Source organism: Arthrobacter sp. Y3222053 (assembly GCF_059092805.1).
This window is the reverse complement of record NZ_JBNHIA010000001.1, coordinates 836,105-879,645: the sequence shown is the minus strand read 5'-3', so window position 1 is coordinate 879,645 and position 43,541 is coordinate 836,105. Positions and strand designations below refer to the sequence as shown.

The following is a 43,541-nucleotide window of genomic DNA, read 5'->3' as shown; positions in this document are numbered from 1 at the left end:
GCACGGGGGTGCGGCAAACCGGCCAAATAACCAATCAAAATAATTGGTATCAATAAACTTGGCACACTATTGAGTTCTCAAACAACAGACACATCCGGCCTACTCAGGAAAACCGTTCCAAAACCGGAACTTTCTTTTCCCTTTCGCACCGCCGTGGTGTTTCTTCAGCTTATTTCATCCGGCCGGTTTTTGCAATTCGGCCGATTCCCTCAGGAACCTTGCGAATTACGGTCAAACCGCCCTTCCGAACCCAGCAAAATACCCGGCTCTTCCGGCCGGCGCCCTAAGCGCGCAGCGTTGAAACCGAGGAAATTTGTTGGGGTTGGCCGCCATGCTTCGGGCGCTTTTCCAGCGTCCCGGCCGCGGCGACTTCCAAAACATTACACGCCCTCCGGCACCCGCGCAAATCGTCCTGACGTGTCCTGCGACACGCTCTTTGACGGCCGTGTCAGGCGCTTCCTCGCAGGCGTCCGCCGCCCGGTTGAAGTCGGCGCAGGGGCCTGGGAACGGTGCCCCACATACCGATGCCGACACATGCATGGCTCTTACAGATCGCTCTTACAGCCCGATACATGCCCCACTCCTATCGGCCCCATCCGTTGCTCTTATATCTGAGATGCACTGCGGCCGTCCTGGAGGGGCCGGCGGTTTCCTTGCTCCGGGACCAGGCCGTCCTCGCGCGCGTGTGCGCGATAGACGGAGTGTTTCAGGGACGGGGTCTGCCCTATGCCCCGGGGGGCCCCGGGCCGCTGCGCTGCGGCCCGGCGAGGGGCAGCGCACAGCCCGCAGGGACCACCCGAAAGATCGGGTAGACTGGTTCACGGCCCCTCATGTGGTGTCATCCTGTGAACTCCCCCAGGACCGGAAGGTAGCAAGGGTAAGCGGGCTCTGGCAGGTGCATGAGGGGTCTTTTAATGTCGTGAGGTCTACCGGCCGACGGCGCCGCTGCCGCCGCCTGAAAAACCGTCAGTGCCAACCGATAGGGTCTAGGTGTGAGTACAGCCCTTTACCGCCGCTACCGTCCCGAAACCTTCGCGGACGTGATCGGTCAGGAGCATGTCACCGAGCCGCTGATGGCGGCCCTGCAGAAGAACCGCGTCAACCACGCCTATCTGTTCTCCGGACCGCGCGGCTGCGGCAAGACCACCTCTGCCCGCATCCTGGCCCGCTGCCTGAACTGTGCCGAGGGCCCCACCCCCACGCCGTGCGGCCGCTGCGAAAGCTGCGTCGAACTGGCCCGCAACGGCGCCGGCAGCCTCGACGTCATCGAGATCGACGCCGCCAGCCACGGCGGCGTCGACGACGCACGGGACCTGCGCGAACGTGCGACCTTCGCCCCCGTCCGGGACCGGTACAAGATCTTCATCATCGATGAGGCCCACATGGTGACCTCCGCGGGGTTCAACGCCCTGCTGAAGATCGTCGAAGAACCGCCGGAACACATCAAGTTCATCTTCGCCACCACCGAGCCGGACAAGGTGATCGGCACCATCCGCTCGCGCACCCACCACTACCCCTTCCGGCTGGTGCCCCCCGAGCCCCTGCTGGCCTATCTGGAGCGGCTCTGCCAGGAGGAGAACGTTCCCGTGGCCCCGGGCGTACTCTCGCTGGTGATCCGGGCCGGCGGCGGTTCCGTGCGCGACACCCTGTCCGTGCTGGATCAGCTGATGGCCGGCGCCGGGCCGGACGGCTTGGACTATGAGCTGGCCGTCTCGCTGCTCGGCTATACCCACGTCTCCCTGCTCGACGACGTCGTTGACGCCTTCGCGGCGGCCGACGCCGCCACGGTGTTCCGCGCCGTCGACCGCGTCATCCAGACCGGCCAGGACCCCCGGCGCTTCGTCGAAGACCTGCTGGAGCGCTTCCGTGACCTGATCATCGTCAACGCGATGCCGGACAGCGCCGCCGCGGTGCTCCGGGGCATGCCGACGGACCAGATCAACCGGATGCAGACCCAGGCCAGCCAGATGGGCTCCGCCGAACTCTCCCGGGCAGCGGACATCACCAATACGGCCCTGACCGAAATGACCGGTGCCACCTCGCCCAGGCTGCACCTGGAACTGCTCTGCGCACGCATCCTGCTGCCGGCTTCCGAGCACACCGAACGCGGCGTCGCCGCCCGGGTGGACCGGATCGAACGCCGCCTCAGCTACGCCGGTGATGGCTCCCTGGCCGCCGGGCGGGCGGCCGCCGCGGCCTCGCCGGTGCCGGACCAGCCGGCTGCGGCCGCCGCGGCTCCGCCCGCGGCGTCCGTCATCTCCTCCATGCCCGACGCCGCCCCCGAAGCGGCTGCCGCCGAGGACCAGCCCGGCGCCGGCGCCGACAATACGGCCGATTGGGGCGGCACCTGGGCCAGCCCGCCCGCAGCTGCGTCCACCTCGGACAGCGGCCGCGGTCCGAGGGCAAAGGCCCCCTCGCAGGCCGCCCCCGAGCCTTCCGCCGCCGACGCCGACGGCCGCCCCTCCTCGACCGCCACCGGACCGGGCGGGGACAGCTGGCCGCATGCCGGCGCTGCCGCTGCCGAACAGGCTTCTCCGCGCACCGCCGCGGCGGACGCCTGGCCCCACGCCGGCGGCCCTGCCGCTGAACCGGTGCGGCCGCAGGCGTCCGCGGGAGAAGCTGCAGGTGGACAGGCCGCACAGGCGCAGTCGGGCGCTTCGTCTTCCGCACGGCCCACCGCACAGCCGACAACGGCCGCGCAGGCACCGGCTCCCGAACATGCACCGGCGGCGGCGCCGGGCCCCGCGGGAGACGGCGGCCAGGTGGAAATGATCCGCAGGGCCTGGCCGGAGATCATGGAAGCGCTGAGCAGCATCCGCCGCGCTACCTGGCTCAACGTCAGCAAGAACGCCAGTCCACGCGCCTTCGACGGCAAGGTGCTGCACCTGGCCTTCGCCAACCCGGGCGCCGCCATGGGGTTCAACCGGCCGGACCATCTGGAAAACCTGCGCCAGGCCATCAACGAGGTGCTCGGCCTGGACTGCCAGATCAACCCGATGCACGACGGATCGGGTGAGTCCGGCCCAAAAGCCGGTAGCCGGCCCGCGCCGGCGCCAGCCCAGCGCACCACCCCCGCTTCAGGCATGGCTTCGGCTGCCCCCGCTGCTGCCGCTTCCGGCAGCGTTCCCGCCACGGACACCTCCGCCACGCCCGCTGCCCCGGCCCCGACGGCCGGCCCGGCTTCGGCCGCGCAGACCGGCAGGTCCGCCGCCCGCCGGGGCGCCGATGCCGCCGCCACAGCGGCCCCTCAGGGTACGCCCGGCCGTGACGGTGCCGCCCAGGGCACTCCCACCCACGGCGCTGCGCATTCGGCCCCGGGATCCCACGGGCCGGTAGCCGATGCCCCGGAGCGCCGCTCCCCCGAGCAGCGGGCCCCCGGGCGTTCCGCCACCGGTGCCGAGCCCGCTGCCCAGGCCGCCGTCGGCGCCCGACCGGAGCGGCCGGCCCCCACCGCGCAGGCTCCGTCCGTACAGGCCCCGTCCGCGCAGGCCCCGTCCGGCACGGGACCGGCATCCGGCCACACCTCCTCCGGGCGCGGCGCGGCGCGCCGCGGGGCTCCCCTGCCGGCCGACTGGCAGCCGGAGCCCTCGGATCCCTACGACGACATGCCCGAAAGCCAGGCCTGGGCCACGACCGAGGTGCCCGATCTGGAAAACCAGGGCCCGGACGACGCCTGGCACACCACCAACTGGGCAGGCGAACCGCTGAGCCGGACCCGCCCCGGCACCGCCGACGGCGGCAGCGCGCCCGCCGCCACCCGGCCGGACCCGACAGCCGCCGGACGCGGCACAGGCCCCGGCGCAGGCCCGGGCACGCCCGCAGCCCACGGGGCGCACCGTGCCGGGCCCGGATCCGCTCCGTCGTCCCCGGGCTCGGACACGGCAACGGGCGGGGCCTCCGGATCCGCTCCGGAACAGGCAACGGCCGGGTCCGGGCGGCCCGGCGCCGGCACGCCGTCGGCTGCCTCCACGCAGCCTGCCGTCAATTGGAGTGGTGCTCCGACGGCGCCGTCCGCCCCCGTGCCCCCGGCACCCGCCGCCCCGGCTGCCGGAAACGGTACGGCCGAAGGCAGCGGCAGGCCCAATGGCCGGCCGATGAGCCGTTACCAGCAGCTGTTATCCCAGGCGCGAACGAGCGCCCCGCAGCAGGCCCGCCCGATGGCCGGCAACGTAGACTTGAACTACCCGGAGGACATTCCCAGCGCCGATGATCTGGCGCTGGAGGACGCCGGCCTGGTCGGCCGGAAGGCCATCGAACGGATTCTGGGCGGCCGGCTGATCGAGGAACGCAGCATCGACGGAAGCTGACCATCCGCCGGCTGCCCCGGTGCAGCCGACCCCCACCCCAACGCAGAAGAGGTCACGTGTACGAAGGTGCCGTTCAGGAACTGATCGATGAGCTGGGACGCCTGCCCGGCGTCGGCCCCAAGTCGGCCCAGCGCATCGCGTTCCACATCCTGGAGGCTGACGCGGAGGATATGCGCCGGCTCTCCTCCGCCATCGCCTCGGTGAAGGACAAGGTCAAGTTCTGCTCCGTGTGCGGCAACGTGACCGAGCAGGAAACCTGCAGCATCTGCCGGGACGTCCGCCGCGATCCGACCGTCATCTGTGTGGTCGAAGAGTCCAAGGACGTCATGGCGGTGGAGCGCACCCGGTCCTTCCGCGGCCGGTACCACGTGCTCGGCGGCGCCATTAACCCGATCGCCGGGATCGGTCCCGAGCAGCTGCGCATCCGCGAACTGCTCAACCGGCTCTCCGACGAACAGATCAGCGAGATCATCATCGCCACCGACCCGAACCTGGAAGGCGAGGCCACCGCCACCTACCTGGTCCGCATGCTGAAGACCCTCGGCATCCGCGTCACCCGCCTCGCCTCCGGCCTGCCCGTCGGCGGCGACCTGGAATACGCCGACGAAATCACCCTGGGCCGCGCCTTCGAAGGACGCCGCAGCCTCACCTGATCGGCCCGGCGCCGTCCGCCGCGGCGGCACGTTAAGCCAGTGTTGCCCGGCGGTTAGGGGCGCACAGGCCGGGCCGATAGACTTTTGAGCGGTCCGGCGCCCGGTGCCGGCTCCCTTCCCCTCCGGCCCGGAGCCCGTACGGCCCGGGCAGGCACCCGCTTCCCGACCCCATCCAGAGAGCGTGCGCATGAGCCTGATAGTGCAGAAATTTGGCGGTTCCTCCGTTTCGGACGCCGAGGGCATCAAGCGCGTGGCCAAGCGGGTCGTGCAGACCCAGTCGGCCGGCAACCAGGTCGTCGTCGTGGTCTCCGCCATGGGCGACACCACCGACGAGCTGCTGGACCTGGCCGGGCAGCTCACCGCCGCCGCGCCGGCCCGCGAAATGGACATGCTGCTCAGCTCCGGCGAGCGTATCTCCATGGCCCTGCTGGCGATGGCCATCACCGAGCTCGGTGCCAGCGCGGAATCCTTCACCGGCTCCCAGGCCGGCATGATCACCGATGCCTTCCACGGCAAGGCCCGCATCATCGACGTCTCCCCGCACCGGATCCGCACCGCCATCGACAAGGGCGAGGTCGCGATCGTCGCCGGCTTCCAGGGCATGAGCCGGGAGAGCAACGACATCACCACCCTCGGCCGCGGCGGCTCCGACACCACCGCCGTCGCCCTCGCCGCCGCCCTCGGCGCCGACGTCTGCGAGATCTACACCGATGTCGACGGCGTCTACACCGCGGACCCGCGGGTGGCGTCGAACGCGCAGAAGATCGACCGGATCTCCAGCGCGGAAATGCTGGAAATGGCCGCCTCCGGCGCCAAGATCCTGCACCTGCGCTGCGTGGAGTACGCCCGCCGTTTCGGCGTGCCGCTGCACGTGCGCTCCTCCTTCAGCCAGCACGAAGGCACCTGGGTGCTGCCCGACCCCGACGACAAGATCACGATTCAAGAGGGAGAACCCTTGGAACAGCCCATCATCTCCGGTGTCGCCCACGACCGCTCCGAAGCGAAGGTGACCGTCGTCGGCGTTCCCGACATCCCCGGCAAGGCGGCCGAGATCTTCGGCATCGTGGCCGGTGCCAACTCCAACATCGACATGATCGTCCAGAACGTCTCCACCCAGGGTTCGGGCAAGACGGACATCTCCTTCACGCTGCCGATCATTGACGGCAAGGAGGCGATCGACGCGCTCAACGCGGCGAAGGCTCAGGTCGGCTTCGACGGCATTGACTACAACGAGCAGATCGGCAAGCTGTCGCTGATCGGTGCCGGCATGCGCTCCAACCCGGGTGTCTCCTACCGGTTCTTCCAGGCCCTGCATGAGGCCGGAGTCAACATCGACATGATTTCCACCTCGGAGATCCGCATCTCGGTGGTGACCGACGCCAAGCTGCTCGACACCGCGGTCCGCGCCGTCCACGCCGCATTCGGCCTGGACGGCGAGGCCGAGGCCACCGTCTACGGCGGCACCGGCCGCTAAGACCCGCACGCTAAGCAACAAGAAAGGGCCGCACCCGGCGTCGTAACGCCGGGTGCGGCCCGTTGCCCGGGCTGCGTTGCCCGGACTCTGCCTACTTCTTCCGGGGCAGGATGTAGCTGCTGCCGTCGGGGCGCTTGACCGTCTCCCACAGCTCGGCGTCCCGCGCCTGCGCTTCCTCGAGCTGGCGCCGGCGCTCATCGGTCATCGGAGTGTCCAGCGGGGTGGTGGCCGCCGGACCGAAGATCATCCGGGCCTTGCCGGTGGTCCGCATGAACCGGGATGTCAGGGACTCCTTGGGGGCCTTGTCTTTTTCCGCCACTGTCCTACCTCCCGTTGGGTTGCGCTGCAGCCGTCACAGCTGCCTTCCATAGTACGCTAACTGTTAGCCCACTAATGGTGTGTCGCCCACAGTGTCGACGGCCGCGGCCCCTCAGGCCGCCGGCAGCAACCGCCCAAGGAAAGGCACGCATGACAGAGCACGACGGCGCTGCGGCGCCCGCCTCCTCCGATGCCCGCGAGGAGGACCTGCTGCTGGAACGGCAGCTGTGCTTCGCGCTCTCCGTGGCATCGCGCACCATTGTGGGTGCCTACCGCCCGGTGCTGGAGGACCTCGGCGTGACCCACCCGCAGTACCTGGCGCTCCTTGCCCTCTGGGAGCAGAGCCCGCGTACGGTCCGTGACCTGAGCGACACACTGCTCATGGAGCCGGCCACGCTCTCCCCCATGCTGAAGCGGCTGGAAACCGCCGGGCTGCTCAGCCGCAACCGCGCCCCGGGCAACGACCGGGCCCTCGCCGTCGAGCTGACGCCTAAGGGCCGGGCCCTGCGCGCACGCGCCCTCGACGTTCCCGGCACCATGATGCAGCGGCTCGGCCTGGCGCGTGCGGAAGTGGAGGAGCTGAACCGGAGCATGCGGCGGCTGATCGACGCCGCTCAGCGCGGCGAGCAGGGCGCCGAGCAGGGCGCCGCGGCCGAGCCGGGAACCGCCCCAGGCTCCTGACCGGCGGGACCGCCGCCTCCGCTGCCCGGCGGCTGCCCGTCCGGGCTGTCCGCCTCCACGATTGGGCCTTCATTGGCTACGAGACGGTAACAATTGTCATGTGATATATGGAAGGCCGCTTTCTTTCAGAATCGGCGAAAAGTGTTCCGAAACCGCACTATTCTCCTACGGGTCCCGAGCAACGAACCCCAAGGGCGTCAGCACGCGCCCCCGAGGAGAAGAACAACGTGGCATCACGTCCAACACCCAAGCACCCCTCCGCACCCCGTTCGGCCGGCGCCGACGGGCCCGACGCCGGCCTGCCGCCGTCGGCTCCGGGGTCAGGGCCTCAGGCGAAACCGACCGTCGGCCAGCGCGCGAAACGTGTGCTGAAGCGGGAGCTGGACTACCCCCACAACATTCACCCCGGCCTGGTGCCCGGCATCGCCGTGGACGATCAGCGCGTCCGCTACGGCACCGACCGCCTCGTCTTCGGCGTCGCGGCCGCCCTCATCCTGGCCTTCGTGGCGTGGGGCGTGCTGTCCACCGAGTCCCTGAAATCCGTCTCCGATGTCGCCCTGGGCTGGGTGGTGGAGAACGCGGGCTGGCTGTTCAGCACCCTCGTGGCCGTGCTGGTGGTCTTCATGCTGTTCATCGGCTTCAGCCGGTACGGAAAAATCCCGCTGGGCGTGGACGGCGAAAAACCGGAGTATTCAAAGTTTTCCTGGATCGCCATGATGTTCTCCGCCGGAGTCGGCATCGGCCTGTTCTTCTTCGGGCCCTATGAGCCGCTGAGCTATTTCATGTCCCCGTCCCCCGGGGAGGCGGAACCGGAAACCACGGAGGCCCTCCACAAGGCAATGGCGCAGTCCTACTTCCACTGGGGCCTGAACGCCTGGGCCATCTACGCCCTGGTCGGCGCAGCAGTGGCGTACGGCTCCTACCGCCGGGGCCGGGTGCCGCTGATGAGCTCCATCTTCGCCCCGCTGCTCGGCAAAAACCGGAGCGAGGGCGTCGCCGGACGGATGATCGACATGTTCGCCATCGTCGCCACCCTGTTCGGCACGGCGGCGTCACTGGGCATCGGCGCCCTGCAGATCGGCCGCGGCGTGGAAATCGTCAGCGGCATCGGCCGGCTGCCCAACGCGGCCCTGATCGGCATCATCGCCATCCTGACTGCGGCGTTCATCGCCTCCGCCGTCTCCGGCATCGGCCGCGGCATCCGCTGGCTGTCCAACATCAACATGTCCATGGCGCTGGTGCTGGTGGCCTTCGTGTTCCTCACCGGCCCCACGCTGTTCCTGCTGAACCTCATTCCCGCCTCGGTCACCGAGTACCTCTCGGAGCTGCTGCACATGATGAGCAAGGGCCCCTCCTGGGGCCAGGACTCCGCCGACTTCTCCGAGGCCTGGACGGTCTTCTACTGGGCCTGGTGGATCTCCTGGTCCCCGTTCGTCGGCACCTTCCTGGCCCGCATCTCCCGCGGCCGCACGCTGCGCGAGTACGTGCAGTACGTCCTCGTGGTGCCTACCCTCGTCACCATCCTCGCCTTCGGCATCTTCGGCGGCACCGCCATCTGGATGCGCATGCAGGGCATGAATATCTCGGCCGAGGCGTCACCGCAGGACCTCTTCTTCCAGGTGCTGGACGGGCTGCCGCTGAGCACGATCACGCCTTTCCTGGGCATGTTCTGCATCGCCGTCTTCTTCATCACCTCCGCCGACTCGGCGTCGCTGGTGATGGGCAGCCTCTCCCAGCGCGGCAAGCCGGACCCGGACAAGTCGGTGACGGTCTTCTGGGGCCTGGCCATGATGGGCATCGCCGTGGTGATGCTGCTCATCGGCGGCAACGTCGCGCTGGAGGGGCTGCAGAACCTGATCATCGTGTCTGCACTGCCGTTCGCCGTGATCCTGCTGCTGATGATGGTCGCCCTCACCCGGGACCTGCACACGGACCCGCTGATCATCCGCCGCGAGTATGCGGTCACCGCACTGGAGAACGCCGTCCGCACCGGCATCGACGAGCACGGCGATAATTTCGCGCTCACCGTGGAAAAGGCACCCGACGGCCAGGGAGCGGGAGCCGAGTTCGATTCCCACGACGCCACGGTGACCGACTGGTACCAGCGCACCGATGAGGAGGGCAAGCCAGTGGACTACGACTACGGATCCGGCGAGTACGCCGACGGCTGGACCCCCGATACCGGCGAAGGCGCGGTTGTCCCGAAACCGGACGACGACGGCCGGGAAACCGACGGCGGCGGCGACCCGGACGACAGCACCGAGGAACGCCGGCCGGCACCAGTGCGCTAGGACCCGCCGCACGGCCCGCATCGGGCGCATCAACCAGGCAGGCCCGGCCCCGCACCGCGGAGGCCGGGCCTGCCTGCGTCGGACGCGACGAGGCCGCATGGGCGGGATAATGGATGCCGTGAACACCTCCGCACCTCCCGTCGTCCTCGCCGAGGAGCAGTGGCTGCCCCGGGCGCAGGCGCACGGCGAGCGCGTGCGACCCTACGTGGAGGGCTTCCTGGCCCGCCGGTCGGCGGGAAAGAAGCATCCGGTGGAGGACTTCCTCTTCACCTACTACAGCTTCAAGCCCGGCCAGCTGCAGCGCTGGCACCCGGGGGCCGGCGTCGTGCTGACCGGTGACGCCGCCCGGGAACGGGCGGACTGGAAGTTCCACCGCGCCCTGACTGCCGCGGAAAAGGACGACGCCGGGCTCGCGCCCGGCACCCCGGCGGTGACCGTGGACGTGCCGGCCTTCCGCGCAGCCCGCGGGGAGGCCATGGCCTTCACCGCCATGCTGCTCTCACGGACCGCCGCGCGCCGACCGACCCTGGGCTGCTTCGGCCTGCACGAGTGGGCGATGGCCTACAAATCGGGCCTCAACGGCGTCCGCCACGAATATCTGGGCCTGCGGCTGGGCGCCGACGGGACCGACCGCCTGGTGGAGGAAAGCCGGATCCGCTGCACCCATTTCGACGCCTTCCGGTTCTACGCCCCGCAGGCCGTTCCCCTGAACGAGCTGCAGCCTACCCGCGAAACGCAGCGCGACCTCGAACAGCCCGGCTGCCTGCACGCGAACATGGACCTCTACAAGTGGGCCTACAAGCTGGTGCCGCTGCTGCCGAGCGACCTGGTCATGGACTGCTTCGAACTGGCCTGGCGGATCCGCGAGATGGACATGCGCGCCTCACCCTACGACCTGCAGGAGTGGGGCTACGAACCCATCCCCGTGGAGACCCCGGCCGGGCGGGCGTCCTACGCCGCTGCCCAGAAGGCCTTCGCCGAGGAGTCCCAGCGGCTGCGTACCCGGATCCTGGCGCTGCTGGCCGACGTCGCGACGGACCCTCCGCAGGCTTAGTCTGCGGGAAGCTGACGGGCTGCCGGCCCCGCTCCGGCTGCGATTTCCGCCAGATCGGCGACGGCGGCCTCAAACAGGTCCAGCGGGTCCGCCGTGCGGCCGGCGGCCTCTTCCCGCGCGAAGCACTGCCACGCCACCCGCCAGGTGCAGGCGACCATCTCCGCGACCAGCAGGGCCCGCATCGGGGACAGCAGGCCGCGCTCCACCAGCGAGCCGCTGAGTGCCTCCACCAGGTCCAGCTCCTGCCGGGTCACCACCTGCAGCAGCTTCGGTTCCTGCAGCAGCACGCGGGAGATCCGGCGGAACTCGTAGTGCTCGACCTCAGCCGCGAACCGGGCCCGGCTGACGGAGGTAAGTGTCTGCAGGATGTGCCCCGGCGGGGCAGGTGAAAGCTCAGCGCCGACCAGCGCGGCGATCAGGTCCGCCTGGCCGGGCACGGCGGCCGATTCCTTGGACCCGAAATAGCGGAAGAAGGTCCGCTCGGAGATCCCCGCCCGCTCGGCGATCCGGCCAACCGTGGTGGCCTCCAAGCCTTGCGCCTCGATCAGGTCCAGGGTGGCCCGCTGGATCTGCTGCCGCGTCGCGGCCTTCCGGTCTTCCCGCACTCCCACGCCCGGCCCACTCCCTGCCCCTGCGGGCGGCCGCCATACCGACGACGGCGGCCATTGTTTTGTGTCACACCCTGCCACTTTGGCTTATGAAAAGTGTCAGAGTGTGTCAGAATCTTCCAGTTCCAGTCTAGCCAGGAAGAGGCAGTTTTTGAGTTCCCAGACCTCCGAGATCACATCGGACGCTCCGCGCACGGGGCAGGCGGCACCGGCCGTCACCAACAAGCAGCTCACCGGAATCATCGGAGCGCTGGCCCTGGCGGCCTTCCTCATGATCCTGAATGAGACGGTCCTGACCGTCGCGCTGCCCTCCATCATGGCCGACTTCGATGTCTCGGCGGCCGCCGGACAGTGGCTGACCACCGGCTTCCTGCTGACCATGTCCGTGGTGATTCCCACCACAGGTTTCCTGCTGCAGCGGTTCACCACGCGAAGCCTGTTCATCTTTGCGCTCTCGGCCTTCCTGGCCGGCACGCTGATCGCCGTCTTCGCCCCGGGCTTCGTCTTCCTGCTGATCGCCCGCATCATCCAGGCCGTGGGCACCGCCATCGTGCTGCCGCTGCTGATGACCACCACCCTGTCGCTGGTTCCCGTCCGCAAGCGCGGCGCCATCATGGGCCTGAACTCCATCGTCATCTCCGTCGGCCCGGCCATCGGCCCGACCGTGTCCGGGGCGGTCGTGAACTCGCTGAGCTGGCACTGGATCTTCGTGATGATGGCACCGCTGGCGTTGATCATCCTGGCGCTGGGACTGGTCTTCATCCGCATTCCCTCGGCCACCCGGAAGCTTCCGGTGGACGTGCTGTCCGTGCTTCTTTCGGCCGTCGCCTTCGGGTTCCTGGTCTACGCGATCTCCAGCCTCGAGCACGCGGCGGACAACGTGGCCCTGACCGTCGCCAGCGCCGTGATCGGCGTCGTCGGCCTGGTGCTGTTCGTCCTCCGGCAGGTCCGCCTGACCCGCACCGGCCGTGAGCTGCTGAACCTCACCCCGTTCACGAACCGGACCTTCACGTTCAGCGTCGTGATGATCATGATCGCGATGGGCACCCTGCTCGGCACCGTGATGATCGTTCCGATCATCCTGCAGAACGGCGGCGGGATCACCTCGCTCAGTATCGGGCTGATGCTGCTGCCGGGCGGGCTCTCGCAGGCGGTGGTCGCGCCGATCTTCGGCCGGATCTTCGACCGCTTCGGCCCGCGGCCCGTGCTGATCCCCGGCGCCGCGATGCTGGCGCTGGGCCAGTGGCTGTACGTCACCGTGACCCCCGAGACCGAGCTGTGGATGTTCATGGTCAACCACATCGTCTTCAGCATCGGCCTGGCCCTGCTGATGACCGGCCTGCTGTCCTCGGCCATGTCCTCCGTGGAGCCCCGCCTCTACGGCCACGGCTCGGCGATCTTCAACACCGGGCAGCAGCTGGGCGGCGCCATCGGCACCACCATCTTTGTCACCGTGCTGTCCCTGGTCGCCGATCACCGGATGGAGGCCGGCTCCGAACTGGCGGCATCGCTGTTCGACGGCGCGCACGTCGCGTTCCTTGTCGGCGCCGTACTGGCCACCGTCGGCCTGGTGCTCGCACCGTTCGTCAAGGTGCCCAAGCAGCACTGACACCGAACCGGGCAGCGGAGCCGGCGGAGGAACCTTTCCTCCGCCGGCTCCGCCGTTGGCAGCTCCGCACGCTGCGCTAGGCTGGCCGGACCGACAGATATCGGAGGTCTCAGCCATGAACAGCGCACGCACCCTGGCGGCAACCGCCCTGATCGCCCTGGTCCTGGCCGGCTGCGGAAGCGGCGGCGCCGACACCGGTGACGCCGACTCCGCCTCACCCGCCCCCACCGCATCCTCCGCCGGCACATCGCCCTCCACACCGTCCCCCTCCGCGACGGCCCCGGCGACGGCATCATCCGCACCCGCCGCCACCCTGCCCGCCCAGCAGCCCGGCCCGACGGCGACCGCGGACCTTACCGTCGAGTTCAGCGCCGACGGCGGAACCGTCACGGACACCTATCAGCTCATCTGCGCGGGGGCGGAGCCGCTGCAGGGCGAGGGGGTGCCGGATCCCGCCACGGCCTGCACGCAGCTGGCCGAGCAGGGGGCGGCGCCTTTCACGAACCAGGCCGCCGGGGGCGCGGTCTCCTGCACCCAGCAGATCGCCGGCATGCAGCGGGCCGTGGTCACCGGCAGCGTGGACGGCGAGCCGGTGGAGGCCTCCTTCTCCCTGACCGACGGCTGCCAGATTTCCCGCTGGGAGCAGCTGACCGGCCTGCTGGGCCCGGCCGAGGGAACGCTCTAGCCCGGCGACCTGCCCGCCCGAAGTCAGCCAAGTCACCGCCATGCATATCCTCCGGTCCGCGTTCCGAAGCTCAGGATTGCCAAAAATAGCTAGACAGCCGATATACTTAGCAAGCACCCTTAGCATGCGCTAGTATGAGTAAGGCTACTTACCACCTGTTCTGGACGCAGCGGTTTACCGTCCGGACCTGAACTGGAGGAACAAATGTCGATCGAGGCAACGCCCGAAGGCACGCCCGCCGGCGCCCCCGCGCCGGAGACCTACGTGCCTTGGTGCGACAACTGCGGGACCGACGAATACCTGATCATCGAATCCGTCGAGCCTGCGACCACCGAGGACTCCGCGGAGTTCCTCGAGATCAGCTACACCTGCTCGGAGTGTGACCGCTTCTACGGCCACCCCATCCGCCACTCCCCGCTCTGGGCCCGCCGCCTGGCCGAGGCCCCCGCCGCGGAGGAGATGGTCTACATGCACTGCGGTGAGCCGATGAAGCCGAAGGACGCCCGCACCCTGTCCATCTTTGCCCCGCTGAGCACCGAGGAGTTTGCGGCCGCGCCAGCGGCCGCCTCTCCATCGGACGCCGCCGCCCTGGACAACGTCCGCATGGAAGTCACCGTGCTGCGGTGCGGGTGCGGCTTCCAGATTGAACTGCCCGCCTGAGCCGCATCGGAGAAAGGCCGGACCGCGACGCCGCGGTCCGGCCTTTTGCGTCCGCGGCACCGTCTGCGGCGGGCCCGAAACGCAACCCCGCTCCGCCCCGCGCGAACCGCTCCGCAACACGGCGGGGCGCCGGAACAAAGCTGGCTAGAATGTAGGGGCAAGCTCGCGGAGCGCTGAATCAGCGTGAGACGGCACCATCCGCGGACACCCATACCTTCCTACAGGAGCTGCCCGGATGCCCCGGATCGTTGTCGACGTCATGCCCAAGCCCGAAATCCTCGACCCGCAGGGCAAAGCCATCGCCGGCGCGCTGCCCCGCCTCGGGCTGACCGGTTTCACCTCGGTCCGCCAGGGCAAGCGCTTCGAGCTCACGGTGGACGGCGACGTCACCCCCGAAATCCTTGACCAGGCCCGCACGGCGGCCGCGACCCTGCTCTCCAACCCTGTGATCGAAGACGTCACCCGCGTCGAAGTTCTCCCGGAGGCCTGAGTGAGCACCCCACTGATCGGCGACTTCTCCGTCGCCCCCGACGACGCCGCCCTGCGTTCGGTGCGCATCGGCGTCATCACCTTCCCCGGCACCCTCGATGACCGCGACGCCGCCCGCGCCGTCACCCTCGCCGGCGGCACCGCCGTCGGGCTGTGGCACGCCGAGGCCAACCTGCAGGACGTGGACGCCGTGATCGTGCCCGGCGGGTTCTCCTACGGCGACTACCTGCGGGCCGGGGCCATCTCCCGGTTCGCGCCGCTGATGGAAAAGGTGGTGGACGCCGCGGCCGGCGGCATGCCGGTGCTGGGCATCTGCAACGGCTTCCAGATCCTCACCGAGGCGCACCTGCTGCCCGGTTCCATGATCAAGAACGACCACCTGCGCTTCTCCTGCGCCGATCAGCTGCTGCGCGTGGAGAACAACACCACCGCGTGGACCACCGCCTATGAGCAGGGCGCCGGCATGGTCATCCCGCTGAAGAACCAGGACGGCCAGTACGTGGCCGACGAAAAGACGCTGGACGAGCTCGAAGGCGAAGGCCGGGTGGTGTTCCGCTACGACGGCGAGAACCCCAACGGCTCCCGCCGCGGGATCGCCGGCATCACCAACGCCGCCGGGAACGTCGTCGGCCTGATGCCGCACCCCGAGCACGCCGTCGAGCCCGGCTTCGGGCCCGACTCCTCCGCCTCCGGAACCGTGCCCCTGCGCGGCGGCACCGACGGGCTCGGCGTCTTCACCTCCGTCCTCTCCAAGCTCGTCGAAGGCAAGTAAATGACCGTTTCTGAAAACCTGAGCGTCGGGCAGAAGAAATTCCGCATCGACACCGTCGAGCACGCCGCCGAAACTCCGGACACCGAGCTGCCCTGGGCCGAGCTGGGCCTGAAGGAAGACGAGTTCAACCGCGTCGTCGAGATCCTCGGCCGCCGCCCCACCGCGGCCGAACTGGCGATGTACTCGGTGATGTGGTCCGAGCACTGCTCCTACAAGTCCTCCAAGGTGCACCTGAAGCAGTTCGGCGAGAAGGTCACCGACGAGATGAAGAAGCACCTGCTGGTGGGCATCGGCGAGAACGCCGGCGTCGTCGACATCGGCGACGGCTGGGCGGTGACCTTCAAGGTCGAATCCCACAACCACCCCTCCTTCGTGGAGCCCTACCAGGGCGCCGCGACCGGCGTGGGCGGCATCGTCCGCGACATCATCTCGATGGGCGCCCGCCCAGTCGCGGTGATGGATCCGCTGCGCTTCGGCGCGATCGACCACCCGGACACCGCCCGGCTGGTGCACGGCATCGTCTCCGGCATCGGCGGCTACGGCAACTCCCTGGGCCTGCCGAACATCGGCGGCGAGACCGTCTTCGACTCCGTCTACCAGGGCAACCCGCTGGTCAACGCCCTGGCCGTGGGCGTGATGCGGCACGAGGACATCCGCCTGGCCAACGCCTCCGGCGTCGGCAACAAGGTGGTCCTCTTCGGCGCCCGTACCGGCGGCGACGGCATCGGCGGCGCCTCGGTGCTGGCCTCCGAGTCCTTCGACGACGCGAAACCGTCCAAGCGCCCCGCCGTCCAGGTCGGCGACCCGTTCGCCGAGAAGGTACTCATCGAGTGCTGCCTGGAACTGTTCAAGGCCTCCGTGGTCGAGGGCATCCAGGACCTCGGTGCCGCCGGCATCTCCTGCGCCACCTCCGAGCTGGCCTCCAACGGCGACGGCGGCATGCACGTGGAGCTGACCAAGGTCCTGCTGCGCGATCCCTCCCTGACCCCGGGCGAAATCCTGATGTCCGAGTCGCAGGAACGCATGATGGCCGTGGTCACCCCGGAGAACGTCGAGGCGTTCGAAGCGATCATGGACAAATGGAACGTCGAGTACTCCTGGCTGGGTGAAGTCACCGACACCGGCCGGCTGATCATCGACTGGGACGGCGAGACCATCGTCGACGTCGACCCGCGCACCGTCGCCCACGAGGGCCCGGTCTACAACCGCCCATACACCCGCCCCGAGTGGCTGGACGCCGTGCAGGCGCAGTCCTTCGGCGAGGCGCCCACCGGCCATGACGCGCTGCGTGCCGGCGTGCTGGAGCTGATGGCCTCCCCGAACCTGTGCTCCAAGCGCTGGATCACCGACCAGTACGACCGCTACGTGCAGGGCAACACGGCCCTGGCCATGCCGGACGACGCCGGCGTGATCCGCGTGGACGAAACCACCGGCCTGGGCGTGGCGATCTCCACCGACGCCAACGGCCGCTACGCCTACCTGGACCCCTACGAGGGCGCCCGGCTGGCGCTGGCCGAGTCCTACCGCAACGTTGCCACCACCGGGGCCCGGCCGCTGGCGGTCACCGACTGCCTGAACTTCGGGTCCCCCGAGGACCCCGAGGTCATGTGGCAGTTCGCCGAGGCCGTCCGCGGCCTGGCCGACGGCTGCCGCGAACTGGGCATCCCGGTCACCGGCGGCAACGTCTCCCTGTACAACCAGACCGGCGGCGTGGCCATCCACCCCACCCCGGTGGTGGGCGTGCTGGGCGTGTTCGACGACGTCGCCCGCCGCACGCCGTCGGGCTGGCGTGAGGACGGGCAGGCGATCTACCTGCTCGGCACCACCGGCACCGACCTGGACGGCTCGGAGTGGGCCAACCTGCGCGGACACCTGGGCGGCCGCCCGCCGAAGCTGGACCTGGCGCAGGAGAAGCTGCTCGGCGAACTGCTGATCAACGCCTCCCGCGACGGCATGATCGACGCCGCCCACGACCTTTCCGAGGGCGGCCTCGCCGCCGCGCTGTCCGAGATGGCGCTGCGCTTCAACGTGGGCGCCCGGATCGGCCTGGACGAAATGTGCGAGCGGGACGGCATCGACCTCGGCACCGCCCTGTTCTCCGAGACCCAGGGCCGCGCCGTCGTCGCCGTGCCGCGCAGCGAGGAGGTGCGCTTCAAGGACATGTGCACCGCCCGCGGCTACGCGCACCTGCGCATCGGCGTGGTGGACACCGAAATCGGTGCCCTCGACGTGCAGGGACACTTCGCCCTGCCCCTGGACGAGCTGCGCGAGGCGCACGAGGCGACCCTGCCGAAGCACTTCGGCTGACCCTTCCGGTCCTGCCGAATGCGGCTCCTTTCCCGGCGTTTGTCGGGAAAGGAGCCGTTTTGTGTCTCCGCCGCCGGGCACATCGCCGGTGCACCCCGCACCGCCCGGGCCCGGGGCGGCGGCTTTACGCCGGACGTGAAAGCGCGCGTCCCCGCCCCGCCCGGCCCGGACCGGGAGCCAGAATAGGCGGGTGACCAGCCTGACTTCCGACGCCGCCGGTGCGGGGATCCTCTCCACCGCCCGCCTGGACCTCGCCGCCTTGTCCGAGGCCGACGTCGCCGCCCTGATCGACGGGGTCCGCCGGCCGGACTGGGCCCCCGATTTTCCGCAGCCGATGGACCTCGACGCGGCGCTGACCGTGTTCCGGGAAGGGCTCGCGGCGGCCGGGCCGGGCCCGGGCTACCGGCTGCTGCGCGAGCGGTGCAGCGGGCAGATCATCGGCTCCGCGGGGTTCGCCGGGCTTCCCGCAGCCGGGGCGGTGGAACTGCGGTTCTGCGTGGCCCCCTCACGCCGCGGCCGCGGCTTCGCCGGCGAAGCCGTGGCGGCCCTGGTCCGGGAGGCGCTGGCAGCGCCGGGCATCGACATCATCAGCGCGTACGCGGACACCGCCAACAGCGCCTCCCGGGCGCTGCTGCGGTACGCGGGTTTCCACCCGGCTCCCGCCCCGGCCGGGACGGCGGGGTATGAGCTTAGGGCTGGTCAGTTCCGCCGGCCAATTTCGCCGCCGCCGCGAAATAGCGGCGGGTGATCAGTTCCTGCACGGCTTCGACGGCCGGCCGGCCCATCCGCAGCACCCGGGTCGCCGGGCGGCTGTAGGCGGCCACCGCGAAGGACACCTGCCCCGCCTCGGTCAGCTCGGCATAGAAGCCCTCCTGGCCCGACTCCGGATGACCCGGCAGGGCCTCGTACCCGAAACCGGCGCGCTGCCCACCCACCGGCTGCCCGGCGGCGTCGAGGACCGGCTCGGTGCTCCACAGCACCCGGCAGGGGGCGTACCAGCGCACCGGTCCCGCCCCCACCCCGACGGCGACCACGGCGCCGGGCACGGCCCGCGGGCTGTCCGCGCGGACACGAAGACGAGACCCGCGGTGCAGGTCCCAGCCCAGGATGGCCTCGGCCAGGTGCAGGAAGGCCGCCCCGGGATCGGGTGCGGGCAGGGTCCGGCGCCGCACTGCAATCCGGTATCCGGCAGGCCAGCCGCCCTCCAGGGGCTGCGGCCAGGGCCGGAAGGTGGGCCCGGCGGCGTCGGGGGTCGGTACAGGCATGGCGCTCATGGACCGAGGGTAGCCGCCCGGGCCTCGCCCGTCCCGATGCAATGATGGAAGGAAGCCTGCTGTGTTTCGCGCCAAACACAGCAGGGGCACTGCCAGCGAGCTGATGAGGAGCACCGGATGAACCAGATGGGCAAACGCGCCGGCCGGGAAGCGGCCGGCGCCGCGGAGCAGGCGGCCGAGTCAAGGACGTTCGAACGGCTGGCCCGGGCCGGGCTGGTGGCCACCGGGCTGATCCACGTGGTCATCGGCTTCCTCGCCCTGCAGCTGGCCTTTGGCGGCTCGAAGTCGGAAAACGCGGATCCGAGCGGCGCGGTGGCGCTGCTCGGCGAGCAGCCGGCGGGCGCCTTCCTGCTCTGGTTCTGTCTGCTCGGCTGTTACCTGCTGGCGTTGTACCTGGCGTGCAGCGCGTTCCTCGCCGGCCGGCGAGAGGACGGCACGGACCGGTGGAAGGAGATCGCGAAGATGGGCGGCCCGGCCGTGGTCTATGCCGTGCTGGGCACCACGTTCGCGTCCTTCGCCCTGTCCGGCGGCAGCGACAGCAGTGAGTCCTCGTCCACCTGGTCCGCCCGGCTGTTGTCGGTGCCGGCCGGCCAGTGGCTGCTGGCCGCCGTCGGGATCGGGATCGCCGTGGTCGGCGGCTACTTCGCGTACAAGGGTGTCGCCGGCCGCTTCCGGCGCGACCTCGGCCCCCTGCCCGGGGACCCGTGGCCCCGGGTGGTGACGGTGACCGGAACGGTCGGCTACATCGCCAAGGGCGTTTCCTTGGCGGCGGTCGGCGTCCTGGTGTTCGTCGCCGCCCTGCAGGCGGATCCGGAACAGTCCAGCGGGCTCGACGGCGCGCTGGGCAGCCTGCGCGAGCAGCCCCTGGGGCCGTGGCTGCTCGCCGGGGTGGGCCTGGGACTGATCTGTTACGGCCTCTACGTGGGCATTGTCAAGGCACGGTTCGTGAAACTGTAGCCCGGCGCGAGCCTCCGGCGACGTCGCTCAGCCGCCGGCCAGGCCCCGCCAGCGCAGCATTTCCTGGTCGCGGCGCGGCAGCGAGGCGACCACCAGGTCGTAGGAATCCTCGATCAGGTCCTGCACCAGCCGGTCCTCCAGCGAGCCGGTCAGGTCCAGCTGGTTCCAGTGGGTCTTGTTCATGTGCCAGGCCCCGGTGATTTCCGGATGCGCGGCCCGCAGCTGCACCGCCAGCTCGGGTTCACACTTCAGCGAGACCATGAGCGGGGTCGCGTCGAGGGCACAGAGGGCGAACATCTTGGCCCGGCCCGCCCCGGCCCGTACCTTGAACACGGAGGACTCCGGCCCGAACGGAAAGTCCTCAAAGGCTCCGGGCAGGTCCAGGCACAGCCCGCGCAGTTGGATCGGCAGCATGACCCGACCCTAGCGCCGGCGCCGGGTGCCCCGCCAGACAGGCGCAGGGGCAGCCATACGCCGAAAGGGGGTGCCGGTGGCCCGCAGGGATTCCGCCGCCGCAGGCCGGGCCGACCGGGCCGCCGCCCGGGCCGCCCGCTCCCCCGCCTTCGAGCTGGTCGCCCGGTTCGGCTACGTGGCCAGCGGCCTCACGCACGTGCTGGTCGGGTTCATCGCGCTGCGCATCGCCGGCGGCGGCCCCGGCGTCGCCAGCACCTCCGGAGCGGTGGCCGAGCTTGCCGGCCGCCCGGGGGGCACGCTGCTGATCGCCGCGGGCGCGGCCGGCTGCGCGGCACTGGCCCTGTTCCAGCTGGCCCGCCTGGTGGTCGCCGGCGACACGATGCGCGGCTGGCAGCTGATCAAGGACCGCGTGTCCGACGCCGGCCAGGTCGTGGTCTATGCCGCCGTGGGCGCGATCTTCGCGTCCTTCCTGCTGGGCACCGGGCACGCCGACGGGTCCTCCGGATGGACCGCCCGCCTGCTGGCGGTTCCCGGCGGGCAGCTGGTCCTGGCCGGCGTCGGCGCCGGCGTGCTGGGCGGCGGGCTCTGGTTTCTCTGGGTCGGCATCAGCCGCAGGTTCCGCCGCCAGCTGGTCCGGCTGCGGCACGCCGGGCTGGAGCGGGCCATGGAGCTGGTCGGGCTTCTCGGCTACCTGGCCAAGGGGATCTCCCTGGGCATCATCGGCCTGCTCACCATTACCGCCGCGGTGGCGGCCGACCCTGCCCAGCCGGTCGGCCTCGACGCCGCCCTGCGCACGCTGCGGGACCAGCCGTTCGGCGCCGCGCTGCTGACCGCCGTCGGGTTCGGCCTGATCGCCTACGGGCTCTACATCGGGGTGGTCCGTACCCTGTTCCAGCGGCTGTAGCCGCCCGCTCCTAGGGCTTCCCCGGCGCGTCGCCGATGCTGCCCAGGCCTTCCGGCACGGTTCCGTTGATCTCCCAGTCCCCGATGCCGCGGGCTTTGAACACCGCCGGGTTGTGCGTGGCCACGGTCCTGGCGTTGCGCCAGTGCCGGTCCAAGGCTTTGCCGCGGGACACCGCGGAGGCTCCGGTCACGTCAAAGAGCCCCTGCGCGACGTCGAGCACCAGATCCGGCACGGTCACCTGCGCCCGGTCCACGGCCAGTTCGGCGCGCAGATAGGCCTGGTCAGGGGCCAGCCCCAGCTCCGGGTCCACCGCGGCATCCAGCTCGGCCGCCGCTGCAAGCACAATCGCCTCCGCGGCGGAGGCCTTCGCGGACAGGGTGCCCACCAGCTGCTGGATCAGCGGGTCGTCCCGGAACAGGGCCCCGCTGCCGGTGTTGAAGGTCCGCTTCCGGCCCCTCACCAGGGCGGCGGCGTCACGGACGGCGGCGCGGCCGATGCCGGCCAGCACGGCGAGCAGCACCAGCTGGAAGAAGGCCGCCTCCAGGGTGGTGCCGGCCGCGCCGCGGGGGATCACGTCCTCGTCCGGGACGGGCACGTCCCGGAAATACGCGGTGCCGGTGCCGGTGTGCTGCTGGCCGAAGCCGTCCCAGTCGTCCAGAATCTCCACCCCGTCCGCGTCGGCGGGCACGACGGCGTACTGCCGCCCGTCCACCCCGTCGGTGGTCGCCATGACGGTGATCCAGTCGGCGAAGATGCTGCCGGTGGTGTAGTACTTCTCCCCGCTGAGGATCCAGCCCCGCGGGCCGCGCCGGAGCTTGGTGTTGGTGGTGCCCAGCGCGTTGCCGGTACGTTCGGTGGCGGCGTTGCCGAAGATCTGCCCGGCGGCGATCCGGGGATACCAGCGGGCCTGGAACTCCGCGTCCCCCCGGCCGACGGTTTCCACGAAGGCGAAGTGCGAGCGCAGCAGATGCGCGACGTTGGAGTCCGCCGCCGCGAGCTCCGCCAGCAGCCGGAAGAGCTCTAGATGGCTGGCGCCGTGCCCGCCGTGCTCCGGCGGCAGGCGCAGGGTGCCGAAGCCGGCCTCCCGCAGCCATCTCACCTGCTCGAACGGCAGGGTGCGGGTGCGCTCCCGGTCCGCCGCGCCGTCGGCGATCCGGGCGAAGAGCGGCCGGAAACGGGCGGCGAGCGCCTGGTACCGGGCTTCGGGGCCGGCGGCCGTACGGGCTGCGGCGGGCGCGGCGTCCGTACCGAGGGCGCTCATGCCTGCCGCCACTGGTTCAGTTCGTCCAGCGGGTCCGTGTCCCAGGGTGTGGGCAGCACCCCGCCCATGTACCCGGCAAACCATTCCCGGACTTCCTCGGACTGGTAGGCCTCCTGCAGCACGCGTGCCTTCTCCGTGGCGGCGAAGTCGGCGGTGCCGGCGACGACGCAGCGGAACGGCAGCTGGTTCGCGTCCGCCTCGAAGGCGAGGGCCTGTTCCCGCGTGAGTCCGATTTCGGCGGCGAGACGGATGAAGAGGAACCCGGCGTCGACGTCCGGCAGCGTCTTGGACAGCGACTGCTGGTCCACTTCCACGAACTGCAGGTTCCGCGGATTCGCGGTGATGGTTTCCTGCGAGACCCTGATGACGCCGACTCCCGGTTCCAGGTCGATCAGCCCGGCGTCGCGCAGCAGCACCAGGGCGCGGCCGTTGTTCGCCGGGTCCACCGGCAGCGCGATCCGTGCTCCCTCCGGCAGCTCCTGCAGGGACGGATGCTTCTCGGACCAGATGCCGCCGGGTGAGCCGTAGACATAGAACAACGGCTCGAGGTCCAGGTTCTTGTCGAGGTTGAACTGCTGCAGGTAGGCGCCGTGCTGGAAGAAGTTCGCATCGAATTCGCCGTTAGCCACGGCAAGGTTCGGCTGCACGATGTCCGTCACGTAGGTGGCCTCCAGCGTCCACCCCTGCTCGGCGAGCAGCTTCTCGGCGATTTTGGTCGGTTCCTGGTAGGGCGCGGATTCAGTGACGATCAGGCGGATGCGCTTTTCGTCGGCGGCGGCGGAGCCGAGCCCGCAGCCGGTTGCGGTGGCCAGCGCGGCGGCGCCGACGCCGATAAGGCTGAAGCGCAGGATGTCTCGGCGGGGCAGGTTCCGGCTCTGCGGCGCGGGTCGGGGGAAACGGGGCATGGCAATCAGTCCTGAGCGGTGATGGAAGCAGCGGAAAGGGAAACAGGGTGGCGGTCCTCCTCCGCGGCGGGCCGGGTCTCGGCGGCCGCGGAGGAGGACTCGAAGGCACCGCGCCAACGGGCGGCGGGGTGCCGGTCATTCAGATGCGCGCCGGGATAGTCGGCGCTGCGTCCGAAGACCTTCTCCCGCAGCGTGCCTTCGGCGTACCCGGTCTGGGCGAGGCCGCGGCGGCGCAGTTCCGGCAGGACACCGTCAATGAAGTCGGTGTAGGAGCCGGGCAGGAGGGAATTGATGATGTTGATGCCGTCCACGCCGGCGTCCTGCCAGCGCTCGAGTTCGTCGGCGATCTGTTCCGGGGTGCCCACGATCTGCTGCGCCTCGGTCCGGTACCGGGCGACGTCGGCCAGAGTGGGATTGCGGCCCGGGGTGGAGGCGATGATCGCCTCCAGCACACCCCGGCCGCCTTCGGTTTCGATGTCCCCGACGGGGGTGTCCAGGGGAAGCCCCCCGAAGTCGACGCCGAGCCCGCCACCGATGTGTGCGATGACGGCGTCCAGGTCCAGATACCCGTCCAGGTCCTGCTTCTTCCGCCGTGCCTCGTCCTCGGTGCCGCCCACCACGAAGGAGAGCCCGGTGAAGACCAGGATGTCTTCGGGCAGCCGCCCGGCGTCGGCGGCATGCAGGCGCACGCCGGCGGCCACGGTCGCCGCGTGCTCCGGGTTGGGCGCGAAGATGAACGTGGCCTCCGCGTTGGCGGCGGCGAACCGCTGCCCGCGCCCGGAGCTGCCGGCCTGGAACAGGAACGGGGTGCGCTGCGGCGACGGGGCGACCAGGTGCGGTCCCTCGATCGAGTACCGCGGGCCGCGGTGGTGGATCTTGTGCACCTTCTCCGGATCGGCGTACACGCCGGCCGCCTTGTCGGCGAGCACCGCGCCGTCGTCCCAGGAGCCTTCCCAGAGCTTGTAGGCGGCCTCGACGTATTCGTCCGCCCAGTCGTACCGGTCCGCGTGGGCGGCGAGGCCGTCGCCGCCGAAGTTGCGGTGCGTGTTTTCCAGCACCGAGGTGACGATGTTCCAGCCGATCCGGCCGCCGGAGAGGTGGTCCAGGGTGGAGACCTGCCGGGCGAACTGGAACGGGTGGGACTGCACCACCGACGACGTCGCGGCCAGTCCAATGTGTTCGGTGGCCCCGGCCAGGGCGGCGAGCAGGATCAGCGGGTCATTGGCCGGCACCTGCAGGCCGCGGCGCACATGCGAGGCCCAGCCGCCGTCGTGGTCGCCGTACAGGCCGGCGACGTCGGCGAAGAACAGGGCGTCGAACTTTGCCTCCTCCAGCTGCCGGGCCAGCCCGGTCCAGAAGGCGAGCTCGTTGTACCGGTGCTGCTGCGCGTCGGGGTGCCGCCACTGCCCGCCGCGGATGTGACTGGGCGTGTTCATCAAAAACGCGTTCAGCAGCAGGCGGGGACGGCCCTGCGGAAAGCGCGTGCTGGGGGTGCTCATGGGGTCCTTTCGGGCAGGCACGGGTCAGGCCGCGGCGACGGAGGCGACGGAGGCGGAGAGCTGTTCGAAGGCGGGCAGCGGGTCCTCGTCCCAGGGCAGCTGGAAGAAACCGTCCTGGTAGCCGGCGAAGAACGTCCGGACCTCGTCGCTCTGGACGGCGGTGCGCAGCGCATCGGCGGCCTCGGAGCCGGCGAATTCCCGGGTGCCGGCGAAGATGGAGCGGTACGGGATCTCGTCGTCCTGCTGTTCCTCCGCGATGACGGTGGCCTTCTCGTGGATGCCGGCGTCCACGGCGGTGGACTGGAACATGAACCCGGCGTCCACGTCTTCGAGGGTCTGGCTGAGCGAGAGCTGGTCCACCTCCACGAACTTCAGGTTCCGCGGGTTGGCGGTGATGTCCTGCTGCGAGGCGGTGACCACGGTGACGCCGTCGGCCAGTTCGAGCAGCCCGTGGGCGCGGAGCATGAACAGGGCGCGGCCGTTGTTGGCGGTGTCCACCGGGATGCTGACGGTGGCGCCGTCGGGCAGGTCGGTGACCGCTTTGTGCTTGTAGGAGTAGAGCACCGCCGGGGAGTTGCGGATGTAGAACAGCGGCACCAGGTCCAGCCCCTGGTCCCGGTTGAACTGCGCCAGATAGGCCATGTGCTGGAAGCAGTTGGCGTCCGCCTCGCCGTTCGCCACGGCGATGTTGGGCTGGTTGATGTCGTTGACGAAGGTGGTCTGCAGGTCCCAGCCGGCGTCCTTGAGCAGCCGGGCGGCGATCGTCACCGGCTCTTCGTAGACCTTCACCTGGGAGGAGATCAGCCGGATGGTGCGGCTGTTCCCGGCCGCGGCGCCGCCCAGGCCGCAGGAGGCGAGGGCGGTGGTCGAGGCCGCTGCGGCTCCGGCCGCGGCGAGGTACTTGAGCAGGGTGCGGCGGCTGGTTCCGGGCACGGTGGAGCTGTTTTTGGGTATGTTGAAGTGCGGTGCGTTGAAGTACAAGGTGTCCTCTTCGAAAAGGTGCGGGAAGGGCAGGCGGAATGCGGGGCGGGCCCCGGGGCGGCGCCGTCGGGTTGCTGCGTCAGGCGCCGCCGGGATGCTCCCGTAAAGCGGCGGGCCCGGGTTCGGGCCCCGGATCTAGATGCGTTTGTCCGCGCGGCGGGCCAGCAGGGACCCGGTCAGCTGGACGGCCTGGACCAGCACGATCATCAGCACGATGGCGGTGACCATCAGGCCGGTCTCGTAGCGGTAGTAGCCGTAGCGGATGGCGAAGTCGCCGATCCCGCCGCCGCCCACCAGCCCGGCCATGGCCGAGTAGGAGATGAAGCTGACCGTCATGATCGTGATGGAGCCGATCAGCGCCGGCTTCGCCTCCACCAGCAGGACGTCCCGCACGATCTGGCCGCGGGTGGCGCCCATGGAGCGGGCCGCCTCGACCACGCCGCCGCCGAGCTGGGTGATGTTCTGTTCGGCGAAGCGGGCGAAGTACGGGATGGCGTTGATGGTCAGCGGCACGATGACCGCGGCGGTGCCGATGGTGGTTCCCACGATCAGCCGGGTGAACGGGATGATCGCGATGAGCAGGATCAGGAACGGAAAGGACCGGACCAGGTTCACGGCCGAGTCCAGGATCCGGTGCAGCTTGGGTTTGTGCCCCAGCCCGTTGGGCCCGATCGCGTAGAGCAGCACCCCCAGCGGCGTGCCGAGCAGGACGGCGAGCGGAATGGAGACCAGCAGCATGGTGCCGGTCTCGCCGAGGGCGGCGAGCAGTTCCGGCCAGACTTCGAGGATGCGCTCAAACACCGGCCACCGCCTGGGCGATTGCGGGGGCGGCGGCCCGGACCTTGGGCCGGTCCAGCTCGACGTCGTCGGAGACCAGGTACCGGCCGATCGCCGTCGCCGGGGCGAAGCCGGGCCGGGCCAGTTCGGTGAGGTCGAATTGCTCGACCACGCGCCCGGACTCCATCACCGCCACGTTGTCCGCGATCGCCTTGACCACGTTCATTTCGTGCGTCACCAGGACCACGGTGATCCCGAACTCCCGGTTCACGTCGGTCAGGTACTGCAGCACCGAGGCGGTGGTGCGGGGGTCGACGGCGGAGGTCGGCTCGTCGCAGAGCAGCACCTTCGGGTTGGTGGCCAGCGCCCGGGCGATCGCGACGCGCTGCTTCTGCCCGCCGGAGAGCTTGGCCGGGTAGGTGTCGGCCTTGTCGGCGAGGTCGACGACGTCGAGCGCCTCCGCGGCGCGGCGGCGCCGTTCCGGTCCCGGGACGCCGGCGAACTTCAGCGACAGCTCCACGTTCTGCGCCGCGGTCAGGTTGTTGAGCAGGTTGAAGTGCTGGAAGATCATACCGATCCCGTGCCGGCGGCGGCGCAGCGCCCGGTCGTCCAGCGCGGTCAGGTCCTCGCCGTCCACCCAGACGCGGCCCGATGTCGGGCGTTCCAGCAGGTTGATGTTGCGCAGCAGCGTGGACTTCCCGGCTCCGGAGAAACCGATGATGCCCTGGATGCTGCCGCCGGGAATGGTGAGGCTGACGTCGTCGACGGCGGTGAAGCTGCCTCCGGCCACCGTGAAGGTGGTGCCCACGTTTTCAAGCCGGATGGTGCTGCCTCCGGCTGCGGCGGGGGGCGGATAGGTCTCGCTCATGTGCTCCTCCTAGGCGTTGTGCCCGAAGGAAGGTATGCGTGCGTGCACTGCCGGAACCGGGCCCGGGCGCAGGGCAGCGCCGGGGCAGGGCCGGGAAAGGCGGTGCAGTCTGCTGCCTTCTCCATCGGTCCTGGCATTAGCACCGTGCTTCACCGGCCGGTGAAGGGGTTGCTGCGGCGTCAGCGAGCCAGGTCTCTCAGCCGCTCGGGATGGTTAACGGGACCCATCCTTGCCCGGACCTGCCGGTTTCCGCAAGAGGCGCCCATCGGGGGACGACACATTCCGCCATATGGCGCGCGTCACAGATGTTGCCCTGTCTAGCTTTTTTCCTGCCTCCCTCGACAGGGGCATTCGAGGCGCTTATTGTTTATCAATAACATCGACTATCGATAAACAGGGGGAGTCATGGATACCTCGGAATCAACACGGACCAGCCGGCCGGCGCTGCGACTGGCCGTCGCAGCAGTGTGGACGGCGCTTCTCTTCGCGATGCTGGGTGCTGCCGTCCAAGCCACCATCATCCTGACCGGCCGGGCACTGATGACCTTCGGCGGGGCGGACGGCCGGCTGCCCCTGGATACCCTTCCGCAGCTGCTCCAGGCGAACCTGCATGAGGGAGAGTCCGCCTTCCTGACCGACGTGCCGGTGTGGCTGCGGCTGCTCTGTGCCGGCCCCGGGATCATCCAGGCCCTCACCATCCTCGCCGCGGCGATCCTGGTGACGCGGGTGCTGCGTGGAATTTCCACCGGCGATTCCTTTGCCCCGGGCGTGCGGCGGGCGCTGCGCCGGCTGGCGGCGACACTCTGCGGCGGCGCCCTGCTGAAGGCCGGAGTGGATTTCGCGGCGGTCTCCACCCTGTGGCGTCTGGGCGACCTCACCTCCCCCACGCGCCTGGAGGGTTTCCTCTCGCCCTACCAGGGGCTGGGCTTCGCATGGCCGGCGGTGCCGTGGATGCTGATCCTGCTGGGCATCATCGCCGCAGCACTGGCTGTCGCGTTCCGGGAAGGCGCACGCCTGAAGGAGGACACGATTGGCATCGTCTGAGGACACCGCCTCTCACCGCGTCATCTGTCGGCTCGATGCACTGCTCAAGGCACGCGGGATGACCCTGACTGAGTTGTCCGAACGGACAGGCATCACCATGGCGAACCTGTCCATCCTGAAGAACAACAAAGCCCGGGCCATCCGGTTCAGCACGCTGACCGCCGTCTGTGACGCCCTCAAGGCGAGCCCGGGCGAGCTGTTCGAGGTCGGCCCCCGGTAAAAAGGCCGGGGGCCGACCCCTGCTGCAGCCCTACGAGGAGGCTTTGCCCTCCTGGGCCGGGCTGTCCTCGTCCTCTTCGAGTGCGGGCTGGTCCTCCCGGGCCTCGCCGGAGTCCTCGGGGTCGGTGGCCGGAGGCGCTGAGTTATCCGTTCCGGCGCCGGTGGCGGCGTCGACCTTGTCGTCGGACGCGTCATCGGCCGTGTCGTCGCCGCGCTTTTCCGCTTCCTCCCGCGCCTGCTGCTGCCGCGCTTCCTCGGCGTCCAGGACCAGCTTGTGGGTCACGGCGTCATCGAATTCCGCTTTGCTGCCGGCCAGGTTCTCGCGGGCCTCGTCGATCGGGGGGTTGCCGTGCGCTTCGCTCATGTTTGCCTCCTGGTCAGACTGCAACTGCTCCGGCGGAGGGGCCCGCCGGTTTGGTCCATCCTAGTCAGCGGCCCGGCCACGGCGGGCCGTCGTCCTCCGACCCGGACGTCTGTTACCGCCCGACCCGCGGCGCCTCGATCACCGGGCAGGTGTCCATCACGACGTCGAGGCCGGCGTCGGCGGCGCGCTGCGCGGCGGCCTCGTCGATCACGCCCAGCTGCAGCCAGACGGCCTTCGCTCCAACGGCGATGGCCTGGTCCACCACCGTGCCCACCTTGGACGAGTTGACGAAGCAGTCCACGACGTCGATCTGTCCCGGAACATCCGCCAGGGTGCGGTAGCCCTTTTCGCCGTCGAAGTCCTCGCCTTTGAGGTTCACCGGGACGATCTCCATGCCGAGCCGGTCGCGGACAAACCGCGAGACCCCGACGGCGGTGCGCATCGGGTTGTTGGACAGCCCGACGACGGCCCAGCGGCCCTTGGTGGTGAGCAGCCTTTCAACGGTTTCGGGGTCGTTCACGTGAGCCATGGGGTCTCCTTGCCTCGGTTGCAGATGGTTCCTGCACGGGGGTGCCGTGGTTCGCCCCAGCCTACTGGAGCGTGTCGCGTCGCGTCCCGCCCCGCCGTCGTGCACACTGTCCGCCACGGACCGGGTCGGTCGGCGCGCCGGTCTTCCCGCTTACCGCCCGCTGCGACTTCCCAGGAGGAGCCATGCTCAAGGCCTGCCTGAACGGGCCCCGGCTGCCCGATGAGCATCCGGCCCTGCCGGTCACGGCCGAGCAGCTCGCCAAAGCCGCAGCGGCCGCCGCCGCCGCGGGCGCCGAAGCCGTACACCTGCACGTGAAGGACGCGGCGGGCCGGGACACCTTCGACCCGCTGCTGCATGCCGCGGCGGTCACCGCCGTCCGTGCCCTGGTACCGGAGCTGCCGGTCGGCGTCACCACCGGTGCGTGGGCCGAACCGGATCCTGGCACCCGGGTGCGGCTGATCAGCAGCTGGACGGTGTTGCCGGATTTCGCCTCGGTGAACTGGCACGAGGACGGCGCCGAGGAGGTGGCCGCGGCGCTGCTCGGGCGCGGGATCGGCATCGAAGCCGGGCTCTGGACGCCGGCCGCCGTCGCCGCCTGGCAGCAGTCCGCGCTGCAGTACCGCTGCCTGCGCGTGCTGCTGGAGGCCCAGGATGAGCAGCCGGGGAGCGGTCATAACCGTTCCGGTTCCCCGCCCGACGACGCCGGCGTCGCCTCGGCGAAGCAGCTGCTGGAAGCGCTGGGCCCGGCGGAGCTGCCGGTGCTGCTGCACGGGGAAGGCACCACGGCCTGGCCGGTGCTGCGGTTCGCCCGGCAGCGGGGCCTCGACGTCCGGATCGGACTGGAGGACACCCTGGTGCTGCCGGACGGCACGCCGGCCGCCGACAGTGCGGAGCTGGTCGCGGCGGCCCTCCGGCTGGCCGGTGGCCGCCGGTCCGATCGCTGAGGGCTGGACGGCCGGGGGCGCCGCCCCGCAGCGGACGCCCCCGGGAGCGCTGCCCTCCGGGGCCAAAACCGGAATGGGGGTGCCCCCGGCTAGGCTGCCCCCATGAGCTGGAAGCAGGACCCCACCTTTTGGACGCCCCTGGAGACCGAGCGGCTGCTGCTGCGGCGGCCCGAGGAAACCGACCGCGCCGCGGCGGTGCGCCTGCATTCCGATCCGCGCACCAACGCGCACAATCCCGGTGCGGTCACCGAGTCCGCAGCGGATCGGACCTTCCGGGCGTTTCTGCGCCACTGGCGGGCCGAAGGGTTCGGCTACTGGGCGGTGGCCCTGGCCGGGCAGCCCGAGGAGATCATCGGGTTCACCGGGGTGCGGCTGCTCGACGTCGCCGGGCAGCCGGCGCTGAACCTGTACTACCGCTACGACCCGTCCGCCTGGGGCCGCGGCTACGCCACCGAGGGCGCCGCGGCGGCGGTCCGGCAGGCCCGGCTGCACCTGCCGGAGCTGTCGGTGGTGGCCCGCACAACGGCAGACAACCTCGGCTCGCAGAAGACTGCCTTGGCGGCGGGGCTGGAGCGCCGTCCGGACCTCGACGTCGATCACGGCGCCTGGACCGAAGTCTTCTTCACCGCGCCGGCGTAGCGGGCCGGGCCGGAGCTCAGTCGAGGAACTCCTCGATGGCCGCGGCGAGCGGTTCGTCGGCCACGCCGTGCCAGTCCCCGTCGAGAACCCGCAGTTCCGCGTCGGTGATCGCGTCGGCGGCGTCCCGCGCCCACTGCTGCATCCGCGTATCGCTGCCGGCGCTGACCAGGACCAGCACCGGCACCTTGATGCCGGCCAGCCCCTCCAGCTCGGTGGTTTCGGTGAGCACCAGGTCGTAGGCGATGGTGTGGGCCGCGTCTTCAAACGCGGAGACGTCCATGCCTGCCGCGGTGTGCTCCGGCACCCCGATGGAGCGCTGGAACAGGCGCACCGCCTCCGCCCGCTGCCCGGCGTCGATCAGTGCCTGCAGCTGCTGGCGCAGCCGTTCACCGCCGCCGGCCTCGGAATCCAGCGGCGGTTCCAGCGCCACCACCCGGCTGACGACGGCGGACTGAGCCGCGGTTCGCAGCGCGAGCAGCGCTCCGGAGGAGAAGCCGTAGAGGGCTGCCGACCCCCCAGCCACCTGGATCACGGCGAGCAGATCGTCGACTTCTGAGTTGGGCGTGTACTCCTCGCCGTCACCGCTCTCGCCCTTGCCGCGCCGGTCGTAGGTGTACACCGTGTGGTGCTCCGCCAGCAGATCGGCGAGCGTCGCGGCCACCGACGTGGTCCGGTCCATCAGCACGGGATCCACGATCACCAGCGGCGGCCCGCTGCCCCGCCGCTGCCAGGCGATGGGCACGCCGTCGGCGGAAAGGGCGCGTCCGGAAGCGGTGGCCGAAGTGTCCATGGGAGTGCTCCTGTCCTTGCCCCGGCAAGGCCGCCGGCGCGGTTGGCTGCACTCGAAGGGTAGGAACCGCCCGGTTGGGGGGTCAATGGCTTCCGTGAATTCGGCCGAGCAGGACCGGCAGTCCCGGCCCGTCAAGGTCCTCGAGGTAGGCGCGGCGGCCTGCCATGGCCATCACCAGCGCCAGCGTGGGCCCCGACACCAGCGGGCCGGTGCCCGAACGGAAGGGTCCGTCGTCGGCCTGCAGCCGCAGGCCGTCCGCTGCCGTCCTGCTGTCCACCGCGAAGTTACGGGCGGAAAAGAAGCGCGCCACCGGGGTCAGGGCATCAATCGACGGGGCCCGGGGAAGGCCCAGGGGCCGGCGGATGTCCTGGGCATGGACGAGGACTTCGCCCAGGTATGCGGGCGTGTGGCCGGAGGGCGCCGTCGTGCTTCCGATGACCGCCTGAAACCGGGCGAGCGTGCCGGCCGGGTCCGCGCCGCGGAACTCCTCGAGCCGGTGCTGGTTGTGCAGGTCCGGGCGGAGCCGCGCGCCCGCCATGCTGCGCAGCCACTGCCACCGGGTCAGGCTGGCGGCGGCGACGAGATGCGCGACGACGTCCTCCACGGTCCATCCGGGGCACAACGACGGTGCCCGCCACAGCTCCGGGCTGAGCCCGGCGAGGTCCTCGGCGAGCGCCGCCCGCTCGGCGTGCACCAGGTCCCACAGCTGTTCATCCTCACGACGCCGCATGCCGCTTCCCTTCACATTGGTGTGCGGCAACGTACCACGCGGGGTGTTCAGGGTGTTCGCACCCGGCGGTGGCTGCCTCCGTCTTGATCCCGGCCCACCCCGGCCGGTTTCCCTCCGCTTCCTGACGCACCCCGGCCGGTTTCCCTCCGCTTCACGGCGACCCCCTCCAGTTTGTGCCCCTTCCTCCGGCTCCAACCGGAGGAAGCGGGCGAAGTGGAGGGAAACCCGGGCAAGTGGAGGGAAACCGGCACAGCGGAGGGCCCGGACCGCCGCCGGACCCTCCGCTGTCCCGTCCTTACCTCAGATCAGGTGGTCGGTGAGGTGGTTGGGCGTGCCGAAGCGGTGCGCGGTGATGCTCAGTGCCTGCTCGTGCAGGAACGGCAGCATTTCCACCCGCCCGGCCTCGGTGACCTCCCCGGCGTAGACCGCGACGTCGGGACGCCCGCCGGTCGCGGCGATGGTCTCCGCCCGGTTGCCGCCGATCAGCCGGACCCGGCCGCCGGCCAGGTTGCCCGCGAAGGCCAGCCACGCGGCGTCGTCCTCCGTCCGCAGCTCGACACCCGCCTCCTGAAGCAGGGACCGCGCGGCGGCCGGCAGCGGGGCGGCGGCGGAAACGGTCAGCGGCGCTCCGGCCCGCAGCCCGGCCGCGACCACGCGCAGCAGGTCGGCCACCGGGGCACCGTCGGCCAGCCGCACCGTGACGGGGACGGGCAGGTAGCGAAAGACGTTGCGCTCGGCGGCGAGGCCGGTCACGTCACGGGCCTGCCCGAACTCCTGTTCCCAGGCGGCGGCGTCGCTGGCCAGCGACCGGGCCAGGAAACCTGCCGCGTCCGCGCCGGCAAGCTCGCCGGCCGCCTCAACGAGGGCCTGCAGCTTCGGATCCGGCGTCGCGCCCGGTGCGGCCCCGAGCCCGGAACCGGTGGCCCTGGAGCCGCCAACTCCCCCGGAGCCCCGGTATTCGGCGCGGCGCCAGTCGCCCAGTCCGATGAGGTAGTTCGGCCCGCCGGCCTTGGTGCCGGGGCCGACGGCGGACTTCTTCCAGCCGCCGAACGGCTGGCGCTGCACGATCGCGCCGGTGATGTGCCGGTTCACGTACAGGTTGCCGGCCTGGGCATGCTCCAGCCAGTAGCCGATCTCCGCCGGGTCCAGCGAATGCAGGCCGGCGGTGAGCCCGTAGTCCACCTCGTTCTGCAGGGCGACGGCCTCCTCCAGGGTGTCGGCGGTCATGATGCCCAGCACCGGGCCGAAGTACTCGGTGGTGTGGAATTCGGAGCCGCGGCGCACGCCGGCGCGGATGCCGGGGCTCCACAGCCGGCCGCTGTCGTCAAGCTGCCGCGGCTGCAGCACCCAGTTCTCGCCTTCGCCCAGCTCGGTGAGCCCGCGCAGCAGCTTGCCCTCGGCCGGTTCGATGATCGGGCCCATCTGCGCGGCCGGGTTGGCCGGCCAGTCCACGGTCAGGGAGGACACGGCGTCCACCAGCTGGTCGTGGAAGCGGCGGGAGCGGGCGGTGGAGCCGACCAGGATCACCAGCGACGCGGCGGAGCACTTCTGCCCGGCGTGCCCGAACGCGGAGTAGGCCAGGTCCTTGGCCGCCAGGTCGAAGTCCGCGCTGGGCGTGACGATCAGCGCGTTCTTGCCCGAGGTTTCGGCCAGCAGCGGCAGGTCCGGGCGGAAGGAGCGGAACAGCTCGGCCGTTTCGTACGCGCCGGTGAGGATCAGCCGGTCCACGGCCGGGTGCTCGATCAGCTGCCGGCCCAGGGTGCCTTCGTCCACGTCCATCAGGGCGAGCAGGTCACGGGACACGCCGGCGGCGTCGAGCGCCTCCCACAGCGCCTCGGCGAGCACGGCGCCGCAGCGGCGGGCGGGCCCGGCGGGTTTGAGCACGACGGCGGACCCCGCGGCCAGCGCGGCGAGCGTGGACCCGGCCGGAATGGCGACCGGGAAGTTCCACGGCGGGGTGACCACGGTGAGCCGGGCCGGCACGAACTCCGCACCGTCCACAGCGTCCAGTGCCCTGGCCTGCTCGGCGTAGTAGTGCGCGAAGTCGATCGCCTCCGACACCTCCGGGTCCGCCTGGTCGAGGGTCTTGCCGGTTTCGGCGGCCATGACCTCCAGCAGTTCGGCGCGGCGGGCGGCCAGCGCGTCGCCGGCGGCGTGGAGCACCTCGGCCCGCTGCGCTCCGGTCAGGGCGCCCCAGCCGGCCCCGGCGGACAGGGCCGCGGCGATGCCGGCCTGCAGCTGTTCGCCGGTGTCGACGGCGGCCGCGGCGATGGTGGCCGCCCCTGCCTCGCTGCCCGGCACGCGGGCCAGGATCTGCCCGCCCCAGGCACGGTTGGCGGCGACGGCGGGGTCGGTGTCCGGGGTGTTCTCGAACCGGTCCCGGGGCGCCGGGGCCTGCGGACGGGTGCGGTCCTGCCGGCGGGCGGGCTCGGGCACCTCGGCGTCGAGGGCGGCCAGGGAGGTGAGGAAGCGCTGCTTCTCCCGCTCGAACAGCTCCTCGTTGGCGGCCAGCTCGAACACCGCGGACATGAAGTTCTCGGAGCTGGCGCCTTCCTCCAGCCGCCGGATCAGGTAGGCGATGGCGACGTCGAACTCCTGCGGGCGGACCACCGGGGTGTACAGCAGCAGCCCGCCGACGTCGCGGCGCACCGCCTCGGCCTGGCCGGTGGCCATGCCGAGCAGCATCTCGAAGTCGATGCCGTCCCGGACACCGCGTTCGCCGGCGAGCAGCCAGGCCCAGGCGATGTCGAACAGGTTGTGCCCGGCGACGCCGATCCGCACATTGGCGGTGTGTTCGGGGCGCAGGGCGTAGTTCAGCACCCGCTTGTAGTTGGTGTCGGTCTCGGCCTTGCTGCCCCAGGTGGCCAGCGGCCAGCCGTGCAGTTCGGCCTCCACCTGCTCCATCGGCAGGTTGGCGCCCTTGACCACGCGCACCTTGATCGGCGCTCCGCCGGAGGCGCGGCGGGCGGCGGCCCATTCCTGCAGCCGGATCATGGCGGACAGCGCGTCCGGCAGGTAGGCCTGCAGCACGATGCCGGCCTCGAGGTTCCGGAACCGGGGCTGGTCCAGGATGCGGGTGAAGACCTCCACGGTGAGGTCCAGCTCCTTATATTCCTCCATGTCCAGGTTGATGAACTTGGGGGTGGGCGCGGCGGCGGCCTGCTCGTAGAGCGGGGCCAGGTGCTCGACGACGTCGGCGGCGGCCTCGTCGAAGGCCCACGGTGAGTGCGGGGCGACCGTGGAGGAGACCTTGATGGAGACGTAGTCGACATCGTCGCGGGCCAGCAGCCGGTGCGTGCCCTCGAGCCGGCGGCCGGCCTCGCGGGTGCCGAGCACGGCCTCGCCGAGCAGGTTCACGTTCAGGCGGATGCCTTCGCGGCGGATCTTCGCGATGGAGCGGCCGAGCCGCCGGTCGGTGGCGTCCACGATCAGATGCCCGACCATGCGCCGCAGCGCGGCCCGGGCGGCGGGGATGACGACGCCGGGCAACACCGGGGCGACGGCGCCGCCGGTGCGGACGGCGGCGCGCAGGTACCAGGGCAGGAAGGCGGGCACCTGCGGGGCCAGGCGGCGCAGGTTGCGGGCCGCCACGGCTTTGTCTTCGGGGCGGATCACGCCGTCCACGAAACCGACGGTGAAGTCCAGTCCGCCCGGGTCCCGGAGCACGCCGGCCAGCTGGGCGGCGGAGCGGTCCACGGGGTAGCCGGCGGCCTCGGTGAGCCAGCGGCGGACCAGGGCGGCGGCTTCATCGGCCAGGTGGGTGGGCAGCGCGTCGTCCGGCGTCGAGGCGGCCGGGATGCGGCTGCCGCCGTCCGGCGCGGACACGGTGGTGCCGGAGCCCGGAGGGGTGGGGAGAGTGGTCATGGCGACGCTCCGATACTGGTTCATGGGGAACGGCGGTACCCGTTACCAGCCCACTATGCGCCCTCCGGGGCGTTGGATAAAGTGATGTTTTCCGAGGTTTATCCGTTGGTTTTCCTGAAGGGTGCCAGGCGTGTTGGATGTCCGGCGGCTCCGCCTGCTGCGCGAGCTGAAACTGCACGGCACGCTGGCCGCGGTGGCCGACGTCGTGCGGCTCAGCCCGTCCTCGGTTTCCCAGCAGCTGGCCCTGCTGGAGAAGGAGGCCGGGGTGCCCCTGCTGCGCCGCGCCGGGCGCCTCGTCCAGCTCACACCGCAGGCGGAGATCCTGGTGGAGCACACCGCGGAGCTGGTGCGGGTCCTGGAGCGGGCCGAAGCGGACCTGGCCGCCTCCCTGACCGAGGTCACGGGCACGGTCCGGGTGGCGGTCTTCCAGTCCGCGGCCCTGGCCCTGATGCCCGGCACCCTGACCGCCATGGCGCAGCGGCACCCTTCGGTACGGCTGGAAATGGTCCAGCGTGAGCCTGAGACGGCGCTGCGGGAAACCTGGCAGCGGGAGTTTGACCTCGTGGTCGCGGAGCACTATCCCGGTCACGCCGCGGCGCACCACCCCGAGCTGGATCGGCGGGCGCTGACCAGTGACGCGATCCGGCTGGCGGTCCCGCCGTCCTGGACGCCGCAGCCGATCAGCACGCTGGAGGATCTGCGGGAGATCGGCGGTGATGCGGCGTGGGTGATGGAACCGCGCGGCACGGCGTCCCGGCACTGGGCCGAGCAGATCTGCCGGCAGGCCGGCTTCGAGCCCGACGTACGGTTCGAGACGGCGGACCTTCAGGCCCAGACCCGGCTGGTCGCCTCAGGCAACGCGGTGAGCTTCATGCCGGACCTGCTTTGGGCGGGAGGCTCCTCGCCCTGCCTCCTGCTTGACCTGCCCGGGGATCCCCGGCGGACCATCTTCACCTCCGTGCGGGAGGCCGGGGCAGCGAATCCTGCCGTGGCGGCGGTCCGGTCCGTACTGGAGGAGGCGGCGGCGCTGGTTTTCGCTCCGGCGTGATTCCGGGCGGCAGGGCGGCGCCTGGCCGCCGGTTCTGCGGTCAGTTGCCGGCGTCGTAGGTCCCGGTGTAGCTGCCCGCGGCCTGCGGGCGGCGGGCTCCGGTGACGTAGCCGGCGGGGACGGCGGCGCGGCGTCCGCCGGTGTAGTTGCCGCCCGAGGCAGCCGGGCGGCGGGCCCCGTCGAAGCGGGCGGTGTAGCTGCCGCCGAGGGGGAAGGCGCAGCGGGCTTCGCGGGCGGAGACGGGTGCGGCCTGTCCGGCGGAGGCGGGGGCCTCCTCGCAGAGGACGGGCGCGGCGTCGTTGCGGGTGATGGTGAAAGTCATTGGTGCTCCTTGAAGACGGCAGCACGGCATCACCGTCTGGCCGACGGTGGCGTGCAAAAGGCTGTTCGCGGCCGGCTCGGTTGAGCCGGTCACCCGCGGCCGCCGCAGGAAGCGGCGAATCATCGACGGGTCTGCGCAGTCAGTGCTGCGGGCGTGTCTTCAGGCTACCGGACTTATTCTGAGTAATTCAAAATAACTGAGGCATGTCACATTCCGGGGCGTTGCGGGGCGCGGTGCGGGCGGATGCCCGGGTGCGGGTCAGGCCAGGGAGAGGAAGAGCTTCTCCAGCTCCTTGCGGTCCATGTCCTCGCCGCCAGCGGCGTAGCACTGCTCCAGGCCGCTGGCGATGATGGCGAAGCCCGCCCGGTCCACGGCCTTGGAGACGGCGGAAAGCTGGGTGACCACGTCCTTGCAGTCCCGGCCCTCCTCGAGCATGCGGGTGACGGCGGCCAGCTGGCCCTGGGCGCGCTTGAGGCGGTTGATGACGGGGCCCATCTCGGCGGGATTCAGTTCCATGGAGCTTCCTTCGAACGGCTGCTGGAGTAGCTGCCAGTATACCCCCCTAGGTATTTCATGGACGGGTCCGCTCGTGCCGGGCGGCTCAGGAAAACAAGTGCCGCAGGTACCGCTCGGGAGCGTTGAGGTAGGAGCGCCAGTTGAACACCAGGTCCAGGTCCTCCCATTCGGCGCGGCGGATTCCGGTGTCGGAGGTTTCGTAGATCACGGCACCGGGCAGGGAGGCGAGCACCGGCGAGTGGGTGGCGCACAGCACCTGGCTGCCGGCGTCGGCCAGTTCGCCGAGCACTCCCATCAGGGCCAGCGTGGAGTTGAAGGACAGCGCCGCCTCCGGTTCGTCGAGGCAGTAGAAGCCGGTGCGGCCCATGTAGGACTCGATCACGGCCAGGAAGGATTCGCCGTGGCTCATGGCGTGGAAGTCGGGGCCGCCGAGCTCGTTCTGGAAGGTGTAGTAGCCGTGCATGGTCTCAGCGCGCAGGAAGAACCCCCAGCGGGGCACGCCGGGACGCTGCACCAGGGTCAGCAGGTCCGCGAGCGCGGATTCCGAGCGGAACGTCGAGTGCGCCGAATGCACCGTGCCGCCCTCGGGACCCAGCCCGTAGGCGGCCGCGGCGGCCTCCATCAGGGTGGACTTGCCGCTGCCGTTCTCCCCCACGAGGAAGGTGACCCCCGGGCCCAGCTCCAACCCGGAGTCCAGCACCTGGGCGACGGCGGGCACCGACGCCGGCCACGCGGACCGGTCCCAGGCGGCGTCGCGCGCGACCTGGATGCGGCGGACGAGGCGGGTGTCGCTGAACGGCGTGCTCACCAAGCCATTGTGCCCCGCCCCGCGCCTTCCCGCCGCCTTCGGCGCGGCCGGAAACACCTGCGGGCCGTGCCGTGCACCCAGCGTTAACACCGGCTTTACCGGCACGTAACGCCCCGTCGCGGCAGCCGAAACATGCCGTTCCTAGGCTCGGGCTGCCCTGTTCCTTCCACCGAAAGCCCTGGTACCCATGACCCTGACCCCGCGCCCGTCGCGTATGAAAGCCGCCCGCGTCCTCCTGGGCGTGGCCGCCGCCTCCAGCCTGCTGCTGGTCACCGCCTGCGGCGGGTCCGACGCCGACGCCGGAACGGAGGACGCGGACTACGGCACCGTGGACGTAAACCTGTCCTGGATCAAGAACGCCGAGTTCGCCGGCCTGTACTTCGCCGATGCCAACGGGTACTACGAGGAAGCCGGTTTCTCCGGGATCAACCTCATTGCCGGCGGCCCGAGCGGCACCTCCACCGAGGCCATGGTCCTTTCCGGCGGAGCCCTGGTGGGCACCTCCAGCCCGGTCGGCGTCGCGCCGGTGATCGTGGAGGAGGACGCGCCGCTGAAGATCATCGGCACCACCTATCAGAAGAACCCGTTCGCGATCATCTCCCTCGATGCCGCCATCGCAGCCCCTGAGGACCTGGTCGGCAAGAAGATCGGCGTGCAGGCCGGGGTCAACGAGACCCTCTTCGACGCGCTGCTGGAGATCAACGGCATCGACGCCGCCTCGGTGGAGAAGGTGCCGGTGCAGTACGACCCGCAGCCGCTGGTCAACGGCGAGGTGGACGGCTTCTTCGGTTACCTCACCAATGAGGCGCTGACCCTGGAGCTGGCCGGGCAGCCGCCCACCCTGCTGCCTTTCGCCGATCACGGGCTGCCGTTCATCGCCGAAAGCTTCGTGACCACCGACGAGGCGATCGAGACCCGGCGCGAGGAGCTCAAGGCGTTCCTGGAAGCCAGCCTGCGCGGCTGGCAGGACGCCGTCGACGACGCCGAGGAATCCGCCCGGCTCGCGGTGGAGGAATACGGTGCGGACCTGAACCTGGACATGGCCAAGGAGATCCGGCAGGCCGAGGAGCAGAACACCAGGCTGGTGGTCACCGAGGAGACCGAGGCCAACGGCCTGTTCACCGTCTCGGAGGAGCTCATGCAGCAGAACATCGACATCCTCAAGCTGGCCGGCTTCGACCTCACCGCGGAGCAGGTCTTCGACATGAGCCTGCTGGCCGAGGTCCTCGAAGAAAACCCGGAGTTGAAGTAATGCCACAGCGCACGCCCCTCAGGACCGCACCGCCTGCGCCGCCGTCGGCCCCCGCTTCCGGGGCGGCCGGCGGCGCCGCCCCGCTCCCGTCGTCCGGCACCGGCACCGGCACCGGCACCGGCACCGGCACCGGCATCAGCCTGCGCGGCCTGAGCAAGACTTTCGGCACCGGCCGGCGCACGGTCACCGCCCTCGACGACGCCAACCTGGGCACCGCCCGCGGTTCGTTCCTGTCGCTGCTCGGGCCGTCGGGCTGCGGCAAGTCCACCATCCTGCGGATCCTGGCCGGGCTCGAGACGCCCTCCGCCGGCGACGTCCTCGTGGACGGCAAGACCCCGGAGGAGCTGCGCCGCGGCCACGAGCTCGGCATCGCCTTCCAGGACTCCGCCCTGCTGCCCTGGCGCAGCGTGTACGCGAACATCCGGCTGCCGCTGGAGGTCGCCGGGATGCCCGCCGACGACGCGTACATCCGGGAGCTGATCGGCCTGGTCGGCCTGACCGGCTTCGAAAAGGCCCGCCCGGCGCAGCTGTCCGGCGGCATGCGCCAGCGCGTCTCGATTGCCCGGGCGCTGATCCTCAAACCCTCCGTGCTGCTGCTGGACGAGCCTTTCGGCGCCCTGGACGACATGACCCGGCAGCGCCTGAACCTGGAACTGCTGCGCATCTGGACCGAGAAACCGGCGACCACCCTGATGGTCACCCACGGCATCTCCGAGGCGATCTTCCTCTCCGACACGGTGGCGGTCATGAGCCCGCGGCCGGGCCGGATCAAGGAGGTCATCACCGTGGACCTGCCCCGGCCGCGGACGCCGGAGATGATGCGCACCCCCGAGTTCCATGCCCTGCACGATTACGCGTCCGAGCTGCTGTTCGGCGGCGCCGGTGCCGCGGAGGCGCCGTGAACCGCCGGCAGCTTCCCCCTTGGACCGTCGGCGCCGCGGGCGCCGTCGGAGTGCTGGCCCTCTGGTGGATCGGGGCGGCCACGTTCCTGCGCGGCGTCGGCGCACCGCCCGACGGCGGCCCGGGCGCCATTCCGACGCCGTGGGCCGTGCTGCGCCAGCTGGCGGCCGACGGGTGGGGCTTCTACCAGCGCAACGCGTCAGTGACGCTGGCCGAGGCCGGCGCCGGGTACCTGTGGGGCAATGCGCTCGCCCTGGGCCTGGCGTTCCTGGTGCTGCTGGTGCCGCAGCTTGAGCGCCTGGCCACCCAGCTGGCCGTGGTCAGCTACTGCCTGCCGGTGGTCGCCGTCGGGCCGGTGATCTTCATCGTGCTGGGACCGCCGCGCACCGGCGAGGCCTCCGGCACCGCCGTCGCCCTGGCCGCCCTCTCCGTCTTCTTCACCACCATGGTCAGCGCGCTGGCCGGGCTGAAGGCCGCCGACCGCGCCTGCCTCGACGTGGTGACGGTCTTCGGCGGCCGGCGCATCCACCAGCTGGTCAAGGTGCGGATCATCGCCGCACTGCCGGCGGTGCTGGCGGCGCTGAAGATCGCCGCTCCGGCCGCACTGCTCGGCGCGATCCTCGGCGAATACGTGGGCGGCGTTGACCGCGGCCTGGGTCCGGCCATGGTGAACGCGCAGCAGACCCTGGAAACCGCCCGGGTCTGGGGCGTGGCCCTGGCCTGCACCGCCCTCGCCGGTGCCGCCTACGGGCTGCTCGGGCTGCTGTCCCGGTGGGCTGCACCGTGGGCCGTCGGCACCAAGGCAGGTGCCCTGTGACCGGGGCTCTGCGCGCCACGGGGCGGCTGGTGCTCGGCCTGGCTGCGTCGCTGGCGGTGGTGGGCATCCTGTGGATCGCGCTGCTGCGCATCTTCGACGTCTCCGCCTACATCGGCAAAGGCCCGGCGGATGTGTTCAGCTACCTGCTCCTGGACGCCGACGCCGGCGCGAACCAGGCGCTGGTGCTGGCCGAACTGGGGCACACCCTGCTGGACGCGGGCATGGGGTTTGCGGCCGGTATGGCCGCCGCCCTGCTGGCCGCGACGCTGTTTACCCTGTTCCGCGGGGTGGAGCAGGCGCTGATGCCGCTGGCCATGCTGCTGCGCTCGGTGCCGCTGGTCGCGCTGGCGCCCATGATCATCCTGATCTTCGGCCGCGGACAGGTCACAGTGGCGGCGATGGGCGGCATCGTGGTGTTCTTCCCCGCCCTGGTGACCATCGTCGTCGGGCTCCGTTCCGCGTCCCCGGTGATGCTGGAGGTCATCCAGGTCTACGGCGGCAGCCGGTGGGACGCGTTCCGCAGGGTCGCCCTGCCGTCGTCGGCACCGGCGTTCTTCACGGCACTGCGCGTGTCCATTCCCGGGGCGCTGACCGGGGCGCTGCTGGCCGAGTGGCTGGCGACCGGGCAGGGCATCGGATACGGCATCGTGTCGGCGGTGTCCCGCGCGCGCTACGACTACGTGTGGGCGGCGGTGGTGGCGGTGACGCTCGCCTCGATCCTGTTGTACGCGCTGGTTGCGGCGGTGGAGGCAGCGGTGAAACGGCGCGCGGGGGTGTAGCGGACGGCACTCGGAGCGGGCCGGGACAGGCACGAAAATCATGCCGCCGAAGGCATAAACTGGGAGGACTGGTTGTGTTTGTGTCGGACACAACCGGCTCCAATAGCATCGTGCCTGTCCCATCCTGGTGATGTAAGTGACCCCCGTGCGTACTGATTCCGCACTCTCAAGGTCCGGAGCGCCCGCTCCCCGACCTTCTTCCCCTTCTCCCCGCAGCCTGCTCATCGA

At 70.6% G+C, this 43,541-nt stretch carries 43 protein-coding genes, 1 other RNA gene and 1 riboswitch (1 of these 45 cut by a window edge); of the genes, 26 read left to right on the top strand and 18 right to left on the bottom strand.

Features of this window, described 5'->3' with window-relative positions:
• Window positions 1–819 precede the first annotated feature (819 nt).
• From ffs to AC5RUW_RS04220, 4 genes are all read left to right on the top strand, one after another.
• Window positions 820–915: signal recognition particle sRNA small type (gene ffs, locus AC5RUW_RS04235), an RNA gene on the top strand.
• A gap of 77 nt (window positions 916–992) precedes the next feature.
• The gene (locus AC5RUW_RS04230) at window positions 993–4,307 is read left to right on the top strand and encodes a DNA polymerase III subunit gamma and tau (protein ID WP_494159532.1); all 3,315 of its coding nucleotides are present in this window, start codon (window positions 993–995) and stop codon (window positions 4,305–4,307) included.
• 56 nt (window positions 4,308–4,363) lie between these two features.
• Entirely contained in the window at window positions 4,364–4,960 is a 597-nt protein-coding gene (gene recR / locus AC5RUW_RS04225; RefSeq protein ID WP_494159531.1) for a recombination mediator RecR, read from the top strand.
• A 187-nt stretch (window positions 4,961–5,147) separates the two neighbouring features.
• Window positions 5,148–6,434: an aspartate kinase gene (locus AC5RUW_RS04220; RefSeq protein WP_494159530.1), complete on the top strand. Its 1,287-nt coding sequence runs from the start codon at window positions 5,148–5,150 to the stop codon at window positions 6,432–6,434.
• A 91-nt stretch (window positions 6,435–6,525) separates the two neighbouring features.
• On the opposite strand, the gene AC5RUW_RS04215 is transcribed toward AC5RUW_RS04220, so the two are convergent.
• Complete coding sequence (locus AC5RUW_RS04215) at window positions 6,526–6,753, bottom strand: hypothetical protein (protein WP_494159529.1); 228 nt, start codon at window positions 6,751–6,753, stop codon at window positions 6,526–6,528.
• A gap of 149 nt (window positions 6,754–6,902) precedes the next feature.
• Here AC5RUW_RS04215 and AC5RUW_RS04210 point away from each other — a divergent pair, with 149 nt between their 5' ends.
• From AC5RUW_RS04210 to AC5RUW_RS04200, 3 genes are all read left to right on the top strand, one after another.
• Window positions 6,903–7,433: a MarR family winged helix-turn-helix transcriptional regulator gene (locus AC5RUW_RS04210; RefSeq protein WP_494159528.1), complete on the top strand. Its 531-nt coding sequence runs from the start codon at window positions 6,903–6,905 to the stop codon at window positions 7,431–7,433.
• Between the two features lie 227 nt (window positions 7,434–7,660).
• Complete coding sequence (locus AC5RUW_RS04205) at window positions 7,661–9,724, top strand: BCCT family transporter (protein WP_494159527.1); 2,064 nt, start codon at window positions 7,661–7,663, stop codon at window positions 9,722–9,724.
• 118 nt (window positions 9,725–9,842) lie between these two features.
• Window positions 9,843–10,778 carry a 3-methyladenine DNA glycosylase gene (locus AC5RUW_RS04200; protein ID WP_494159526.1) on the top strand — a complete coding sequence of 312 codons (936 nt, stop codon included), beginning with the start codon at window positions 9,843–9,845 and terminating at the stop codon, window positions 10,776–10,778.
• On the opposite strand, the gene AC5RUW_RS04195 is transcribed toward AC5RUW_RS04200, so the two are convergent.
• A complete protein-coding gene (locus tag AC5RUW_RS04195; protein ID WP_494159525.1) occupies window positions 10,775–11,389 on the bottom strand; it encodes a TetR family transcriptional regulator in 615 nt (204 codons plus the stop codon). The genes AC5RUW_RS04200 and AC5RUW_RS04195 overlap by 4 nt on opposite strands.
• 148 nt (window positions 11,390–11,537) lie before the next feature.
• Between AC5RUW_RS04195 and AC5RUW_RS04190 the strand changes: the two genes are divergently transcribed.
• The 7 genes from AC5RUW_RS04190 to AC5RUW_RS04160 all read left to right on the top strand — a co-directional run bounded on the left by AC5RUW_RS04190 (window position 11,538) and on the right by AC5RUW_RS04160 (window position 18,656).
• Window positions 11,538–12,995 (top strand): MDR family MFS transporter, encoded by a 1,458-nt coding sequence (locus tag AC5RUW_RS04190; protein ID WP_494159524.1) that lies wholly within the window; start codon window positions 11,538–11,540, stop codon window positions 12,993–12,995.
• Between the two features lie 115 nt (window positions 12,996–13,110).
• Complete coding sequence (locus AC5RUW_RS04185; protein WP_494159523.1) at window positions 13,111–13,680, top strand: hypothetical protein; 570 nt, start codon at window positions 13,111–13,113, stop codon at window positions 13,678–13,680.
• A gap of 204 nt (window positions 13,681–13,884) precedes the next feature.
• Complete coding sequence (locus AC5RUW_RS04180; RefSeq protein ID WP_494159522.1) at window positions 13,885–14,340, top strand: hypothetical protein; 456 nt, start codon at window positions 13,885–13,887, stop codon at window positions 14,338–14,340.
• A gap of 235 nt (window positions 14,341–14,575) precedes the next feature.
• On the top strand, window positions 14,576–14,830 hold the full coding sequence (gene purS / locus AC5RUW_RS04175; RefSeq protein ID WP_494006579.1) for a phosphoribosylformylglycinamidine synthase subunit PurS: 255 nt from the start codon (window positions 14,576–14,578) through the stop codon (window positions 14,828–14,830).
• On the top strand, window positions 14,831–15,601 hold the full coding sequence (gene purQ / locus AC5RUW_RS04170) for a phosphoribosylformylglycinamidine synthase subunit PurQ (RefSeq protein ID WP_494159521.1): 771 nt from the start codon (window positions 14,831–14,833) through the stop codon (window positions 15,599–15,601). It abuts the gene before it with no gap.
• Complete coding sequence (gene purL / locus AC5RUW_RS04165; RefSeq protein WP_494159520.1) at window positions 15,602–17,908, top strand: phosphoribosylformylglycinamidine synthase subunit PurL; 2,307 nt, start codon at window positions 15,602–15,604, stop codon at window positions 17,906–17,908.
• Between the two features lie 190 nt (window positions 17,909–18,098).
• Window positions 18,099–18,656: a GNAT family N-acetyltransferase gene (locus AC5RUW_RS04160; RefSeq protein WP_494159519.1), complete on the top strand. Its 558-nt coding sequence runs from the start codon at window positions 18,099–18,101 to the stop codon at window positions 18,654–18,656.
• Here the strand turns inward: AC5RUW_RS04160 and AC5RUW_RS04155 are convergent.
• The gene (locus AC5RUW_RS04155; RefSeq protein WP_494159518.1) at window positions 18,598–19,182 is read right to left on the bottom strand and encodes a DUF1990 family protein; all 585 of its coding nucleotides are present in this window, start codon (window positions 19,180–19,182) and stop codon (window positions 18,598–18,600) included. The genes AC5RUW_RS04160 and AC5RUW_RS04155 overlap by 59 nt on opposite strands.
• 117 nt (window positions 19,183–19,299) lie before the next feature.
• On the opposite strand from AC5RUW_RS04155, the gene AC5RUW_RS04150 reads away from it, so the two are divergent.
• A complete protein-coding gene (locus tag AC5RUW_RS04150) occupies window positions 19,300–20,139 on the top strand; it encodes a DUF1206 domain-containing protein (protein WP_494159517.1) in 840 nt (279 codons plus the stop codon).
• A gap of 27 nt (window positions 20,140–20,166) precedes the next feature.
• Here AC5RUW_RS04150 and AC5RUW_RS04145 read toward each other — a convergent pair whose 3' ends face one another.
• Window positions 20,167–20,553 carry an MmcQ/YjbR family DNA-binding protein gene (locus tag AC5RUW_RS04145; RefSeq protein ID WP_494159516.1) on the bottom strand — a complete coding sequence of 129 codons (387 nt, stop codon included), beginning with the start codon at window positions 20,551–20,553 and terminating at the stop codon, window positions 20,167–20,169.
• 76 nt (window positions 20,554–20,629) lie between these two features.
• Here AC5RUW_RS04145 and AC5RUW_RS04140 point away from each other — a divergent pair, with 76 nt between their 5' ends.
• A complete protein-coding gene (locus AC5RUW_RS04140; protein WP_494159515.1) occupies window positions 20,630–21,457 on the top strand; it encodes a DUF1206 domain-containing protein in 828 nt (275 codons plus the stop codon).
• A 10-nt stretch (window positions 21,458–21,467) separates the two neighbouring features.
• Here AC5RUW_RS04140 and AC5RUW_RS04135 read toward each other — a convergent pair whose 3' ends face one another.
• From AC5RUW_RS04135 to AC5RUW_RS04110, 6 genes are all read right to left on the bottom strand, one after another.
• A complete protein-coding gene (locus AC5RUW_RS04135; RefSeq protein ID WP_494159514.1) occupies window positions 21,468–22,718 on the bottom strand; it encodes an acyl-CoA dehydrogenase family protein in 1,251 nt (416 codons plus the stop codon).
• The gene (locus AC5RUW_RS04130; RefSeq protein WP_494159513.1) at window positions 22,715–23,623 is read right to left on the bottom strand and encodes a MetQ/NlpA family ABC transporter substrate-binding protein; all 909 of its coding nucleotides are present in this window, start codon (window positions 23,621–23,623) and stop codon (window positions 22,715–22,717) included. Before AC5RUW_RS04130 ends, AC5RUW_RS04135 begins: the two co-directional genes overlap by 4 nt.
• Window positions 23,624–23,628: 5 nt before the next feature.
• Window positions 23,629–25,122 (bottom strand): LLM class flavin-dependent oxidoreductase, encoded by a 1,494-nt coding sequence (locus tag AC5RUW_RS04125; protein ID WP_494159512.1) that lies wholly within the window; start codon window positions 25,120–25,122, stop codon window positions 23,629–23,631.
• Window positions 25,123–25,146: 24 nt separating this feature from the next.
• The gene (locus tag AC5RUW_RS04120; protein WP_494159511.1) at window positions 25,147–26,103 is read right to left on the bottom strand and encodes a MetQ/NlpA family ABC transporter substrate-binding protein; all 957 of its coding nucleotides are present in this window, start codon (window positions 26,101–26,103) and stop codon (window positions 25,147–25,149) included.
• 135 nt (window positions 26,104–26,238) lie between these two features.
• Window positions 26,239–26,904: a methionine ABC transporter permease gene (locus AC5RUW_RS04115; RefSeq protein ID WP_494159510.1), complete on the bottom strand. Its 666-nt coding sequence runs from the start codon at window positions 26,902–26,904 to the stop codon at window positions 26,239–26,241.
• The gene (locus tag AC5RUW_RS04110) at window positions 26,897–27,748 is read right to left on the bottom strand and encodes a methionine ABC transporter ATP-binding protein (RefSeq protein WP_494159509.1); all 852 of its coding nucleotides are present in this window, start codon (window positions 27,746–27,748) and stop codon (window positions 26,897–26,899) included. Before AC5RUW_RS04110 ends, AC5RUW_RS04115 begins: the two co-directional genes overlap by 8 nt.
• Window positions 27,749–27,866: 118 nt before the next feature.
• Window positions 27,867–27,964: riboswitch (SAM riboswitch) on the bottom strand.
• A gap of 189 nt (window positions 27,965–28,153) precedes the next feature.
• Here AC5RUW_RS04110 and AC5RUW_RS04105 point away from each other — a divergent pair.
• Entirely contained in the window at window positions 28,154–28,792 is a 639-nt protein-coding gene (locus AC5RUW_RS04105) for a hypothetical protein (RefSeq protein ID WP_494159508.1), read from the top strand.
• The gene (locus tag AC5RUW_RS04100; RefSeq protein WP_494159507.1) at window positions 28,779–29,012 is read left to right on the top strand and encodes a helix-turn-helix domain-containing protein; all 234 of its coding nucleotides are present in this window, start codon (window positions 28,779–28,781) and stop codon (window positions 29,010–29,012) included. The genes AC5RUW_RS04105 and AC5RUW_RS04100 overlap by 14 nt, the downstream gene beginning before the upstream one ends.
• Before the next feature lie 30 nt (window positions 29,013–29,042).
• On the opposite strand, the gene AC5RUW_RS04095 is transcribed toward AC5RUW_RS04100, so the two are convergent.
• The gene (locus tag AC5RUW_RS04095; protein ID WP_494159506.1) at window positions 29,043–29,375 is read right to left on the bottom strand and encodes a hypothetical protein; all 333 of its coding nucleotides are present in this window, start codon (window positions 29,373–29,375) and stop codon (window positions 29,043–29,045) included.
• A gap of 112 nt (window positions 29,376–29,487) precedes the next feature.
• Entirely contained in the window at window positions 29,488–29,904 is a 417-nt protein-coding gene (locus AC5RUW_RS04090) for a CoA-binding protein (RefSeq protein WP_494159505.1), read from the bottom strand.
• A 182-nt stretch (window positions 29,905–30,086) separates the two neighbouring features.
• On the opposite strand from AC5RUW_RS04090, the gene AC5RUW_RS04085 reads away from it, so the two are divergent.
• The gene (locus AC5RUW_RS04085; RefSeq protein ID WP_494159504.1) at window positions 30,087–30,848 is read left to right on the top strand and encodes a 3-keto-5-aminohexanoate cleavage protein; all 762 of its coding nucleotides are present in this window, start codon (window positions 30,087–30,089) and stop codon (window positions 30,846–30,848) included.
• Between the two features lie 102 nt (window positions 30,849–30,950).
• Complete coding sequence (locus tag AC5RUW_RS04080) at window positions 30,951–31,487, top strand: GNAT family N-acetyltransferase (protein ID WP_494159503.1); 537 nt, start codon at window positions 30,951–30,953, stop codon at window positions 31,485–31,487.
• A 16-nt stretch (window positions 31,488–31,503) separates the two neighbouring features.
• Here the strand turns inward: AC5RUW_RS04080 and AC5RUW_RS04075 are convergent, their stop codons facing one another.
• The 3 genes from AC5RUW_RS04075 to AC5RUW_RS04065 form a co-directional block, all read right to left on the bottom strand.
• Window positions 31,504–32,277 (bottom strand): alpha/beta fold hydrolase, encoded by a 774-nt coding sequence (locus AC5RUW_RS04075; RefSeq protein WP_494159502.1) that lies wholly within the window; start codon window positions 32,275–32,277, stop codon window positions 31,504–31,506.
• 82 nt (window positions 32,278–32,359) lie between these two features.
• Entirely contained in the window at window positions 32,360–33,007 is a 648-nt protein-coding gene (locus tag AC5RUW_RS04070; RefSeq protein ID WP_494159501.1) for a maleylpyruvate isomerase family mycothiol-dependent enzyme, read from the bottom strand.
• 300 nt (window positions 33,008–33,307) lie between these two features.
• Window positions 33,308–36,871, bottom strand: coding sequence for a bifunctional proline dehydrogenase/L-glutamate gamma-semialdehyde dehydrogenase (locus tag AC5RUW_RS04065; RefSeq protein ID WP_494159500.1), 3,564 nt, complete (start codon window positions 36,869–36,871; stop codon window positions 33,308–33,310).
• A gap of 130 nt (window positions 36,872–37,001) precedes the next feature.
• Here AC5RUW_RS04065 and AC5RUW_RS04060 point away from each other — a divergent pair, with 130 nt between their 5' ends.
• The gene (locus AC5RUW_RS04060) at window positions 37,002–37,919 is read left to right on the top strand and encodes a LysR family transcriptional regulator (protein WP_494159499.1); all 918 of its coding nucleotides are present in this window, start codon (window positions 37,002–37,004) and stop codon (window positions 37,917–37,919) included.
• A 40-nt stretch (window positions 37,920–37,959) separates the two neighbouring features.
• Here AC5RUW_RS04060 and AC5RUW_RS04055 read toward each other — a convergent pair whose 3' ends face one another.
• From AC5RUW_RS04055 to AC5RUW_RS04045, 3 genes are all read right to left on the bottom strand, one after another.
• Window positions 37,960–38,241, bottom strand: coding sequence for a hypothetical protein (locus tag AC5RUW_RS04055; RefSeq protein ID WP_494159498.1), 282 nt, complete (start codon window positions 38,239–38,241; stop codon window positions 37,960–37,962).
• Between the two features lie 258 nt (window positions 38,242–38,499).
• The gene (locus AC5RUW_RS04050; RefSeq protein ID WP_494159497.1) at window positions 38,500–38,757 is read right to left on the bottom strand and encodes a metal-sensitive transcriptional regulator; all 258 of its coding nucleotides are present in this window, start codon (window positions 38,755–38,757) and stop codon (window positions 38,500–38,502) included.
• Between the two features lie 85 nt (window positions 38,758–38,842).
• Window positions 38,843–39,565 carry an AAA family ATPase gene (locus AC5RUW_RS04045; protein WP_494159496.1) on the bottom strand — a complete coding sequence of 241 codons (723 nt, stop codon included), beginning with the start codon at window positions 39,563–39,565 and terminating at the stop codon, window positions 38,843–38,845.
• A 187-nt stretch (window positions 39,566–39,752) separates the two neighbouring features.
• Here AC5RUW_RS04045 and AC5RUW_RS04040 point away from each other — a divergent pair, with 187 nt between their 5' ends.
• From AC5RUW_RS04040 to AC5RUW_RS04020, 5 genes are all read left to right on the top strand, one after another.
• Window positions 39,753–40,817: an ABC transporter substrate-binding protein gene (locus AC5RUW_RS04040; RefSeq protein WP_494159495.1), complete on the top strand. Its 1,065-nt coding sequence runs from the start codon at window positions 39,753–39,755 to the stop codon at window positions 40,815–40,817.
• Window positions 40,817–41,719: an ABC transporter ATP-binding protein gene (locus AC5RUW_RS04035; protein WP_494159494.1), complete on the top strand. Its 903-nt coding sequence runs from the start codon at window positions 40,817–40,819 to the stop codon at window positions 41,717–41,719. The genes AC5RUW_RS04040 and AC5RUW_RS04035 overlap by 1 nt, the downstream gene beginning before the upstream one ends.
• Window positions 41,716–42,534: an ABC transporter permease gene (locus AC5RUW_RS04030; RefSeq protein ID WP_494159493.1), complete on the top strand. Its 819-nt coding sequence runs from the start codon at window positions 41,716–41,718 to the stop codon at window positions 42,532–42,534. Before AC5RUW_RS04035 ends, AC5RUW_RS04030 begins: the two co-directional genes overlap by 4 nt.
• On the top strand, window positions 42,531–43,313 hold the full coding sequence (locus AC5RUW_RS04025) for an ABC transporter permease (protein WP_494159492.1): 783 nt from the start codon (window positions 42,531–42,533) through the stop codon (window positions 43,311–43,313). Before AC5RUW_RS04030 ends, AC5RUW_RS04025 begins: the two co-directional genes overlap by 4 nt.
• 145 nt (window positions 43,314–43,458) lie before the next feature.
• Window positions 43,459–43,541, top strand: the 5' portion of a protein-coding gene (locus AC5RUW_RS04020) for a type I phosphomannose isomerase catalytic subunit (RefSeq protein ID WP_494159491.1). It continues 1,024 nt past the right edge of the window; 83 of the gene's 1,107 nt are visible here — the first part of the coding sequence; it begins with the start codon at window positions 43,459–43,461; the stop codon falls past the right edge of the window.

What these genes read in the sequence shown, in the direction of transcription:
- AC5RUW_RS04185 (WP_494159523.1), top strand. Translation starts at nt 13,111, where the DNA reads ATGAACAGCGCACGCACCCTGGCGGCAACCGCCCTGATCGCCCTGGTC.
- AC5RUW_RS04085 (WP_494159504.1), top strand. Translation starts at nt 30,087, where the DNA reads ATGCTCAAGGCCTGCCTGAACGGGCCCCGGCTGCCCGATGAGCATCCG.
- AC5RUW_RS04070 (WP_494159501.1), bottom strand. Translation starts at nt 33,007, where the DNA reads ATGCGGCGTCGTGAGGATGAACAGCTGTGGGACCTGGTGCACGCCGAG.
- purS (WP_494006579.1), top strand. Translation starts at nt 14,576, where the DNA reads ATGCCCCGGATCGTTGTCGACGTCATGCCCAAGCCCGAAATCCTCGAC.
- AC5RUW_RS04110 (WP_494159509.1), bottom strand. Translation starts at nt 27,748, where the DNA reads ATGAGCGAGACCTATCCGCCCCCCGCCGCAGCCGGAGGCAGCACCATC.
- AC5RUW_RS04220 (WP_494159530.1), top strand. Translation starts at nt 5,148, where the DNA reads ATGAGCCTGATAGTGCAGAAATTTGGCGGTTCCTCCGTTTCGGACGCC.
- AC5RUW_RS04125 (WP_494159512.1), bottom strand. Translation starts at nt 25,122, where the DNA reads ATGAGCACCCCCAGCACGCGCTTTCCGCAGGGCCGTCCCCGCCTGCTG.
- AC5RUW_RS04105 (WP_494159508.1), top strand. Translation starts at nt 28,154, where the DNA reads ATGGATACCTCGGAATCAACACGGACCAGCCGGCCGGCGCTGCGACTG.
- purL (WP_494159520.1), top strand. Translation starts at nt 15,602, where the DNA reads ATGACCGTTTCTGAAAACCTGAGCGTCGGGCAGAAGAAATTCCGCATC.
- AC5RUW_RS04155 (WP_494159518.1), bottom strand. Translation starts at nt 19,182, where the DNA reads ATGAGCGCCATGCCTGTACCGACCCCCGACGCCGCCGGGCCCACCTTC.
- AC5RUW_RS04035 (WP_494159494.1), top strand. Translation starts at nt 40,817, where the DNA reads ATGCCACAGCGCACGCCCCTCAGGACCGCACCGCCTGCGCCGCCGTCG.
- AC5RUW_RS04150 (WP_494159517.1), top strand. Translation starts at nt 19,300, where the DNA reads ATGAACCAGATGGGCAAACGCGCCGGCCGGGAAGCGGCCGGCGCCGCG.
- AC5RUW_RS04050 (WP_494159497.1), bottom strand. Translation starts at nt 38,757, where the DNA reads ATGGAACTGAATCCCGCCGAGATGGGCCCCGTCATCAACCGCCTCAAG.
- AC5RUW_RS04180 (WP_494159522.1), top strand. Translation starts at nt 13,885, where the DNA reads ATGTCGATCGAGGCAACGCCCGAAGGCACGCCCGCCGGCGCCCCCGCG.
- AC5RUW_RS04055 (WP_494159498.1), bottom strand. Translation starts at nt 38,241, where the DNA reads ATGACTTTCACCATCACCCGCAACGACGCCGCGCCCGTCCTCTGCGAG.
- AC5RUW_RS04145 (WP_494159516.1), bottom strand. Translation starts at nt 20,553, where the DNA reads ATGCTGCCGATCCAACTGCGCGGGCTGTGCCTGGACCTGCCCGGAGCC.
- AC5RUW_RS04090 (WP_494159505.1), bottom strand. Translation starts at nt 29,904, where the DNA reads ATGGCTCACGTGAACGACCCCGAAACCGTTGAAAGGCTGCTCACCACC.
- AC5RUW_RS04065 (WP_494159500.1), bottom strand. Translation starts at nt 36,871, where the DNA reads ATGACCACTCTCCCCACCCCTCCGGGCTCCGGCACCACCGTGTCCGCG.
- AC5RUW_RS04135 (WP_494159514.1), bottom strand. Translation starts at nt 22,718, where the DNA reads ATGAGCGCCCTCGGTACGGACGCCGCGCCCGCCGCAGCCCGTACGGCC.
- AC5RUW_RS04040 (WP_494159495.1), top strand. Translation starts at nt 39,753, where the DNA reads ATGACCCTGACCCCGCGCCCGTCGCGTATGAAAGCCGCCCGCGTCCTC.
- AC5RUW_RS04075 (WP_494159502.1), bottom strand. Translation starts at nt 32,277, where the DNA reads ATGGACACTTCGGCCACCGCTTCCGGACGCGCCCTTTCCGCCGACGGC.
- AC5RUW_RS04095 (WP_494159506.1), bottom strand. Translation starts at nt 29,375, where the DNA reads ATGAGCGAAGCGCACGGCAACCCCCCGATCGACGAGGCCCGCGAGAAC.
- AC5RUW_RS04130 (WP_494159513.1), bottom strand. Translation starts at nt 23,623, where the DNA reads ATGCCCCGTTTCCCCCGACCCGCGCCGCAGAGCCGGAACCTGCCCCGC.
- AC5RUW_RS04080 (WP_494159503.1), top strand. Translation starts at nt 30,951, where the DNA reads ATGAGCTGGAAGCAGGACCCCACCTTTTGGACGCCCCTGGAGACCGAG.
- AC5RUW_RS04210 (WP_494159528.1), top strand. Translation starts at nt 6,903, where the DNA reads ATGACAGAGCACGACGGCGCTGCGGCGCCCGCCTCCTCCGATGCCCGC.